We start from the raw sequence: 57,671 nt of genomic DNA, 5'->3' as shown, positions 1-57,671 counted from the left end.
ACGATTTAGCATATGATAAAGTATATGCTGTAGCCAAAGCTGGATCTTCAAAAAAAGAAAGAAGCAATGCTTTTTCTGAAATTAAAGAAGAAATAAAAGCAACTTTTAGTGAAGAAGAATTAGCAGATTATGGAGATTTAGTATCAAAATATTACGCTAAAGCAGAAAAAGCTGCAATACGTAACTTAACATTAGACGAAGGTTTACGTTTAGATGGACGTAAAACTGACGAAATTAGACCAATCTGGTGTGAAGTAGACTACTTACCATCAACACATGGGTCTTCTGTATTTACTCGTGGAGAAACTCAAGCATTAGCAACAGTAACTTTAGGAACCTCAAGAGAAGCTAACCAAATAGACATGGCTTCTTATGAAGGTGAAGAGCGTTTTTACTTACACTACAACTTCCCTCCTTTTTCAACAGGAGAAGCAAGACCTTTAAGAGGGACTTCTAGACGTGAAGTTGGTCATGGTAATTTAGCACAACGAGCATTAAAAAATATGGTACCAGCAGACTGTCCTTATACAGTACGTGTTGTATCAGAAATTTTAGAATCTAACGGGTCATCATCTATGGCAACCGTTTGTGCAGGAACTATGGCACTTATGGACGCTGGTGTTAAACTTAAAAAACCAGTTTCTGGTATTGCAATGGGTTTAATTACAGATGTAGAATCTGGTAAATACGCAGTATTATCTGATATATTAGGTGATGAAGATCACTTAGGAGATATGGACTTTAAAGTTACAGGTACAGCAGACGGAATTACTGCTTGTCAAATGGATATTAAAGTTAAAGGATTATCATACGAAATTTTAGTGAATGCATTAAAACAAGCTCGTGATGGTCGTTTACATATTTTAGGAAAAATAACAGATACTATTGACACACCTGCAAGTGACGTTAAAGGACATGCTCCAAAAATGGTTACAAGACGTATACCTAACGAGTTTATTGGTGCTTTAATTGGACCTGGAGGAAAAGTGATTCAAGAAATGCAAAAAGAAACTGAAACTACAATCGTTATTAACGAGGATCCAGTTACAGAAGAAGGTATTGTTGAAATATTAGGAGTTGGTAATAAAGGTATTGATGCTGTTTTAGCAAAAATAGACTCATTATTATTTAAGCCTGAAGTAGGAAGCGTATACGAAGTTAAGGTTATCAAAATGTTAGATTTTGGAGCTGTGGTTGAGTATGTTGAAGCTCCTGGAAATGAGGTTTTATTACACGTATCTGAATTAGCTTGGGAACGTACAGAAAATGTATCTGATGTAGTCAACATGGGAGACGTTTTTGATGTAAAATACTTTGGCGTAGACAAACGTACACGTAAAGAAAAAGTATCTAGAAAAGCTATTTTACCAAAACCAGAAGGTTTTGTAGAAAGACCACCAAGAGATGATAAACGTTCTGGTGGACGTGATAATAGAGGAAGAGATAATCGTGGACGTGATAACAGACGTGATGATCGTAAACCTAGAGACACAAAAAAAGAAGACTAATTCTTTTTAAACTCAAAATAAATTTAAAAGCTCAACATACTGTTGAGCTTTTTTTATGCTAAAAATTTATATCAATAATCGCTAATACAATAAAATTAAACAGCTAATTATAAAGTTTTCTTAAATAGACCGCAACAAACATCCAAACGTTACTAATGTGACGTAACACTTGTAAACATCAACTAAATATTAAATATTTATATGAATACAAATTACGCTAATACAAATTCAAAAAAAACATTTAAAGAAAAACTAACACAGTATTTTCAAAAATTTAATGGTTCTGAAAACGTATCAACGTCTCAAAACAAAATGGTTCTTTTAAGTACTTTTCTATTAATCATGTTGGGTTTATACTTCTTTTCTGTATTTCATAATGACTTTGAAGTATTTAATGCAATGCAAGCACAATCAGCCATTGGATTAACTTTTATTACAATTGCTTCCTTTTTATTTTTTTATAAAGTATTATTTTTTGCATACACTGCCTATAATTTCTATAAATACAAGCCTATTGCTTCAGTATCTGATAATGAATTACCAACATGTACAGTCATTGTTCCTGCTTATAATGAAGGTAAACAAGTCTGGGAAACATTAATAAGCTTATCAAAAAGTAACTACCCAAAAGAAAAAATACAGTTATTAGCAATTGATGATGGAAGTCTTGATGATACTTGGGATTGGATTAAAGATGCAAAAAAACAACTTGGTGATACATTAGAAATTTATAAACAACCCAAAAACAAAGGTAAAAGACACGCACTATACAGAGGTTTTAATTTAGGAACAGGAGATATTTTTGTTACAGTTGATAGTGACTCTATAGTTACTGAAGACACTTTAAAAAACTTAGTTAGTCCATTTATAGTTGACGAAAAATGTGGTGCTGTCGCAGGAAACATTAGAGTATTAAATAATAAAAAAGAAATGCTTCCTAAAATGCTGGACGTTAGTTTTGTAATGAGTTTTGAATTTGTTAGATCTGCCGAAAGTAATTTAAACTCGGTATTATGTACTCCTGGAGCATTAGCTGCTTACAGACGAAGTGCTGTCTTTAAATGTTTACCGGAATGGATTGAGCAAAAATTTATGGGACAACCTTCAGATATTGGAGAGGATAGAGCGATGACAAACATGATTTTAAAACAAGGCGAACATGTACTTTTCCAAAGTAATGCTGTTGCCTATACAAATGTTCCTGAAGAATATTTAGGACTATATAAAATGTTTATTCGTTGGGGAAGAAGTAATGTTAGAGAAAGTTTGGAGATGGCAAAATACGTATTTACAGATTTTAGAGAAGGTAATAAAACAGGAACTAGACTTTTATTTGTAAGTCAATTTGCAGAACTTATAATGAGCTTCCCTTTTATGCTGTTTATGTTATTTTTTGTTTTAGTGCATCCTTTACTATTTTTTGGATCTACTTTAGTTAGTATATTATTTTTATCAACGTTTTCATTAATATTTTATACGAATCGTCATAAATCTACTCAAGGGTTTTGGGCATATTCATATAGTATTCTTTACACATTTGGATTATTTTGGATAACACCTTATGCTATTGCAACAGCAAATAAAAGAGGTTGGTTAACTCGTTAATTGATAAAAAAAATCAAAAATAGTATCAAACACCTCTGTTTAAACAGAGGTGTTTTTATTAAAAACAACACGTAATTACAAAATTGTCACCGACAGACTGTCACAATTACCTAGTAACTAGTTTTTATCAAATTATAGATTTAGTTACATATGAAGACTAAATCTATAATTTGATAATTATGATCGTAAATTCTTAAAAATATCAAATTTATTTAAATCAATCTTTCACTTTGGCACTATCGCATAGTAATTGATGCTATTATAGTACTGACAGTTAATTTATTAATTAAAACACATTATGAAAGTATTAGTAATAGGAGCCGGAAACATGGGTTTAACTTATTCTGAAGGAATGATAAATTCTTCATTATTAAACAAACACAAATTAAGAATATTTGATACCGATCCTAAAAAAATTGAAACATTAAGACAAGAACCAAAATTTAATGTTTACACATCATTACAGGACTGTTTACCACAAGCAGACATTATTTTTTTAGCAGTAAAACCATACCACTGTGAAGACCTATTTACAGAAATGATCAATTTAGTAAATACAGAACAAATTTTTGTGTCTTTAATGGCAGGTGTCACAATAAAGTCCATTCAAAAAGGATTAGGCATAAAAAAAGTGATTAGAACCATGCCTAATTTACCTGCTAAAGTTGGTAAAGGTGTGACTTCATATACAGGAGATACTTCAGTATCTAAAGTAGAGTTACTAATGATCAGACATTTATTAGACACAACAGGTACATCTATTGAGGTAAGTAGCGAAAATTTTATTGATGCCTCTACAGGAATTTCTGGTAGTGGTCCTGCTTATGTTTTTTATTTTATGCAATCTATGCTTGAAGCTGCTTTAAAAATGGGCTTTTCAGAATACGACTCTAAAGTACTTGTAAGTAACACTTTTGAAGGTGCAATTGAATTATTTAGTCAAAATGATATCTCTCCAGAAAAATGGATCGACAAAGTCGCCTCTAAAGGCGGAACAACTCAAGCTGCAATAGATAGTATGGAAGATAATAATGTAAAACAACTTATTCAAGATGCTGCATATGCTGCTTTTGATAGAGCTGTAGAATTAGGAAAAGAAAAATAAAATGGAAGATGACATTAAGCGCGTGGTTGTAAAAGTAGGTACCAATGTGCTAACAAATAAAGATAATAGAATATTAGGACCAGTATTAAGGGAATTAGTAAGACAAATTGCTGTACTGTATGAACGTGATATCAAAGTCGTTTTAGTATCCTCAGGTTCAGCAATAGCTGGAAAAGAAATTTTAGGAAACACAAAAATTGAAGACTCTTCAATACGACGTCAAGTCTACTCCTCTGTAGGTCAACCCAGAATGATGAGACATTATTATAGTATTTTTCATGATTACGGAATGCGTTGCGCACAAGTATTAGCCACAAAACGAGATTTTGACTTAGGTAAATACAGAGAAAACATGATTAATTGTTATGAAGGTTTACTGTCCGAAGGTATAACACCTATCGCTAACGAAGATGATGCTGTATCATTAACCATGTCCATGTTTACAGATAATGATGAGTTAGCTAGTCTTGTTGCAGAATTGATTGATGCTGATAGGCTAATTATTTTATCAGACACAGACGGATTATATACAGGACATCCAGATGACGAAGACTCTGTTAAGTTACACGAAGTTAAAACCAATGAAAATGTCGAAAAATATGTTTGTGCTTCAAATAAAAAAGAAGGTGAAGGTCGTGGTGGAATGGCTTCAAAATTAAGAATTGCAAAGGTGACAGCACGTAAAAACATACCAACATATATTGCTAATGGTAAACGCAAAAATGTTATGGTAGACATTATAAATAATAAACAAATTGGCACAAAATTTATTTGTGCCTAATTAAAATACACAACAATGAAACTTTTAAATACAGATACTAAAAACAATGTTTTAAAATCTATGTTACAGATTTTAGACAATGAACGAGAAAATATTATTGCTGCAAACAAAAAAGATTTGGACGCTTTTAATAAAGAAGATCAAGCTTTATTTGATCGTTTAATTGTAAACAACAAAAAAGTAAATGAAATGATTGAAGCTGTCAAGGCAGTTTTAAACCAAGAAGATCCTGTTGGAAAAGAGCTATCTAACTTAACGCTTAAAAACCAACTTAATGTTGTTAATACAACTGCACCTTTTGGTACCATTTTAATTATTTACGAATCTAGACCTGATGTTACTATTGAAGCTTCTGTCTTAGCCTTTAAAGCCAATAATAAGATTTTATTAAAAGGAGGTAAAGAAGCATTAAATAGCAATCTAATATTAGAAAAATGTTGGCACAAGGCTTTAGAGTACAATGGATTATCTAAAGACTGGATTAAATTATTACACTTAAAAAGAGACGAAACACAAGCCTTTTTAAAAAATCCTACTGAACAATTAGATCTAATTGTGCCAAGAGGTGGTGAGCGCTTGATTAATTTTGTAAAAACACATGCTACGTGTGCTGTTTTAGTTAGTGGTAGAGGTAATAACTTTTTATATGTGTCAGAACAGGCTGATTGGAGTAAAGCTGTAGGTGTTATTATAAACGCAAAGACTGATAAAATCTCTGGATGTAATGCTTTAGATAAAGTTTTAATTAATAAAAACATACCAGAATATGAGTTAAAATTAGAAATGCTTCAACAAAAATTAGAGCAACATAAAGTTACTGTAATGTCTGACAATAAGGTTAACAAAATTTTAAATTCAACAAAAAAAATAACAGAAGCTAATGTTTGGAATGAGGAATTTTTAGCTAGAAAATTACTTATAGGAGAAGTTTCAGATTTAGACGAAGCTATCAAAATGATTAACACACATTCCGGAAAACATTCGGCAGCAATCATAACCGAAAACAACAATGAAGCTTTACAGTTCATGAATCAAGTTGATAGTGCTGCAGTATACCATAATGCCTCAACAAGATTTACTGATGGAGGACAAATGGGTGTTGGTGCAGAGTTAGCCATAAGTACAGACAAACTGCATCATAGAGGACCATTGGGACTAAAACAACTGGTAACCAATAAGTATTATGTTTTTGGTGATGGCCAAGTTAGAGTTTAATAAAAAAAGTAAACTTAAATTATCTTTAACATTGAATAAATAAAAAAACCTCAACTTAAATTGAGGTTTTTTTTATGATTTGACGCAACCTTTTTGACTTTTACAGACTATAGGTAAAGACAAAAAGCTAAAATCATGAAAAAATCTATTAATCTATTAATTGCTTTCACATTATTAATCTCTTTTTTTGCTTGCCAAAACGAACCAATTGGCGGAATTGATATCAGTGCAGAAGAAACAATAGCTGTTAATTCTGAACTCTATAACAATTTAGCAAGAATAACAGATAATCCTGAAAGCGACTTACCAACAACATGCGTAAATTTCAATTATCCAATAACAATGTATACTTTTAATCCTGAGTTACAATTATTGGCTACTACTTTAATTGAAAATGACGCTTTATTTTTAACCTACTTAAATAACCTTGAAGAAGATTATTCTATTAGTTTAAGCTACCCAATTACAACCCAACTTGAAGATGGGACTACTTTTACTATCAACAACAATGAAGAACTAAAAGAAAATATTGAAGCATGTATTGAAGATATTAAACTTATTGAGTCTGAAGCTGTATTGCAATTAATAAACAATTGTGTTTGGAAAGTTGGATACACTAGAAACACAGATAATCCTTACTTAGGCGCTATATTTAATGAAGATAATGGGTCTACTGCATTTACATATAATGAACAATTACTTTTTGGATCATGGACTACATTATTTATTGAAAATGAATTACACATTAACATTAGTTTAAATAATAGTGCAGAAGTTGGCGAATATTTTAACTTTGACTGGAAAGTTGAGTACCTAGACTCTAATTCAATACAATTGACAAATGGTGACAAATCTTTTGTAATACATCAGTACTGTGATGATGATTATGCATTATGTACCAATTTTCTTTTTGAAGAATGTGAACTAGAAGACAATTTAGACGTTGCCGAATTTACCTTTGACGATTATAACTTCTGTATTAATAACATTCTTCAAACAGATGATTCAATTACAGATCTTATATTTTTTGAAACTGAAGATGATGCGATAAATAACACAAACGCTATACCATCTGATCAAATGTATTTAAACACATCACAGTTTCAATATATTTATGTACGTGTGCAAAACTTAGCAGATGACAATTATTATGTAGTTAATATTTACTTGGTAGCAACACCATGTTAATACTAAATTAAAAAATGATTTAAACAATAATATTGGAACTAGAGCAACTTATAAAATCCTGCAAAAGGAACAACCTAAAAGCACAAGGTGATTTATATCAAAGATATAAGGACACATTGTACCTTCAGTGTTTAAAATATTCTAAAAACAAAGAAGAAGCTCAAGACAATTTACACGATTCGTTTATTGAAATATTTAAAAGTATAAAAAAGTACAAAAATAAAGGGTCCTTTGAAGGATGGATGAAACGTATTACCATCAACCTAGCTATTAATAAATACAAAAAAGAAGGACCCTTAAATATTATAATTAATAATGATATATTAGAGGACACTACTGTTACTGACGAGGAATTAAATCTTGAATTGACTAATATTTTAAACTGTATACAAGAGCTACCTAACCAATACAGACTAGTGTTTAATTTATATCAATTAGATGGTTATTCTCACAAAGAAGTTGCAAAACTTTTAGGTATATCAGTTAATACATCAAAATCAAACTTACACAGAGCAAAAGTGTTATTAAAGGAAAAAATCATTAAATTAAATCAAACCAAACCTAGATTATACTATGGAAGTTAATAAAGACATTGGTAACGGAATTAAGGACCGACTTGAGGATCTTAATATGACTCCTGACACTATGGTTTGGGATAAAATAGAAATAGACTTGAAAAAGAAAAAGAAAAAACGCTTTGCTTATTTCTGGTTCCCTATAGCAGGTGTTTCAATATTAGCCTTGATTTTTATTTTATTTAACACTAACGGTTCAATCAATAGTAAAACAAACGTTACAAAAGGTAATAAACAAGCACTAAGCCCAAAACCTGAATTAAAAACAAAAGACTTAAATGTCATAAGTAATAATTCTAATCTAAACGTTAATTCAACAAAAAACAGCAATAATAATACTACTAAAAACATTCAAGTTACAACTACTAACAATAGCATTACAGTAAGCAATAGTTATTACATTAATAACAAAACCGTAAGTAACAAAAATAATACACCTTACAACAACCCTAAATTTGGGACTAATAAAAACAATACTAATATAGCATTTAAAACTATACCAAAACAACTAAGTTTAAATAGTAGTCAAGAGCTTAAAAACAGTAATGGTAATGGTAATGATAATGGTAATGGTAATGGTAATGGTAATGGTAATGGTAATGGTAATGGTAATTTAAAGAATACAAAAAAAACAGATAGTTTAGTCAACATAAAGACTAAAGACAGTGTATCAAATGAGAATAAGTTAAAAGAAGAAAAAAACTCAAAAAAAGACAGTATTAACACACCTGAACTTAGACGTTGGAGTGTGTTACCTTTTGCATCAATAGATCAATTTAGTAGTTTTAATCATGCTACAACTAATAATACATCAAGTAATTATGGTATTAAATTTAATTATTTGGCTACAGAAGATTTATCGTTAAGAATAGGAGTTTCTAAATTAAATTTAAACTTTACAACCAATGAAGACACCTTTAATTTTACCGAAAAAATAAGCTATATAGAAATCCCTTTAGAAATAAAACAAAAATTAATAAGAGGAAAAATTAACACATCTATTGTTGCAGGTGTCAGTTATTTACTACTAGAAGATGCTTCAATATACACTGATGGAATACCCAACAATTTAGGCATAGATAGTATAGAAAATACTAACATGTCTGTAAACTTAGGTTTAAGTTTTGATACTTTGATTATTAACAAACTTCATTTTGTCATAGAGCCTATGTTTAAATACCATTTTAAACCCCTGGAAAATAGGTTAAAGTCCAAAACTTATACACTTTCTATTCTTGGTGGTTTAGAGTACAAATTTTAAATAAATTAGTCTACAAAGCCTATCATTAATGATAGGCTTTTTTTTGAGACCATCAAAAACTATATAATATTCTGGGAGTTAAACTTAAATTTCCAATATCTTGCCTTAAAGCGCCTTCTATTTTATAAGGCGTGTAATTTAATCCAATACTAAAGGTTAACTCTTCGTTGTTTCTAAACTTTTTGACATAATCTAAATTTGGAGACAGTAACAATGCTGTCACAACTTCGTATTTTTCCTCATCTTCATTACCTGAATAAAAAGGATTTCTAGCATCCGTTTTAATTATGGAAGCTCCAATACCCAAACTAATATGAAATTGATTGTCCTCCTTTTGACTAAGGTTTTTATTAAACCTCAACATTGGATTTATCATAAAAGAAGCTTTTGCTTGAATGGTATCTAAAGTTCTTACATATTTAAAAGGTTGTTTTTGATCCGGAACTATAAATTGCAATCCAAACTGAAGCGATTTTTTTTCAGTCACCGGAAAATCTAAACTAAGTTCCACCAAAGGAGACACACCAAAATATTTTGATAAATCGCCTTGTGGCAACAAAACACCTCCTCCTATTTTAAAAGTTACACGTTTAAAATAATCCTGATATTGATTACTGTAGGGTTTATAAATGGTATCGTTTTGAGCGTTACTAAAAGGCATAATAATTATAATAAAAAGTATAAATAATATATGTTTCATGATAAAAAGATTTATTTAGTTGAGACCAAAACTATTGTTATAATCACGTTTTAAATGGTCCAATTCACAAATTGAAAAACTAAATTTTGCGATAATCACAAATTTTATTATTTTTAATCATGTTTCAAACTGCCTTTTTAGAGTTTTTAAAAACCGAATTACCTAATAACACCTCAACTATCGATGCTGTCGCTACTGCTTTAGATATTAGTTATGATGCTGCACATAGACGTTTAAGCTTGAAAAGTAAATTGTCTTTAGACGAAAGTATTACCTTGGCTAAATACTACAACATATCTTTAGACAGGTTATTTGAAACAACATCTACTGAGTTTGTTAGTATTGAAAAAACAAAACACATTGAAAACGAGTCGCAATTACAACAGTATTTTGAGGATTCTTACCAATCTTTATTACCCTTATTAACGCTAAAGGATAGTAGCATACTATATTCAGCAAAAGACATTCCTTTATTTTATAACTTAAATGGTGATGCACTAAGTCGGTTTAAATATTATGTTTGGCTTAAATTGTTAAACCCAAAATTAGCGACTAAAAGCTTTGATAATTTTGCACCAAGCACTTCACTAATCATAGCTGGCAAACAATTAGCTAGCTTGTATAATAATTTAAATACTCAAGAAATTTGGGATGTTACAACTATAAATAGTACACTAAAACAAATTCATTACTACTATCAAGCTGGACAAGTTAACTCTAATACTGCTTTAGAATTATGTGATTTATTAAAACAATTAATTCAATCTATTTTTAATAAGTTGTTGTCCAACACTAATCCTTTTATGTTATTTTACAATGAATTACACTTAATGAATAATCATGTTTTAGTTAGCGCTACTAATAGCCAACTACTTTACGTCCCTTTCACCTTATTATCTTATTACAAAACCGAAGACAAACACACTTGTCAAGAGGCTGAACGCTTTTTAAAAAAGCAATTACAAAACAGTAAATTATTAAATACTGCTGGAGAAAAGGAACGTAACAGTTTTTTTAATAAGCTATTTGCAAAAATTGAAGCTTTAAAACAACTTATTACTGCTACACAACTTTTAGATTTTGAGTAAGTCGCAACAGTAAGCGCGTTAAGGATGGTAGTGGCATCCTTTTTTGCTTTTTTTACAAAAAAGATATAACGGACAGCCTGACGTTTTTAAGCCTTTTTTGGGGCTTAAAAAGGGAACGCCAAATAAAAAAAGAGAAGAGATTGAAAAATAATCGTCAGTTTTTGTAACAAATTATATCTTTGCTACGTATAACTAATGATAGCAATATATTCATTAAGATTAAATATCACACTTTTTTAGATGAGACAACTTAAAATTACCAAGCAGGTTACTAATCGTGAGACTGCATCGTTAGATAAATATCTACAAGAAATTGGAAAAGTTGACCTAATTACTGCTGATGAAGAGGTAGAATTAGCGCAACGTATTAAAGCTGGAGACCAGATAGCACTAGAAAAGTTGACTAAGGCTAACTTACGTTTTGTTGTATCTGTGGCTAAACAATACCAAAACCAAGGGTTAACACTTCCGGATTTGATTAATGAAGGAAACTTAGGATTAATTAAAGCTGCACAACGTTTTGACGAAACACGTGGTTTTAAATTTATATCTTATGCTGTTTGGTGGATTAGACAGTCTATTTTACAAGCTTTAGCTGAACAATCTAGAATTGTACGTTTACCGTTAAACAAAATTGGTTCTATTAATAAAATTAATAAAACTTTTGCTCACTTAGAGCAAGCTCATGAACGTCCACCAAGTCCAGAAGAAATTGCTAAGGAATTAGATATGACTATTAACGATGTTAAAGAGTCAATGAAAAATTCTGGTCGTCACGTAAGTATGGATGCGCCTTTAGTTGAAGGTGAAGACTCTAACTTATATGATGTTTTAAACTCTGGTGAGTCACCAAATCCTGATCGTGAATTATTACACGACTCTTTACGTACTGAAATTGAGCGTGCTTTAGAAACCTTAACACCACGTGAAGCTGATGTTATTAGACTATACTTTGGTTTAGGTAACCAACATCCAATGACTTTAGAAGAAATTGGTGAAACTTTTGACCTAACCAGAGAGCGTGTTAGACAAATTAAAGAAAAAGCTATACGTAGATTAAAACATACGTCTAGAAGTAAAATATTAAAAACTTACTTAGGTTAACACCTAAGTTACGATAACAAACAGTTATTCATAACTGTTCGTTTTTTGATTGATGAAGAACCCGAAGCTGATTACTTCGGGTTCACTCATTTTAGACTTTTACTATTATATTTTATAAACTTTTTTATATTTACTGTCAAATATTACCATTATGTTAAAAACTATCTGTTATAAAAGTGAAGCTAACTCAAGGCTTGAGCTTATGGATTTTGAAGCACTTTTTAACCAAACGCAATTAAAAAATGATAGTCATAACATTACTGGTGTTTTGGTTAAAAAAGGGGATTTGTTTTTTCAGATATTGGAAGGCAATCCAATTATTTTGGACACAGTGTATGAGGATATAAAAAAGGACCACAGACACTCAAAACTCACCGAATTATTAAACAAGCCTATTAAACAACTTAATTTTAAGTCTTTTGATATTGGCTATTCTGTTATTAAGGATACTGAAACCTTATATAGTCTACAAAGTTTTATTAAAACTTTACAGGATAATAATGTTGAGAACAGTGATTTCTTTTTTAAAATTATTGAATCCCTTTTAGAGGACAACTAATAAAAAGTAGTAGTTTTGCAAAACAACACAAAACTAAAATAAATGTCTTCAAAATTAATTGCTCCTTCCATGTTAGCTGCCGATTTTGGCAACCTACAACGTGATACCGAAATGGTAAACAATAGTGATGCAGATTGGTTTCATATAGATGTAATGGATGGTCACTTTGTACCAAACATATCTTATGGAATGCCTGTTATTGCTGCTATTAAAAAACATGCCACTAAACCTTTAGACGTGCATTTAATGATAGAAAAACCTGAACGTTACATTGAGGAGTTTGCTAAAGTAGGTGCAGATATTATTACTGTACACCATGAGTCTACTGTACATTTACATCGTACTCTTAGACAAATAAAAGATGCTGGTTGTAAAGCTGGTGTCGTACTTAATATTACTACTCCTGTAAGTGTTTTAGAAGACATCTTACCAGAATGTTATATGGTATTATTAATGTCTATTAATCCTGGTTTTGGTGGACAAAAATTTGAAAATGTAACCTACCAACGTGTTAAAAAACTTAGAGCTATGATTGATGCCCAAGGTCTTGACACAAAAATTGAAATTGATGGTGGTGTTACTGATAAAAATATAAAGCAATTGGTTGATGCTGGTGCTGATGTTTTTGTTGCTGGTAGTCATGTTTTTAAAAGTGATAATCAACCAGAAACAATTAAAAACCTTAAAGCTTTAGCTAACTCATAATATCAAAAAAAAGGCTCCAATATTTTGGAGCCTTTTTAAATTACTTAATAAATTGATTATTTACCCTAAAACTGATTTTTTAAGTAATTTACAAATGTCATTATTATAGACATATCTTTTATTATCTATGATATAAAATTAAGATAATGCTTTGTAATTAAATATGACATATATCAGTTTAAGAGCTATTAATACCCTTTAAAATTAAAGTTAAGCATTTGCTTGACCTTATTATATATTTGAGGAAATTGAGTTTTAAATTGCCTAGGTGTTTCGATAAAGTTCTCTACCACTACTGCAATAAATTCAAAGTTATTTTCAAATGCGTAATCTCTGAAATAATCTGAGTTTACCATTTTATTTTTATAAGATTGGTTAGTCTTTAAAAAAGATTCTAATTCTTCAATTCCTCTTGTAAACAAGTAGGCTGTTACATCGTTACTATATTTAGGCTTTAAGTAACTAATATGTAAAGCATGTATAAACTCATGTATACCTAAATTTAAATTATCATCCTCAATTTTGTAACCTATTACAAAATCCTCCCATGAAAGGATTACTGCTCTAAAAGCAGGATTAAAATGCCCTTTGTGGTAATTATCATCTAGATTAGAATAAAATACAGAAGGATAAATTAAAATTTTATCTACAAATTTTATAGAATAATCCCGATAACCAAATGTTAACATTATAGCTGTTGCAGAGACTAATACACGATGATCTTCTTGGATAATGACTCCGTCTTTACCAATAAACTCTGTATATTTTATAAACTTGTGCAATCTGTGCCTAAAATAACGTTGTTCATTTTCATTTAAACTATTATAGAATTTAAACTCAGATTCTAATATGCCTCTTTGAACTGAAGTAACATCATTAACTTTTAAGTACAAATGTCTTATTAATGGTTTTCCTCCAAAATAATCTATATAAATACTTTCAATAAATTTAAACAACCAGATTGTACCAGCGACAATAACAAAACAAACAATTAATATAGTTAATACACCTAAAACATATTTATAGACCAATGGATTTTCTTGAAGCTCGGTATTTACTGATTGAAGCATTAACATTATATTTTTTTATAGAACAAAATACCATTTTAATTACTAACACAAATGTTTTTAAAAACAAAAAAACCTCATTGAAATTAAATTATTCAATGAGGTTTAAATTATAAAACTCCAGAAGAAGCTTACAATATATTTATCTTCTTAATTAAGCCAACTTAGCTTTTACTATTGTTGAAATGGTTTTTCCATCTGCCTTACCAGCTAGCTGTCCACTAACCATTCCCATTACTTTACCCATATCTTTCATGCCTTCTGCACCAATGCTAGCAATAATTTGCTCTACAACTGCTGTGATTTCTTCAACACCCATTGCTTCAGGTAAAAACTGACTTATAACCTCAGCTTCTGCTAATTCTGGCGCAGCTAAATCTTCGCGTCCTTGATCTAAAAATATTGCAGCACTATCCTTACGTTGCTTTACTTGCTTTTGTAAAATTTTAAGCTCTTGCTCTTCTGTCAATTCTTGTTTAGCTCCACTTTCTGTTTGCGCTAATAATATAGCAGATTTTACTGCTCTTAAAGCTGTTAACGCTACTGCATCTTTACTTTTCATTGCCTCTTTTAAGGCTGTCATTATATCTTTAGATAAACTCATTGTAATATTGTTTTGAAATACGAAGATACTAAATTGTTATTATTTTACTGACTATACTTAACATAGTCAAGAGATAAATTTACACAAATAAAAAGCCAAAAAGCTTAAGTAAGCTTTTTGGCTTTTTAATAAATTAATACTTAAGAATTAATCTACATTATCATGTAAAAATGAATTATTACTTCTTAATTGAATATCATCATTATCATCTACACCTAAAGATGTTCTAGAAATATTATTATCTGAAGAATGTTGTCTATTTTCTAACTCTAAACCTTGACGTTTATAAGCTGGAATTTTCTCGATATCTTCAATTTTAGAACTATTAAATTTGTGATTGAAGTTTTTCATTTTCTTTCTACGCTCATCAGCTCTGCTTTTTAACAATTCTGAAATCGGTGTATTCATTGGGTCTACTTCTGTTTCGACCTCTGGTAAAATTTCTTCTATTTTAACCTCTTCGTTTACAACCACTTTTTTCTCAAACACTACATCTTCTTCTACCTTAGGTTTAGACTGATTAGTTTTGTTTACAACAATTTCTTCTTCTTCAAAATCGTCTAAAGTATATCTAACTTCTTCCGTTTGATTGCTTTGAACAGTTGGAGTCACTTCTACAAAATCATTAACATCAATGTTACTAACCTCTTCTGATAAATCTAAAATCACTGGTTTTTCCTCTTCAACAACTGGTGTAGCTTCTGGCTCTGATATAGGCATATCAAAACTTAAAGTTATTTGCTGTTTTTGCTCTTGTGGAATGTCGTCTATTTTTTGTTTTACAGCATTAGTGCTTGTAATATTAAATTGTGCATTCTCATCTACTAAAGGATCAACCTGCGTAAAATTAACATCAATATTTTTTAAGGCTTCAGTTGTTGGAATAACATCATTATTTGGTGCTGTTCGGTTTTGACTGTTCACCTGAGCTATTTCTATATTTGATAATTGATCTTCAGTTTCTTCATCAACATCTAAAGTATGTTTTACAATTGCTTTAGGTGGCTCTGGCTTAATTACTGGTTGACTTGCAACTATTTTTGAAGCTGGTACGTTAGGCTTTTTAGTTAAATCTTGTTCCATGTTTTGGTCGTCTTCCAAAGCATGAATTACTTTTTTAGTTTCGGTATTAGAAATTTCATTTTGTTGTTCTACATCAAAACCTGTAGCAATAATCGTTACAGAAATTGATTCTTCAAGATTTTCGTCCTCACCAACACCCATGATAATGTTTGCACCATGACCAGCTTCATTTTGAATGTGGTCATTAATTTCTCCTATTTCATCGATAGTAATTTCTTGAGCACCAGAAACGATTAGCAACAATACGTTTTTGGCTCCTGTAATTTTATTATCGTTTAATAAAGGCGAATCTAATGCTTTTGATATTGCTTCATGAGCACGATTTTGACCTGATGCAGATGCAGAACCCATAATAGCTGTACCACTATTACTTAATACTGTTTTAGCATCACGTAAATCTATGTTTTGTGTATAGTGATGTGTTATTACTTCTGCAATACCACGTGCTGCAGTGGATAACACCTCGTCAGCTTTAGAGAAACCAGCTTTAAAACCAAGGTTACCATAAACTTCACGAAGTTTATTGTTATTTATAACTACTAACGAATCTACTTCTTTACGAAGTTTTTCGATACCTTCTTGAGCTTGCTCATTACGCATTTTTCCCTCAAATTGAAAAGGCATAGTAACAATACCAACAGTCAAAATGTCTAAATCTTTAGCCATTTTAGCAATTATTGGTGCTGCTCCTGTACCTGTTCCTCCACCCATTCCGGCTGTAATGAAGATCATTTTTGTATTGGTATCTAACATACGTTGGATGTCATCAAAACTCTCTACAGCAGATTGTTCTCCTACGTTTGGATTGGCTCCTGCACCAAGTCCTTCTGTTAAATTTAAACCTAATTGAATTTTGTTTGGTACACCACTATTTTGTAATGCTTGTGCATCTGTATTACAAATAACAAAATCAACCCCTTTAATGCCTTGTAAGAACATGTGGTTGATTGCGTTACTTCCACCTCCTCCAACACCAATAACCTTAATGACGTTAGATTGGTTTTTAGGTAGGTCAAATGCTATGTTTTCGAATTCGTTGTTGCTGCTCATAAATTCTATTTTACTGGATCAATTATTATTATTCTAGCGATACATACATCGCTTATTGTATTATTATTTAAATTACTCTGCGTTATCTAAAAAGTCTTTGACTTTATCAGTAAACGTCTCTAAAAACGATTTTCTTCGTTTTTTTGGTGGTTCTATTTTTTCTTCTTCTGGCATTTCTTGATTTGCCTCTTTTACTTCTTGTATTTGTTCTTCAATTTTTTCTTCAATTTTGATACGGTCTTGGCGTTTTAGTCCATCCATAACTAATCCTACTGCTGTTGCAAATAATGGACTTGTGATAGCATCATCACTATCTCCAGCAAGATGCTCGTTTGGATACCCAATTCTGGTGTCCATACCAGTAATATATTCTACTAATTGCTTTAAATGCTTTAATTGGCTTCCTCCACCTGTTAAAACTATACCTGCAATTAATTTCTTTTTTTGTTCTTCGTGTCCATAATTTTTTATTTCTACAAAGACTTGCTCAATAATTTCTACAACTCTTGCATGTATTATTCTAGACAAGTTTTTAAGCGTAATTTCTTTTGGATCACGTCCCCTTAATCCTGGTATTGAGACAATCTCATTGTCTTTATTTTCTCCTGGCCAAGCACTACCAAATTTTATTTTTAATAGTTCGGCTTGTTTTTCTATAATAGAACACCCTTCTTTTATGTCTTCAGTTATAACATTACCTCCAAATGGTATTACAGCTGTGTGTCTTATTATTCCGTCTCTAAAAATTGCTAAATCTGTTGTACCTCCACCTATGTCTATTAATGCAACACCAGCTTCTTTTTCTTCTTGACTTAATACTGCATTTGCACTTGCAAGAGGCTCTAGAGTGATTCCTTCTAATGTCAAGCCTGAACTTTGTACACAACGTCCAATGTTTCGGATAGACGAGACTTGACCTACAACAACATGAAAATTGGCTTCTAAACGTCCACCATACATACCGATTGGTTCTTTAATTTCGGCTTGACCGTCAATTTTATATTCTTGGGGTAATACATGAATAATTTCTTCACCAGGAAGCATGACTAATTTATGTACTTGATTGATTAGTCTGTCTATATCATTATCGTCAATTACAGTATCACTATTTGGTCTAGTAATATAGTCGCTATGTTGTAAACTTCTAATATGTTGTCCTGCAATACCAACAGTCACACCTTCTATTTTTAGTGCTGCTGCAGCTTCTGCTTCTTGGATTGCTAGTTGTATAGACTGAATGGTTTGTGTGATATTATTTACAACACCACGATGTACACCCAAACTTTTAGATTTACCAATACCTAAAATTTCGACTTTACCATATTCATTTTTACGACCTATCATAGCCACAATTTTTGTGGTTCCGATATCTAATCCTACTGACAAGTTTTGTTCCATAACTTATGCTTTTGTACAAACAACTTGATTACCAAATTGTAAGTTTACTTTACTGTAATTTTTTAAGGTTTTATCTTTTGTAGCCTTAATATAAAACGCTTTTAGATTGTTAACTTTTTTATCTAACTGATCTAAACTGCCTAATTGGACTACAAAATTACACTGTCTTAACTTAAGATCTATAGTATTATTCTTGTTTTGTTGAATTTGTACAACATGTTTTTTTAAAAATTCGTCTTCTTGAATTTTTGATGCTACTATATAAATCTTGTTTAACTCTTTTTTATTAATAAATCCAGTGACAATTGGGACACGCTCTGTGTAGTTTTTTGATAATGGCATATAACCACCATTGTTATCTACATAGTAAGTCGCATCTGTCACTACTCTAGCAATTGGCGTTTTTTGTTTAACCTTTGCTATTAAATTACCAGTTACAGTTACATAAACATCTGCATACTGGACCATTGGGTTTTGGTTAAGTGTTGTTTCTAGGATGTTCAAATCTAAAATTTCTTTAGATGTGTTACTGACCTCTTGTTGATTTTGTATTAACAACTTACTAACATCTTCATGCGTGATAAACAGGTTTTTATTACCTATAAATTCAACTTGAGGTTTAGACACCACTCTTTTTGCATTTCTAACTGAAGAAAACGCATACAAAAACACTACTAAAATTAGTAGGACACTCATTTTTATATAGTTCCAGTTAATCTTCATTTATTAATGCTTGTTTTATTTTTGAAACTTCTGCTCCAATATCTCCTGCTCCAATTGTTAAAACAATTTTAGCGTCACTTTGTTTTATATTTTTAATTAATGTGTCCTTAGACACTAATTGTTTGTTGTTATTATCTATTAGACTCAATAACCATTCCGATGTTACGCCTTTAATAGGCAACTCTCTTGCTGGATAAATATCCAATAAAATAACTTGATCAAATTGCGCTAAGCTTTTAGCAAAATCTTGAGCAAAATCTTGAGTTCTAGAAAACAAATGTGGCTGAAAAACAGCTACAACTTTATCGTTTGGATACATTTCTCTAACAGCTTGATGGACTGCGTTAATCTCTTCTGGATGATGTGCATAGTCATCTATAAATACCAAATCATCTGTTTTAATTTGATAAGTAAACCTACGTTTTACACCTTTATAACTTGCTAATGCTTGGATTAGTTTATCATGAGGTATTCCGTACTCCATTGACATTGCTAAAGCCACTAAAGCATTTGATAGGTTATGTCTACCTGGTAAGTTAAACTGAAATTGTTTAAACAAACCTTTTGGTGTCTTTACGTCAAAAACATAGGTTCCGTTTTTGATGGTTATATTTTGAGCTGAATAATCTGCATCATCCTCAATACCATAGGTGATACCATCTAAAGGCAATCCATTTTTAACGAATAGCTTTCCGTTAGGCTTTAATTTTTTTGAAAAATCTTCAAAAGTTTTTATTAATTCTGAAGCATCACCATAAATATCTAAATGATCTGCATCCATGGATGTTATACAAGCTAAATCTGGACTTAGCGTTAAAAACGAACGATCAAATTCATCTGCTTCAACAACACTAACCTCGTTTCCATTAAGGATAAGATTAGAATTATAATTCTCGCTAATACCACCTAAAAAGGCAGTTAAAGACACATCACAAGCATTTAATAAATGTCCTAAAATACTTGTCGTTGTTGTTTTACCATGAGTACCAGCTACAGCTAAACAGTAAGTGTTTTGTGTTATAACACCTAAAATTTCTGATCGTTTTAAAACTTTAAATCCATTGTCCTTAAAATACACTAATTGACTGTGTGTTTTAGGCACAGCTGGTGTGTAAACGACCAACGTAGTTTCTGAATCTAAATAATTAACCTGGACATTAGCAATTTCATCTTCAAAAACCACCTCTATACCTATATCTTGTAAGCTATTAGTAATTTCTGTTTGAGTTTTATCATAACCAGAAACCTGCTTATTACTTGCTTTAAAATAGCGAGCAATTGCAGACATACCAATACCTCCAATACCAATAAAATAGATGTTATGTATTTTAGATAAATTCATTATTTATTTAGCAATTTTTCAACCTCATCAACAATATGATTGGTTGCATTTACTAAGGCTAATTTTTTTATGTTATTACTTAATTCTTCTTGCTTTTCTTTGGAAGCAACTAGTTGTCCAAATTTATTTTTAAAATCAACTTTTAAATCTTCTTGAGCTATTAAAACTGCTGCATTTTGTTTAACAATAGCTGTAGCATTTTTAGTTTGATGGTCTTCTGCAACATAAGGAGAAGGCACAAAAACAACTGGTTTACCTACAATACAAAGCTCGCTAACCGAACTTGCTCCTGCTCTAGAAATAATAAAATCTGCTGCTGCATAAGCATAATCCATTTTATTAATAAATTGATGCACTTGTACATGCTTAGTATTACCATACAACTTATATGTTTGGTAATACAGTTTACCACATTGCCAAATAATTTGCAGATTTAAAGTTTGCAGATAATCTAGTTCACGCTCTAACAATTCATTGATTGCTTTTGCTCCTAAACTTCCGCCTAACACTAAAAGTGTTTGTTTACCTTCTACTAAATTAAAATGTTTGATAGCCTCTGCTCTTTTTGAGGTTATATCCAACAAATCTTGACGTACAGGATTACCTGTTTTAATTATTTTTTGTTTAGGAAAAAAACGTTCTAAACCACTATATGCAACACAAACTTTTTCTACTTTTTTAGCTAACAATTTATTAGTGATTCCAGGATAAGAGTTTTGCTCTTGTATTAAACAAGGAATACCTTTTAAAGCTGCCACTTGTAATAATGGTCCACTAGCAAATCCACCAGTACCAATAGCGACATCAGGCTTGAACTGTTTTATTATTTTTCTGGCATCCCATAAACTACTGATTAACTTAAACGGAAACATCATGTTTTTTAATGTCAACTTACGTTCAATACCAGTAATCCACAGACCTTTTATGTCAAAACCTGCTTGTGGTACTTTTTCCATTTCCATTCTATCTTTTGCTCCTACAAACAAAAACTCAGATTCTGGAAAACGCGACTTAAGCTCGTTAGCAATAGCAATAGCAGGATAGATGTGACCACCAGTACCTCCACCAGATAAAATAATTTTATATGTTTTATTATTATTTTTCACTTTATTAATCTTCTAATGCTTCAGATAAAACCTCTAACGGATTTTCTGCATCAGATTTTTTTTCTTTTAATTTAATTTCTTCTCTTTTAGCACTTACGCTAAGTATAACTCCAATTGCCAAACAAGTCATCCAAATACTGGTTCCTCCACTACTAATTAATGGTAGGGTTTGACCTGTAACAGGAAACAACTCTACAGCAACTGCCATATTAATCATGGCTTGAAAAATGATTGGCAACCCTACACCAAGTACTAATAGTTTACCAAAAACGGTATCTGCTTTTTGTGCAACTATTATTATTCTAAACAACAACCACATGTACAAAATGATTAAAGCTAATCCACCAATCAACCCATATTCTTCAACAATAATTGCAAAAATAAAATCTGACGACGATTGAGGTAAAAAGTTTTTTTGAATACTTTTTCCTGACCCAACTCCAACAACACCACCTGATGCTATGGCTATTTTAGCTCTTTCGATTTGATAATCTCCTTTAGAATCTTCATCATTAAAAAAGTTATCAATTCTACTCATCCAAGTATCTACACGATTTGGCATAACTTCTGGAAAGGCTTTAGCTACTAAAACAAATAATGTCAAGCCAACTAAACCAGCAAATCCCATAGCTAACAAATAACGTATTGGATAACCACCCAAAAACAACAACGCACAAGCCATAACAAAAATAATTGCTGTTGTTGAAAAGTTAGACGGAAGGATTAGTGCTAATATGATAAATACCGGAATCCATAACGGTAAAATAGACTCTTTAAACGTGGTACTTTTATCTTTTATTTTTGATAAATATCTTGCGATGTATACCATTAAAACTACTGCTGCTAAAGTAGACGTTTGAAAAGACATATTTACAAACGGAATTCTTATCCAACGACTAGCATTTGCACCTCCAATAGTTGTGCCTTGTAAAATAGTTAGAATTAGCAAAACAAATACAACAGGCATCATAACCATTGATAAACCACGAAAATATCTGTAAGGTATTTTATGGACTCCATACATTATAGAAAAACCTAAAAACAAATGCATAAAATGCTTTACAAAATAGGCAAAGGTACTTCCGTCTCCACCAATGTAAGCCAAATTACTGGCTGCACTATATACTGGTAAAAACGAAAATATTGCTAATAAAGCTGAAATTGCCCATATTAGTTTATCTCCTTTAATGTTATTTATTATTGTGTTTTGCATGTAATATTAATACGCTCTATAAATATTATAAACTTCTAACTGCCTCCTTAAATTGACGACCTCTGTCTTCGTAATTTTCAAATAAATCAAAACTTGCACAAGCAGGAGATAATAATACGTTATCACCAGCTTCGGCAATTTTGTATGCTATTTTTACAGCTTCGCTCATAAACTGTGTTTCAACAATAACGTCAACCATATTACCAAAATTCTCTATTAGTTTTTGGTTATCTACACCTAAACAAATGATGGCTTTTACTTTTTCGTTAATAAAAGGATACAACTCTTTATAGTCATTACCTTTATCAACACCACCAACAATCCAGACTGTTGGAGCAGACACGCTATCTAAAGCAAAATATGTAGCATTTACATTTGTTGCTTTAGAGTCGTTTATATACTGTACTTTATTAATTTTTAACACGTTTTCTAAACGATGCTCCACACCCTGAAAGTTTTCTAAACTTTCACGTATGGTTTGTTTTCTTATTTTAAGTAAATGTGAAACTGTCGATGCAGCCATAGCATTTTTTATATTATGTTTACCTTCTAGAGCTATATTTTTTGTCGGCATAATTATTTGATTATTATCTATTGTTATTATTATTTTGTCCTTATCCAAGTACGCACCATTTTCTATTTTTTTTGTAATTGAAAACGGTAATACTGTGGCTTGAATGGCATTATTGTTTATGTAATTTGCAATCACTTCATCATCTGCATCATAAATCAAAACATCCTCTTTGGTTTGGTTTTGAGTTATTCTAAATTTTGAAGCTATGTAATTTTCAAACTCATAATCGTATCGATCTAAATGATCTGGTACAATATTGGTAATTATTGCAATTTTAGGTTTAAACTTAAAACAACCATCTAATTGAAAACTACTAACCTCTAGAACATAATTATTATAATTATGCTCTAAAACTTGTTTAGCAAAACTATCACCAATGTTACCAGCCAAACCTACATCCAACTCTTGTTTTAATAAGTGATGTGTTAACATTGCAGTTGTTGTTTTACCATTACTACCTGTAATAGCAACAATGGTTGCGTTGGTAAATTGATTTGCAAATTCAATTTCAGAAATGACAGGCACACCTTTATTTAAAAGCAACTTTACTATAGCTACTTTATCCGGAATTCCTGGACTTTTCATAACAACATCTGCAGCTAATAGTTTAGCTTCAGTATGTTGCTCTTCTTCCCATTCAATTTTATTATATATAAGAACTTCTTTATATTTTTCTTTTATTTTTCCTTTATCCGAAACAAAAACCTGAAACCCTTTTGCTTGTCCTAAAAGCGCAGTTCCTACTCCACTTTCTCCTGCTCCAAGAATCACCAATTGTTTCATCTTATCTTAATTTTAGAGTTACAATTGTTAGTATTGCTAGAAAAATTCCAACAATCCAAAATCGGGTTACAATTTTACTTTCGTGATGTCCTTTTTTCTGATAATGATGATGTAAAGGCGACATCAAAAAAATACGTCTACCTTCACCATATTTCTTTTTAGTGAATTTAAAATAGCTAACCTGAAGTATCACAGATAATGATTCAGCAAAGAAAATTCCACATAAAACTGGGATCAATAATTCTTTTCTAACAGCAATAGCAATTACTGCAATCACACCTCCAATAGTTAAACTACCTGTATCACCCATAAATACTTGGGCTGGATAAGTATTGTACCATAAAAACCCAATTAATGCACCTACAAAAGCTGCAATAAAAACCACCATTTCACCCAAATTTGGTATAAACATGACGTTTAAATAGTCCGAGAACACAATGTTACCAGAGACAAAAGCAAAAATGGCTAGCACAAAAACTATAATAGCAGAACTACCTGCTGCTAAACCATCAATACCATCTGTTAGGTTGGCTCCATTAGAGACTGCTGTTACAATAAAAATTACGATTGGAATAAATATTAACCATGCGTATTTTGCGTAATCATCACCTAACCATGTTACTAAGTCTGAGTAATCAAACTCATTATCCTTAACAAAAGGAATTGTTGTTTTTAGTGACTGTTCTGCTGTATTAAATTCTCTTGGTGAGTTTTGTGTAATTAATTCAGTTTCATAAATAGGGTTTACTTTTTCTGTTTTAATCGTAATTCCTGGATGAAAATACATTACAGCTCCAACAAATAAACCAAGCCCAACTTGACCTAAAACTTTAAACTTTCCGCTTAAGCCTTCTTTATTCTTTTTAAATACTTTAATATAATCATCAGTAAAACCAACTGCTCCCATCCACAACATGGTAACAATTAATAACACAACATAAATATTATCTAATTTAGCAAATAACAATACTGGTAACAAAGTGGCTATAATTATAATAATTCCACCCATGGTTGGTGTACCAGCTTTTTCTAACTGACCATCCAAACCTAAATCTCTAACAGACTCTCCAACTTGCTTTTTTTGTAAAGCCAGGATTATTTTTTTACCAAATATTGTAGAAAACAACAACGATACTATAATTGCCAAAGCTGCTCTAAATGTGATAAACTGAAACACACTAGCACCAGGGAATTGGTAGTTATTTTCTAAAAATTCGAATAAATAATATAGCATTCTAATAATCTTTGTTTTTTATAGATTTTATACTTTCGTAGAAACCCTTTTTTATTTTTGTAATTGTTTTAAAAACTCTTTTACAATTTTAAAATCATCAAAATCCGAACGCTCACCTTTTACCTCTTGGTACGTCTCATGACCTTTACCTGCAATTAAAATAATATCATTAGGGTTAGCTAATTGACATGCAGTTTTAATAGCCTGTTTACGATCTACTATGGATAATGTTTTTTTAAAATTTTGAGGCTCGACACCTTTTTCTATATCTTCAATAATAGTCTCTGGCACTTCGCTTCTAGGATTATCACTTGTAAACACAACTTTTGTACTTAAAGCTGAAGCAATATGCCCCATTTTTGGACGTTTAGTTTTATCTCTATCTCCACCACAACCAACAACTGTAATAACCTCTTCGTTTTTGGTTCTGATATCATTAATAGTTTCTAAAACATTTTGCAAAGCATCAGGCGTATGCGCATAATCGACTATAGCAGTAATTTTTTGATCAGATATCATAAATTGGAAACGACCACTAACACTTTCCAACTCGCTAATTAAACGTAATGTTTCTTGCTTTTCAAGACCTAACAATTCTGCTGTAGCAAAAATCGCTAGTATGTTATACGCATTAAACGTACCGATTAGACGTACCCAAACCTCATTATCATTAAGCTTTAACAATAAGCCATTAAACTGATTTTCTAAAATTTGCGCCTTATAATCCGCGTAACTCTTTAACGCATAAGTATATGTATTTGCTTTTGTGTTCTGAAGCATAACGCTTCCGTTTTTATCATCACCATTAGTTAATGCAAATGCAGTTTTAGGTAATTGATCAAAAAAACGTTTTTTGACATCACGATATTCAGCAAAAGTATCGTGATAATCTAAATGATCATGAGATAAATTGGTGAAAATTCCACCTTCAAATTTTAATCCAAGTGTTCTGTTTTGATGTATTCCATGAGAACTAACTTCCATGAAACAAAACTCAACACCTTCCTCACTCATTGTCTTTAAATACTTATTTATAGTTAAAGAGTCTGGAGTAGTATGTGTTGCTGGATACGCAGTATTATCTACCATTATTTTAACAGTTGATAATAATCCTACTTTGTAACCTGCTTTTTTAAATAATTGATATAATAATGAGGCTATTGTAGTTTTACCATTAGTACCAGTAACACCTACAAGTTTTAAATTTTCTGAAGGATTGCCATAATAATTAGCAGCCATAACAGCTAAAGCCTTACTAGAATCGTCAACTTTAATGTAAGTCACATCACCTTTAATAGTATCAGGAAACTCCTGACATACAACAGCTATTGCACCTTGCTTAATAGCACCTTCAATATATTGATGACCATCGGTTGCACTACCTTTGATAGCCACAAACACATCATTAACCTCAACTTGACGAGAGTTAAAATGAATATTACGCACCAATACATCAGTACTACCTTTTACAGCATCTAATGTTACCTTATATAGTATGTCTTTTAATATACTCACGAAGCTTCTAAAACTATAGTTTGATTATTTTTTAATTTAGTGTTTTTATTAACCGACTGACTTTTAACCAGACCAACACCATTACATTTTACGGTTACATTTACATTCATATTTTCTAACAAAGCCAACGCATCCATAACTGGTAAACCTGTAACATCAGGCATTATAGTTTTGTAAGTATTTGCAGTTTTATAATACCCTTCATATTCTTTTTCAACCTTTGGATCTGCTACGTCTAATGTCGCAACTCGATCAATCAAAGGTGTATCAGTAAATATTTTTTGTGCTACTTTTTTAAACACTGGACCAGAAACGTCTGCTCCATAAAATCCTTTTTTTATACTTGGCTTATGTATGACAACAATACAAGAATACTTAGGTTTGTCAGAAGGGAAATATCCTGCAAACGATGAAATATACCTTGGTTTTCTAGCCCAATCATCCATCCAATACTCTACACGTGCTGTTCCTGTTTTACCACTCATTGAAAAATAATCTGAGTATAAGGATTTACCAGTACCTTTAGTCACTACATTTTCCAACATTTGCTTTGCTGCATTTAAAGTTGCATCAGAACATATTTTTGGATTAATTATTGTTTTTTCAAAAACCTCTATAGGCTTATCTAAGTCTTTGACCTCTCTTATAAACCTAGGCTTAACCATAACACCATTGTTTGCAACAGCGTTATAAAATGTCAAGGTTTGCAAAGGTGTAATTCTTAAATTATAACCATAAGCTATAGATGGCAACGCATTACGACTCCATTTATCATCTCCAGGTCTTGGTATCATAGGTTCTCCTTCTCCTTTAATTGAAATACCTAGTTTTTTATCTAAATTCCAACCACTTAAAATATCTAAAAATCGGTTAGGATTTTTAGCATAAGCAGTATTAATAATTGTTGCTAAACCTATATTAGATGACACTTCCAATGTTTTAGCAACAGATATTTTACCATTACCATGAGAGTCTTTTATACCTCTTCCATAAAACACCTTATACCCATTACCTGTATCAATAACATCAGAGGTATCCACCTTTTTATCTTCTAAAGCAGCCATTAAAGCCATAAGCTTAAAGGTAGAACCTGGTTCATGAGATTCATAAACCGCATAGTTTCGTTTTTCGTAATAATGACCAGAACTTGTTTTTCCTAAATTAGAAATTGCTTTCACCTCACCTGTTTCAACTTCCATTACTACAACTGTACCATGCTCAGCTTCATATAACTCTAACTGCTCCAACAATGCATGATGAGCAATGTCTTGTATATTAACATCAATTGTGGTGTACACATCAAAACCATCCTTAGGTTCTACTTGATCGTAATCTAAAATAGGCTTCCATTGTCCTTTCCCTATTTTTTGTTTTAAACGCTTTCCGTTTTTTCCTCTTAAATAATCTACACCAAAAGCACCATCAATACCAGCTCTTGTTATATTTCCATCATCATCTGTACGCTCATACCCAATAGTACGCTGTGCAACTTCACCTAAAGGATGTTCTCTTTTTACTTTTTGCTCTACAATTAAACCGCCTTTAAAAGCACCTAATTCCAACAATGGAAAACCTCTAAATTTTAAGTAATCAGAATACCCAATATTACGCGCCAACAAATAGTATCTATTTTTGTTTGCTCTAGCTTTGCCTAATTCTTTTTTATAATAAGTTGCAGGTTTTCCAGAATATTTTGACAATGCCTGACTTAACGGAATTAAGTTAGCCTTAAAGTTTTTATCCGATGGCGTGACAGCATCAAACAAAATATCATATTTAGGAATTGAAGTTGCTAACAAACTACCATCAGAAGAGTACACATTACCTCTATTAGCAGGTATCACAACATCCTTAATAGCACGTTTATCTGCCAGAGCTCTGTACTTATCTCCATCCACCACTTGAATGGTTAACAATTTTCCAACCACAAGCAGCCCAAAGATGAACATACATCCTGCGACAAAATACAATCTGTTTAATATGTTCTTTTCGTTTACTGCCACGATTTGAACTTAGCTTTCTGGTTTAACAATTATTTTTTTTGGCGGAATTACGGAAGGCGCCAACCCTTTTTCTTTCATTTTTTTCACAACCGAAGACTCCATTTTAAGTTGCATTAACTTGGTTCTTCCATCATACAACTCGGATCGCAATTCTTTGACTTGATTATTAAGCTTTGCTATCTCATGCACTTTTTTATCCAAACTATGTGAGCTTGCTATCATAACTAAGGCTAAAGCCGAAATAAATATGATAAGCTTCCAGTTTTTAAACGAATCTTCACTAACTAAAAAAGTACCTCTTAACAGGCTATAGATGCTTTTTTTCATTAATCAAACGTTGTTGCAATTCGTAACTTTGCGCTACGCGCTCTGTTATTTATTTTTATTTCTTCTTTTGTTGGTATTATTAATCCTCCAACTTTTTTTAATGGCACTTCAAAACGACCAAACACATCTCGTTCTGGCTCACCTTCAAACAAACCATTACGTATAAAACGTTTTACCAATCTGTCTTCCAAAGAGTGATAAGAAATCAAACTTAATCGTCCCTCTGGTTTTAAAATCTCAGGTGTTTGCTGTAAAAACTCTTTTAAAGCCTCAATTTCCTGATTAACCTCAATACGAATAGCCTGATATATTTGAGCTAATATTTTATTTTCATGCTTTGGCGACAAAAACTTTTGCAACACCTTTTTAAGCTGATCACTTGTTTTTATAACTTCATCTTTACGATGCTCTACAATCAACCTAGCCATAGCAGGAGCAGCACGAAGCTCTCCATATTGTGACAAAACCTGTTTTAATTGCTCTTCATCATACTCATTAACCACATGATATGCCGACAATGCATCATTCTGATTCATTCGCATATCTAAATCTGCTTCAAAACGTGTTGAAAAACCACGCTCAGCAACATCAAATTGATGAGATGACACACCAAAGTCTGCTAAAACACCATCCACTTGTTTTACACCATGAAAACGTAAAAAACGTTTTATGTACCTAAAATTTTCATGTATTAAAGTAAACCTAGGATCGTCTATAGCATTTTCTAACGCATCTTTATCTTGATCAAAAGCATACAACTTCCCATTCTCGCCTAATCGTTTTAAAATTTCTTTACTATGTCCTCCACCTCCAAAGGTCACATCCACATAAACACCATCAGGCTTAATATTTAAACCATCAACCGTTTCGTGCAATAATACTGGATTATGATATGCTGTCATCGTCTTCGTCGTTACCCATTACCTCTTCAGCTAAATCTGCAAAATCATCTGCTGCATCATCAATAGCTTTTTCATACTTCGTTTTATCCCAAATCTCAACAATATTAACAGCAGAAGACATCACGATATCCTTTTTAATTGATGCAAAACCAACCAAATCTTTAGGTATTAACAAACGTCCGCTTGCATCGACCTCGACAATTTTAACTCCAGCAGTAAACCTTCTGATAAAATCATTATTCTTTTTTTTAAAGCGATTTAGCTTATTAATTTTTTGCATCAACACATTCCATTCTTGCATTGGATACAACTCCAAACACTCTTGAAAAACTGCTCTTTTAATAACAAAACCATTTTGCAACTCAGGAGCCAACTGTTTTTTCAGCGCAACAGGAAGCATAAGCCTGCCTTTTGCGTCTACTTTACATTCGTATGTTCCTATTAATGAGTTCACAACCAATTTTTTGTGTCAAAATTTGTAAAAGTCAAATATATTGAAAAAAACACCACTTTTTACCACAATTTACCACATTGTTAATAAGTATTGCAATTTTAACAGAAAAACGAGCTTATAAAACCCCAAAAAAACAAGCAAAAACAGCTTAAAATGAAGATGATAATTGGTGGGATTTTTGAGGAGTGCAAATAAATAAAACTATGTTGAAGATAATTGTTAAAATGTCTATTTTTTAAATGAAATACTTATATTTGCTTTTGATGCAAACTAGTAATCATTAATGAGTCGTACACTAAAAAAAGAAGGAAAATTTAACTACATAGAAGTTGGTGAAGGACAGCCAATTATAGTGCTTCATGGTTTAATGGGAGGCTTAAGTAATTTTGACGCAGTAACAACTTTTTTTAGCAACAAGGGTTATAAAGTTATTATTCCGGAACTTCCAGTATACACTATGCCCTTAATAAAAACTAATGTAAAAGCCTTTGCAAAATATCTTTTTGATTTTATTGAATTCAAAAAACTAGACAATGTTGTTTTACTAGGAAACTCATTAGGTGGACACATTGGACTTTACCACACGAAACTTCATCCAGAAAAAGTTAAAGCATTAGTTATAACAGGAAGCTCTGGGTTATACGAAAGTGCAATGGGTGGAGGCTACACAAAACGAAGTGATTACGAGGTGATTAAGAAAAAAGCACAAGAAGTGTTTTATGATCCTGAAGTTGCTACTAAAGAAATTGTTGATGAAGTTTATGAAACCGTAAACGACCGCAATAAATTAATTAAAACCTTAGCTATCGCAAAAAGTGCTATTAGACACAATATGGCTAAAGACCTACCCAACATGAATGTACCAACTTGTATTATTTGGGGTAAAAACGATGGCGTTACACCTCCTGAAGTTGCAACCGAGTTTAATACGCTTTTACCAAATTCTGATTTATTTTGGATTGACAAGTGTGGTCATGCTGCAATGATGGAGCATCCTGATACATTCAATCAAATTTTATTTGACTGGTTAAAGTCACGACAAATCTAATAGTGTAAAACTATTAAGTAATAACTTTATAAAAGACATTTCTGTTTACCACAGAAATTAAACACAGTATTGTAATGCACATTAAATCTGCCGAATTTGTTACTAGTAATTCTGACGCATCAAAATGCCCAAAAGAAAGACTACCAGAATACGCCTTTATAGGCAGAAGTAACGTCGGAAAGTCCTCACTGATTAACATGCTTACTAGCCGAAAAAGCTTAGCCAAGACATCAGGTAGACCAGGAAAAACTCAATTAATTAATCACTTTATAATTAATCAAAATTGGTTTTTGGTAGACTTACCAGGTTATGGTTATGCACGTGTATCTAAAAGCACTAAAAAGGTATTCCAAAAATTTATCACTCAGTATTTTGAGCAACGCGAACAATTAGTTACAGCTTTTGTTTTAGTTGACATCAGACATAAACCACAGCCTATTGACCAAGAATTTATGCAATATTTAGGCGAAAGTGGTATTCCGTTTTCAATTATATTTACAAAAGCAGACAAACTTAGACCAAAAGCAATTGAAAACCATGTTGAAGAATACAAAAAAATATTATTAGAAACCTGGGAAGAAATGCCCAATTATTTTATCACTTCTTCAAGTAAAGATATTGGTAAAGATGAAGTTTTAAACTACATTGATAGCCTAAACAACTCTATTGTTATTGAGTAAATTTTCATCGATCTTAATTATTATAAAACTACACTTAAGCATACTAACCTAATTGTAAATATTATGTTTCTTTCTGCTTAAACACAAAATAAGCAAAAGACAATAATAGAATTACATACTGTGCTTTATTGACTTGCTAGCTTTGGTGATATATTCATTAATCAAAAGAAACACCTACTACTTATAAAAGAATCAAAGCGTTAACGACAATCTAAACAAAATAGCAAAAGAGCTAATTACTATAAAACGGAAATACTACAACAAGTAAATACTATTGCTTAACATCTAATGCATCACGCAGTGCGTTACCTATCAACATAAAAGCCATTACCAATAACATAATACACAAACCTGGTAGTATTGCTAAATAAGGTTTACCTAAGATAATATAATTATAATGATCCTTAATCATTGCTCCCCAACTTGCCATAGGTGGTTGTGCACCAATCCCCAAAAAACTTAAACCAGACTCTATTAAAATTGCTGCTGCAAAATTAGCAGCACAAATAACAATTACTGGAGCCATTATGTTTGGTAAAATATGCTTTGTTATAATTCTAAAATCATTAAATCCTAAAGCTCTAGCTGCTGTTACATACTGCATTTGCTTTGCACTTATAATTTGACCTCTAACAACTCTAGCAACTTCAACCCACATTGTTAAACCAACAGCTATAAAAACTTGCCAAAACCCTTTACCTAAAGCCAAAGTAATAGCAATAATCAAAAGTAATGTTGGAATTGACCAAGTAACGTTTATAATCCACATTATAAAAGCATCTACTTTTCCACCATAATAACCCGCTACACTACCCATAAAAACACCAATAACTAATGAGATGAACACAGCTACAAAACCTATAAAAAAAGAAATTCTTGCTCCCACCAACAATCTACTTAACAAATCACGACCATATTTATCTGTCCCTAAATAAAAGGTCACAGGCTTTATATATTGATGCGCTGAGTTTTGCATTATAAAATCTGCTGCTATAGTTTTGGTTACCCCTTTTAAACCATCTGAAGCATACTCGGTATACGTTAATTGATTTTGATCAAAACTATAATTTGTAATAGGAATTTCTGTACTCGTATTTTTTGTTCCAAAAAAAACTTTATCTAAAAAAGATTGATTGTTTTCAATTTTAGAAGGAATAGTTAACATATCTACTGTAAACCCAGGTGATTTAGAATGAATAGAAACATGCATTTGGTTTGCATTTTGAGAAGCGTCTGGAGCAATCAAATAAGCAAAAATTGATATTAATCCGATTACAACAATAAATGACAAACTAAAAACGCCCCAAAAGTTTTTTTTAAACTTTTGAAGCGCTATTTGAGTTAATGATTTAGCTTTAGTAGTCATCATTACTATTTCTAATTCTTTTTATATAAGAATTAATATAATTTAGTTTTTTATTGTTGCTACTTTTTTGATTTCGTAAGTCATTTTTAAGTCGTTTAACACATTAATTGCTTCTTCAACGTAAACATCTTTACTTAAATTTTCATGCCATCTATTACGTTTATCACGAAGTATTGTGTCTTGTTCAAATAACTTTTGCTCATAAGGCAATGACTCAAAAGTAAGATTAGTTTTATAATCTGAAATTGCATCAAACTGTTTTGACTCTTTTTCATTTAACTCCAATTCTGCTTTATATTTTTCGTAATTAAGAGAATAATGGTTGTTATCCATTTTTGATTTTGCCCATCTTGCACTATTTTCAATTAACCTAAGTTGCTCGTTATTTTCCATACGTTGCTTACTTTTAGCAATTGTTGCATCATAGTCAAAATAACTGTTCCAAATTTCAAAATCTACTGGTGTAATTTTGTCCCAAGCTAACGGATTTTCTTGATCGCGCTCACCAATATCAATAAAACTATATCTATCCGGAACTACAACATCACTTTTAACACCCTCTAATTGAGTAGAACCTCCATTAATACGGTAAAATTTTTGACGCGTTAGTTTTAGAGCACCTAAATCTCCGTGAGAACTATTACGTACCATTCTATTTAAATCTAAAACATTTTGTACAGTACCTTTTCCGTAAGTTTGTTTGCTTCCTATAATAATTGCTCTTTTATAATCTTGCATAGCTGCTGCTAAAATTTCTGAAGCAGAAGCAGACAACTCATTTACCATTATTACTAAAGGACCATCCCAAACAATTGATTTATCCTCGTCACTTAAAACTTCTTTAGGAGCATCCGTAGATCTAACTTGTACAATTGGTCCATCTTTAATAAATAAACCAGCCATATCAACAACAGTTCTTAAAGATCCTCCACCATTGCTTCGTAAATCTAAGACTAAACCTTCAACGCCTTCTTCTTTTAAACGTTCTATTTCTTGTTTAATATCTGTTGCAGCGTTTCTGTTTTTATAGTCATCAAAATCTATATAAAATTTAGGTAGATTAATAACTCCGTAATTTCTATTGTCTTTTTTAACAATTGAAGATTTTGCATAAGTTTCTTCAAGCTCAACAATATCTCTAGTAATAGCAATGTCCTCCATTGTACCATCTACTTTTTTCATTGTCAAAATAACTTTAGTCCCTTTAGGTCCTTTTATAAGCTTTATGGCATCATCTATACGCATACCAACAACACTTATTGCTTCTTTTTCTTTTTCTTGACGCACTTTAACAATGGCATCGCCAACTTCTATCTTACCATCTCTCCAAGCTGGTCCACCTGAAATTAATTCGACTATTTTGATGTAATCCATTTTTTTCTGCAAACGCGCTCCTATACCTTCTAATTTTCCAGACATTTGTTGGTCAAATCTATCTTTATCTGTTGGAGCCATGTAAGATGTATGAGGATCAAACTCTTCAACTATAGTGTTAACATACATTGAGAACCAATCTTCACGATCCATATCCTCTACATAATCTGTAAAATAGTTATCTAAAGTTTTTAAAGTTTCTGCTCTTGCATCTGCTTCAAGTTGTGTCAAACTCTTTTTCACTTTAGGAGTTTCTTCAACTACTGATTCTTCGTCTTCATCTGTGTTTAATTCTTCATTTTGACCTTCTATTAATAAGTCATAACTAGATAATGTATTAAATTTCAACTGTTGTCTCCAGCGCTCTTTTAACCCTTTTTTAGTTTTTACAAATTCTAAAGCTTCATAATCTGCATTATAATCTTCGTCTAAATTAAAATTAAACGGTTTAGACAAAATAGACTTATAATATGTTTTAGCTTCTTTTTGACGACTAATTAAACGCTCATGCACAACACTAAAAAATGTTATGTCGTAAGCTTTTAACTGATCATCAATTAAATTTTTATACTTTTTAAACTCCTCTATGTCAGATTGTAAAAAGTATCTTTTAAGTGGATCTACTAATTCTATATAATCTGAAAAAATTTCAGTTGAAAAATCATCATCAAGTTCTTTAGGCTCAAAGTGTAGCTGATCTAAAGCTAGCGTAATGATTTGGATTAGTAATTTATCTTTATCTGGATTATCATCTACCTTAGCCGTAAAACTACATGACCCAAAAGCCAATAGCAAAACAAGCAACATTATGTTATATTTCCTTTTCATTCTGATTATATTAAATTTATAAGAAATTTCTACTAAAGTAATGAAAAAACCATGCCAATAAAACCTTATCCGCCTAATTTTTTGTTAAACTGAATATTTTGGGCTGTAACGCTAGATTTTATGTATTTTAGCTAAGTAAAAAAACTATTTAGTTATGAGCAAAAAACCGTTGATTTTAGTCACTAATGACGATGGAATTACTGCTCCAGGAATTTTGACTTTAATTGAAGTTATGGAATCGCTTGGAGATGTTGTTGTTGTTGCACCTGATAGCCCTCAAAGTGGAATGGGTCATGCCATTACAATTAATAATGTATTACATCTTGATAAAGTCTCAAAAAAAGGTGATAAAACTTTACAATATAGCTGTTCTGGCACACCTGCAGATTGTGTAAAAATCGCTATTAATGAGGTTTTGGACAGACGTCCCGACCTTTGTGTATCTGGCGTAAACCATGGTTCTAACAGCTCGATTAACGTGATATATTCAGGAACGATGAGTGCTGCTGTTGAAGCTGGTGTTGAAGGTATTCCTGCTATAGGATTTTCATTATTGGACTACAGTTGGGATGCCGATTTTGAAACCGCAAAAAAATACATTAAACAAATTGCTAAAAATGCACTTAATAACGGTATTGCAGAAGGGGTTGTTTTAAATGTTAATATACCATCGTCTGAAAATACTAAAATTAAAGGCATAAAGGTTTGCCGACAAGCTAGAGCTAATTGGAAAGAAAAATTTGATAAACGACAAACACCACAAGGTAAAGATTATTATTGGCTAACTGGTGAATTTGTTAATTACGATAAAGGCAATGATACTGATGAACACGCCTTATCAGAAGGTTATGTTTCTGTTGTACCTGTTCAGTTTGATTTAACAGCTCATCATTACATTCAAAAATTAAATAGCTGGCAATTTGAAGACTAAAAAAGATATTATTATTGGTTTTATACTTGGTATAATTTCTACTTGTATTGGTTTCATTTTATACATTTTATTTTTTTCTAAATATGGTATTGAAGACACTATTAGACAAGCCTTGCAATTTAAATTTCTTGACAAATTGGTAAGTTTAGGTGCATTGCTTAACTTAGTGCCATTCTTTTTATTTTTAAACAAAAAACAAGACAATAAAGCCAAAGGTGTATTAATAGCAACATTAATTATTGGTTTAATCCTTATAATAAATAGATTATAATTTGAAATATTATATCATTTCTGGAGAAGCATCAGGAGATTTACATGGCTCTAACCTAATGAAAGCTTTGCAAAAACAGGACGTTAATGCAGACTTTAGATTTTGGGGAGGAGACCTAATGCAAGACGTTGGCGGAACATTGGTAAAACACTATAAAGCATTAGCTTTTATGGGGTTTTCTGAAGTTATAATGAATTTGCGTACCATTACTAAAAACCTATCGTTTTGTAAAACAGATATTGAAAAATATAATCCTGATGTCATTATTTTTATTGACTATCCAGGTTTTAATTTACGGATTGCAAAATGGGCAAAACAAAAACAATTTAAAACACACTATTACATATCGCCTCAAATTTGGGCTTGGAAAGAAGGACGTATTAAAGCTATCAAAAATGATGTAGACCAAATGTATGTTATCCTTCCTTTTGAAAAAGATTTTTACGAAAAAAAGCATAATTATCCAGTTCATTTTGTTGGACATCCTTTAATAGATGCTATTTCTGACATAACACAAGTTGATGATTATAAATTTAGAAAAGATAATGATTTAAGCGACAAACCTATTATTGCATTACTTCCTGGAAGCAGAAAACAAGAAATTACAAAAATGTTATCTGTAATGCTTAGCGTTGTGGATGATTATCCAGATTACCAATTTGTAATTGCTGGTGCTCCAAGTCAAGATTATAGCTTTTACAAAACATTTATAAAACAAAGTAACGTCAGCTTTATAAGTAATAAAACTTACGATTTACTAAGTTTATCAACTGCTGCACTTGTTACTTCTGGAACTGCAACTTTAGAAACCGGACTTTTTAAAGTCCCACAAGTAGTTTGTTATAAAGGGAGTTGGGTGTCTTACCAAATTGGAAAACGTGTTGTAAACCTAGAATATATTAGCCTTGTTAATCTTATATTAGATAAAGAAGCTGTAACAGAATTAATTCAGAATGATTTTAATACTAAAAAACTAAAATCTGAATTAGACAGGATTCTTGATGAATACGAGCGCACTAAATTTTTTATGGATTATTATGAACTTGAAAAAAAATTGGGTGGTAAAGGCGCAAGTCAAAATACTGCTAAATTAATTTATGATGCATTAAACGATTGATATTTAAATGAAAAAAATCGCTATTCTCCTACTTATTAGCTCTGTTTTGTCTTGCGGAAGCTCTAAAAGCAAACGCGTAGTGACCACCAAATCTGAAAGTCAAACTGTTAGTAAAAACAGAAAAAGACCCTCTAATAGAAACAGTCAAACCAAAACGGCTACCAAAAACAATTCTACTATTGAGACTATTCCTGTAAGCAACAGAACCATAGCCAATATTATAAGTAAAGCCGAAAGTTTTGAAGGTGTAAAATACAAATATGGTGGTACTACAAAAAAAGGAATGGATTGTTCTGGGCTATTATATACTTCTTTTGGATCTGAAAACATAGCTATACCTAGAACTTCTAGTGCATTATCAACTTATGGAGATTGGGTTGATGTCAAGCAAGTACAGGAAGGTGATTTACTTTTTTTTGCTACTAGACGTAATAGCAGAACCATAAATCATGTTGGAATGGTTACCTCATCTAGAGCAGGTCGTGTAGAGTTTATACATGCAAGTACAAGCAAAGGAGTAATGACCAGCTTACTATCAGAGCGTTACTGGTACTTTGCTTTTGTACAAGCGCGTCGTATTTTGTAAGAATAATTATTATATTGAAGGATGAAAATATTTCGTTTTTCAATTATTAAGCTTGCTCTTTGTTTAATTATTGGTATTATTATTTCCAAATATTTAGACTTAGGTATATTCATTAGCCTTATTGCTTCGGTTGTATTAACCAGCATTACTGTTCTACTTTATTTTCTTTGTAAAAAGAATACTAGCCTTGTAACTGTTTTCGGAATTTCAACTTTATTAAGCTTTATTGCTATTGGTATTTTTGTTACTAATGTAAATGAAGACTTACGTAAACATTCTCATTTTTCTTCTGTTTTAAGTGAAACTACTTCTGAACAAAACATTACTTTTAGAATTAGAGAACTTTTAAAACCTAATGCTTTTAGCCAACGTTATTATGTAGATATTTTACAAATTGAAAATACCGTTGTCACAGGTAAAGCCTTATTAAACATTAAAAAAGACAGTCTAAATACAATTTTACCTATTGACGCTGTATATTTTTCAAAAGCTAAACTTAATGCTTTACAAATACCTTTAAATCCTGATCAATTTAGTTATAAAAACTATTTATCAAAACAGCAGGTATATTTTCAGTTGTATGAAACTCATAAAACCTTATTACAATTAGATCATCAGACTAGAACTATATTTGGATTTGCAGCTAAATTTAGAAATCTTATAAATTCTAAATTAAAGCCATATAATTATACTGAAGATCAACTCTCCATTATTAATGCTTTATTATTAGGTCAAAGACAACATATAACTAAATTGGTTTATGACAATTATACAAATGCAGGAGCCATACATATATTAGCTGTATCAGGATTGCATGTTGGAATCATACTACTAATTCTGAATTTTATTTTCAAACCCTTAGAACGTCTAAAAAAAGGACTACTTATAAAAACAAGTATTATATTAATTTTACTTTGGATTTACGCATTAATTGCTGGAGGGTCTGCCTCTATAATTAGAGCAACAACTATGTTTAGTATCGTTGCTATAGGCATGAATTTAAAGCGTCCAACAAACATTTATAATACCTTAGCAATTTCAGTATTTATTCTATTATTAGTCAAGCCAAACTTTTTATTTGATGTTGGATTTCAGTTAAGTTATGCTGCTGTTATAGCTATTGTTAGTTTTCAACCAATTTTAGAACGCCTTTGGTCACCAAAATATTTGTTAAGCAAAAAATTATGGCAAACACTTACAGTCACAGTAGCTGCACAATTTGGAATAATACCTATAAGCTTATATTACTTTCATCAATTTCCTAGTTTGTTCTGGTTATCAAACTTGGTAGTTATTCCGTTTTTAGGTATTATTTTAGGTTTTGGAATTTTAATTATTGTATTGTCACTTTTTGGTATGCCTAAAACTATTGTTTCTGATAGTTTTGGATTGGTTATTGATTGGATGAATCATTTTTTTGGGTGGATATCTAACCAAGAAAACTTTTTAATAACTGATATACCATTTACTATTACTCAAGTTATAGTAAGCTACCTTATAATACTCTGTGCTTATAAAATGTTTCAGTTAAAAAATCATAGATGGGTAGCGTTAACATTATTATCTGTTATAATGTTGCAAGTGACTTATTCTTATAATTTTTATAGTACAAAAGGTGATACACTTATCGTGTTTCATAAAGGAAGAAATACACTATTGGGACAAAAACACAATAATACATTAGCTGTGTTTTCTAATTTAAAGTCAGCCGAAAACAATAGTATAATTAAGAGCTATGCTGTTAAAAACAATATTAAAACCATACCATCACAACCTTTACAAGCTATATATAAATTGAAAAACAAGCACCTATTAATAGTTGATAGTTTGGGTGTATATAATTTAAAAGAGTTAAAAGTTGATTTTGTATTATTGACACAATCACCTAAAGTAAACTTAGACCGTTTGATTGACAGTTTAAAACCAAAAGTTATTATTGCTGATGGAAATAATTACAAATCGTATGTCAAACAATGGAGTAATACTTGTAAGAAACAAAAACTCCCATTTTACCATACTGGCAAAACGGGAGCTTATATTATAAAGTAAAAAAGTATTAAGCGTTGTCCTTAAACTCGGCTTTAAACTCTTTATAATACTTATCAAAATCTGTTTGAGTTTTCATCTCTAAATGTTTATTAGATTCAAACATTTTTAAATACATTTCAAGTTGTTGTGGTGTTTTATATCCAGTAATTGGCGCAATCAATTGTGCGTCTTCATCAAAAAACAATAATGTAGGATAAGCTCTAACACCCAAACCTCTTGATAATTGATGTGCAGAATTACGTCTTGTAGCCTTAGCAGGATCATAATTTGGATTAGTGTAAGTCTTACCTTTAAATTCTATAGTCTCATTACCTTCTGCATTAAACTTTACAGCATAAAAGTTTTTATTTACATAAGCTATAACATCTTTATTAGAAAAAGTACGTGCGTCCAACAACTTACAAGGACCACACCATGAAGTGTAAGCATCCATCATTATTTTTTTTGGTTCTTTTTTTTGAAGCTCTACAGCTTCTTCTAAAGTTAACCAGTTAATTTTATCTTGAGCAATCGTATTGACTGTAAATAATAAAGCAAGTGCTAAAAGTAAGTTTTTCATTGTAAGACTGTTTTGTTTTGTAGTCGCAAATAGTATTCCAAATTTACAAAAAAAAGAAACGCCTCAATTAAGAGGCGTTTTTAATTTATAAGTTATGATGTTAAATTATCTAACACCATGCATTAATTTTTTTAATAAAGGATTTAAAACTGCAGACACTAAACCAACAGCTATTGGGACTAAAGTAAAAATTAAGAAAAATGTACTTAAAGAATACTCTTCAGTTATTTTATCTATCATTCCTCCCATTGTTCCTGCTGCCTTTTGACCTATAGCTATTGCTAAATACCAAATACCAAACATAAATCCAATCATACGTCCTGGAACTAATTTACTTAAATAAGACAAACCTATTGGAGAAATACATAATTCACCCATTGTATGTAATAAATAAGCTAAAATTAAAAATATCATGCTTACAGATGCTGTTTTAGCGCCTTGATCAATACCTAAAGTACCAAAAACAAGAACACCAAAACCTAATCCTAATAGAACCAATCCAATTCCAAATTTCATTGCAGCACTAGGGTTGTATTTACTTTCCCACCATTTGGAGAAAAATGGAGCTAATGTAATTATAAAAAATGAATTTAGAATTCCAAACCAAGTCGCAGGAACTTCTGTACCTTCTTTACTAAATTCATTATTAATTTTATAAATAACTATTGCCCATAAAAGCACAAATGATAATGCTAACACGATATTAGAAAGTGCAATTTTTTTATAAGTTTTCTGGAATAATAAATATAAAACCCAAGTTATAATTGCCAAAGGTCCAACAGTTAATATTAAATCTACGATTTTAAAAACCATAGCAGAACTACCAGAAAGTGCTCTAGATGTATAATCTCTCGCAAAAATTGTCATAGACCCTAAAGACTGTTCAAATGCAGCAAAGAAAAACACTGTAAAAACACCAAAAATAGAAACAGCAATAATACGATCCCTAACAATTCTGGTATATCTAGATATTCTTGTTATAATTAAAAACAAGAACATTGCTAATGAGGCTAAAATAATAACATTGGAACCACTTAATGAACCTACATTAAAAGGCACAAAATTGATCCCTGAAATTTTTGCTAATGGATCATTAATCAAATACAATAACCCTCCTACAGAAGATAAAACAATTAATATTTTATCTAACGTAGTAAAAGGGTTTAGCTTCTCCACCTCTTCATGTTCTATTTCTAAAACGACACTTTCTTCGTTAATATTTTGAGGCAATTCTACTTGATGAACTTTTGAAGGTTTCTCTCCAATACTACCAAAAAAGTCCTTTGCTAACCAAAATTGAATTAAGCCTAGTAACATAAATATACCTGCCAAACCAAATCCATAACTCCATCCTTCATTTTCTGCAAGGTAACCACATAACATCATTCCAAAAAAAGCTCCTGCATTAACTCCCATATAATATATGGTGTATGCTCCATCTTTTTTAGACTCTTTACCTTTATACATTTCAGAAATCATTGATGTCATATTAGGTTTAAAAAAACCTGTACCAATAATTAGCAATGCTAAACCTATGTACAATGATGCTGGAGTTTCAAAAACCATTGACAAATGTCCTAACATCATAATAAAACAACCAATAATAACTGCCCATTTGTAACCTGTAAATTTATCTGCTATCCATCCTCCTAAAATAGGTGTTAAATATAATAATGCTCCATAGGTCCCAATTAAAGATAAAGCGTGTTCTCTTGGCCATTCCCAGCCTGGATTATCACTTATTATTGGAGCTGTTAAAAATAAGACTAATAAAATACGCATTCCGTAGAACGAAAAACGCTCCCACATTTCAGTAAAAAATATTATAAATAATCCAGCTGGATGACCTATAACCTTGTCTTTAAATAGATTTTCAATATCTGTATTCATATTTTATTATAGTTAGTTAAAAAAAGAAAACCTCACAAATATTAATTTGTGAGGTTTATGCATGTATATTTATTTAGTTTTCAGCTAATTCAAAACCTTCAGCTTCTTCGTGTTTTAATATGCGTTCGCTCTCCTCAGCACCATGTGTTAATCTTTTAAGTGGTTTTAGCATTGCTATAAATAGCAAACCGATAATTACAGTAAAAATCACGATACCTGTAAATATTGCCAACTCTCCATATTCACTAGCAGATTCTCCTACTATTCCAGCTACTTTATTTCCTAAACCAGTAGCTGCAAAATAAACTCCCATCATTAAGGAGGCATATTTTACTGGTGCTAATTTAGTTATAAATGATAATGCAACTGGAGAGATACACAATTCTCCAATAGTGTGAAATAAATACGCTAATACTAACCAAATCATACTAGATGTTCCAGAATTCTCAAATTCCATAGCTGCAAAAACCATAAATAAAAATCCAAATCCCATTATTATAATTCCTAAAGCCATCTTAAATAATGATGATGCTTCCTTCCCATTTAGTTTTCGTTTAGCCCATATTCCCGCTATAAATGTTGCAAATAAGATAATAAATCCAGCGTTTAAACTTTGAAACATTACCGTTGGAATTTCCCAACCAAATAACATTCTATCTGTTTTTGTATCTGTATACAAATTCATTAATCCGCCTGCTTGTTCAAAAGCACCCCAAAATATTATTACCATTATGAAGGATAATAATAATACTAAAAAACGATCTTTAAATAATTGACTATCTAATTCTTTGTATATCATCATTAACAATGCAGTAATTGAAGTTAAAAAAATAAATAGCAATCCAAATCCCCATTCCAAAGTATACCATCCATATACAGATGTAACTAACAATAATAACACTATTACTAATTGTTTAGGAGAGCTAAACAACTTAGAGTATAGCTGCCCATAAGAAACTTCATTTTTATCTCCAACATTTGGCACAAAATTACCAACCTCTTTTAAATATTTTTGTCCATATAGATAGTTAATTAAACCAAAAACCATAACTACTCCTGCTAAACCAAAACCAGCATGCCATCCCCATTTTGCAACAACTCCACCAACAATCATAGTCGCTAATAATGATCCTAAATTAATACCAATATAAAAGATACTAAACCCTTTATCTCTTCTAATATCTCCTTCTTTATATAAACCACCAACCATTGTTGATATATTTGGTTTTAATAAACCAACTCCTAAAATAACTAAACCTAATCCAGTATAAAAAGCCCAAATATCAGTTAAAACTAAAACAGCATGACCTAAACACAAAACAATAGCACCTGCCAAAACAGCTTTTTTCTGACCTATTAGCTTATCTGCTATCATACCTCCTGGTATAGACATAACATAAACTAACATTGTATACCATCCATAAAGAGCTAAAGCCTCTTGACTAGTCCAGCCTAAACCTGCTCCTCTATCATCTCCAATAGTGGCTGTTGTCATATATAGTACTAAAAGTGCTCTCATTCCATAATAAGAAAATCGTTCCCACATTTCAGTTAAAAACAAAATATAAAGACCAATTGGCTGACCAAACAGTTCTTTTTGATGTGGTTTTAAAGTTTTACTTGACATATTAAAAATATTAGTTAGTTTAGTTTAAAGTTTATCGCCTAATGTGCGATTGATAAAGTTTGTCATTTTAGTATACAAATGCAATCTTGTATTACCTCCATAAATACCATGGTTTTTATCAGGATAAATCATCCATTCAAATTGCTTATTAGCTTGTACTAAAGCTTCAACCATGCGCATAGTATTTTGTACGTGTACATTATCATCTCCTGTACCATGTATTAATAAAAAGTCTCCTTTTAATTTATCTACATGATTTATTGGTGAATTATCATCATAACCACTAGCGTTTTCTTGTGGAGTTGTCATGTAACGTTCAGTATAAATAGAATCGTAAAACCTCCAACTAGTAACAGGAGCAACAGCTATAGCCATTTTAAATACATCATTACCTTTAAATAACGCATTACTACTCATAAAGCCTCCATACGACCATCCCCAAATTCCCATTCGGCTGGAATCGATGTAAGATTTTGCTCCTAATAATTTCGCAGCTGCAATTTGGTCTTCTACCTCAAATTTACCTAATTCGTTTTGAGTTACTTTTTTAAAATCAGCACCTTTAAATCCTGTTCCTCTTCCATCAACACAAGCTACAATATAACCTTTTTGCGCTAACATTTGGTACCAATAGTCATTAGCACTATTCCACTTATTAGCGACTTGTTGAGATCCTGGACCAGAATATTGGTACATAAATAATGGATATTTTTTTGTAGTATCAAAATTAGCAGGTTTAATCATCCACATATTTAAATCGTTTCCGTTAACATTAATTGTAGAAAACTCTTTTTTAGATAGTGTATAATCTGAAACTAACGTTTTTAAATTAGCATTGTCTTTAATTGATTTTAATACTTGTCCAGTTTTAGCATCATTTAAAGTATATAAATAAGGAGTTGTTGCACTAGAATAGGTATTTATAAAATAAGTGAAATCTGCACTAAAACCTGCATAATTAGTACCTGTTTGCTCTGTCAATCTAGTTTTTTGTGTTCCATTTAGTTTAATAGAATACACATCTCTGTTTATGCTTCCGTTTTCAACAGATTGATAAAAGATCTTACCAGACTTAGCATCGTAACCATAATAACTAGTTACTTCCCAATTTCCTTTAGTAATTTGATTAATTAATTTTCCTTTACTGTCATAATGATAAATATGGTTATATCCATCTTTCTCACTAGTCCATATAAAACTATCGTCTTCTAAAAATGTTAAATTATCAGTAACATCAACATAAGCTTTATCGGTTTCGGCTATAGCCAAGTTAGCTTTATTTTTTTTAACATTTATCATCCATAAATCCAATTGATTTTGATGACGATTCATATATTGTGCACTTAACACATCACCATCATTTGTCCATTTGATTCGTGGTATGTAAAAGTCCTCATAAAATTTATCTACTTTTACCTCTGTTAATTTATTAGCATCTAAATCGTATAAATGCAATGATACTTTTGCATTTTTCTCACCTGCTTTAGGATATTTAAAAACGGTTTGTGTTTGGTATAAATCTTTACCGTAAACATCCATAGAAAATTCTGGTACATCTGTTTCGTCAAATCTTATAAATGCTATTTTGTTACTATCAGCATTCCAATCAAAAGCACGTACAAAAGCAAATTCTTCTTCATAAACCCAATCCGTAATACCGTTAATGATTTTGTTTTTTACACCATCAAATGTAAACTGGGTAACTTTTCCGGTTTGTAAATCTTTTACATAAAGGTTATTATTTAAACCATACGCTATTTTTGTTCCGTCAGGTGAAAACGTTGGTTCTTGTATCTTGTCTTCACTAACTAAAGTGGTTTTCATGGTTTTGGTATTGTAAATAAAATATTTACCTAAAGAAGAGTGTCTAAAAATAGACTCTTCTTCGGTTGCCAAAAGCACTTGACTTTCGTCATCACTAAAAGTATAGTCTGTAAAATACCTTATTGCCTCAATATCTGAAGAGCTAACTAAAGTCTTAACTTTTTGTAATGTTTTATAATCATAAATATCAATAGTAGTGGCTCCTTTTGATCTATCAAAATTTAAAACTGAATATTGCTGACCATTATTCATTGAGTGTAAAGCATCTAAACCTTCAGTTCTAAAGGTACCAGACCATATATCTTCAAGTGTAATTTGCTTATTTTGAGCAGTTAAAAAGGAGGTTGCTAAAAAGCATAATAGAGAAAGAATTCTTAAAATCTTCATGTAATATTATTTTATTAATAACAGGATGTCAAGTTTACTAAAAAATAGCCAAAAAACAGTAAATATTAACACATAAATACGCAATATTATAACGTTTAGCAAAAATTGAAACTGTATATAGTATCTTTGTCGTTTAAATTAAAATGTATGAGTGTACTAGTTTCTGGATTTTCTAAATTATCTAAAACCGAAAAAATTGATTGGTTAATAAAAAACCACTTATCAGATCAAAAAAATGCCAAAGACATACTAACACAATACTGGAATAGCGACCAAAAACTGCAACAATTACATGACGAGTTTATAGAAAACACAGTCTCTAATTACTATCTACCGCTTGGTGTAGCACCAAATTTTGTTATAAACGACAAAATTTATACTATTCCGATGACCATTGAAGAAAGCTCAGTAGTAGCTGCTGCTAGTAAAGCTGCTAAATTTTGGCAGACACGTGGTGGATTTAAAACAAAGGTCATTGCAACAAATAAAATTGGACAAGTTCATTTTACTTATCCTGGAGCTTTTTCAGACTTAGAAGACTTCTTTAAAAACGTAAAATCCAAATTAATTCTAGATGCCAAACCCATTACAAAAAACATGGAAAAACGTGGTGGTGGGATTTTAGATATTCAATTAAAAAATAAAACCAAAGCTTTAGACAATTACTACCAACTGCATGCCACATTTGAAACTCTGGATGCAATGGGAGCCAATTTTATTAACTCCTGTTTAGAGCAATTTGCTAAAACTTTTAAAGCTGAAGCTGAAGCCATGCTGCCAATGCCTGTAACGGTAATTATGAGTATTTTATCTAATTATGTTCCGGAATGTTTGGTAAGAGCTGAAGTAAGTTGTAACGTGGAAGATTTGGCCGAAAAAGACATAGATCCAAACACCTTTGCTGAAACCTTTGTTCAAGCTGTTAAAATAGCCGAAATCGAGCCTTACAGAGCAGTTACACACAATAAAGGTATCATGAACGGAATTGACGCTGTTGTATTAGCTACAGGAAACGATTTTAGAGCTGTAGAAGCTGGCATACATGCCTATGCTGCAAAAGATGGTCAATACAGTAGTTTAACACATGCTAAAATAGAAAATGGCATTTTCACCTTTTGGATGGAAATACCTTTAGCCTTAGGGACTGTTGGTGGATTAACTAGTTTACATCCATTAGTTAAATTAGCATTACAAATATTGGATCAACCTAACTCAAAACAGTTAATGCAAATTGTAGCTGTTGCTGGTTTAGCACAAAACTTTGCAGCTTTGCGTAGTTTAACAACAACAGGCATACAAGAAGGACACATGAAAATGCATTTAATGAACATCTTAAACCAATTTAATGCTACAGAAAATGAAAAAACTCAAATTATTGAGCATTTTAAAACCAATATTGTAACTCATAGTGCTGTTGTTGAAGCTATAGAAAACATTAGACAATAATGCAAACATTTTATAGTCACGGAAAATTATTATTAACCGCAGAATATGTGGTCTTAGATGGAGCAAAAGCTTTAGCTGTACCAACAATATTTGGACAATATTTAACAGTTGAAACGATTACTGAACCTGAAATAATTTGGACTAGCATTGATAACAATAACAAGGTTTGGTTTGACACTTCTTTTTTAATAGAAAAACTTAACAGTCCACTTCAATCAAAAGATGACATTTTAATCAGGTTACATCAAATACTTAATGCTGCTAAACAGTTAAATCCTGACTTTTTAAATAGTAATACTGGTTATAAAATCACGACTAGCTTAGAATTTCCAAAAAACTGGGGATTAGGCACATCATCTACTTTAATAAACAATATTGCACAATGGGCTAAAGTGGACGCTTACAATCTATTAGAACGATCTTTTGGCGGAAGTGGCTATGACATAGCTTGCGCCAAATACGATTCGGCAATTACATATCAAATTAAAAACTCTAAACCAACTGCTCAATTAATAAATTTCAGACCTTCATTCTCTGATCAACTCTATTTTATTCACTTAAATACAAAGCAAAACAGTAGAGAGGGAATTGCACATTATAAAGCTAATAGAACTAATTTGACAAAAACCATTGAAGAAGTTAATCAAATCACTACTTCAATTTTAAACTGTATGTCATTAAAAGAATTCACAACTTTAATTGATAGACACGAAGCTGTAATAGCTAAAGTAACAAATCAAAACACTGTTAAAAATAGTCTTTTTAAAGACTTTAACGGAAGCATAAAAAGTCTTGGTGCTTGGGGTGGAGATTTTATTTTAGCAGCTAGTAAAACTAATCCAACAGATTATTTTAAAGCTAAAGGCTATACTACTATTTTAAAATATAATGAAATGGTATTATAGATACAATTAATTTTTGAACATAAAAAAAAGCCTTTTCAATAGTTGAAAAGGCTTTTTTAGTTATAAACTTATATTGTTTATTGTACTGTTTTTGCTCTAAAGTCTTCAATTTCTGAAGATTCTTTTAGCGCATTGTACAATCTACTTTGTACCGAACTTAACTTTTGAGTACTTACTTGCTTAGCAAATGGTAAGTAGTTATCAATTTTAGTAGCAGGCGTCTTTTTAGTTACCTGAACCATAAATATTCCAGTGTTTCCTTTAACTATTTTAGACGTAGCACCTTCTTTTAAACCAAACGCTGTTCCAACTACTAATGGCTCTTTTCCTGCTCCAGCAATTGTTGGGTTTTTCATATTAATAGCAGAGGCAGATTTAACCGTTTGGTTTTCTGCAGCAGCAAACGCATCTAATGACGTTGCATTAACTCTGTCCATTATTAATTTAGCTTTTTTCTCTTTTCTAACTGCTGGTAAAGCTGTAACAGAAGCATCTTCAACACTCATTACACCTTTGTCTTGTTTTGCTGTTAATTGAGCAATAACAATTCCACCAGGTACATTATCAAAACGCTTATAGTCACCTATGTTTGTAGCATCTTCAAAAGACCAACGAACAATTTGACGTTGATTACCTAAACCAGGAATACTTTCGTCTAACTCATTAGCTGTCATTGGACGTACATCATAGTTTGCAGCTTTAGCAGCTTCAGCAAAATTACCGTTAGCAATTGCTAATTCAAAGTTTGAAGCATCTGTAAATATTTTGTCTTCAGTTTTTGATGATGGCTCTACTTTTCTAGCAACAGTTGCTATTTTAACAGCTGTATCTACATTTTTCTTATCATCTACTCTAATAATATGGTAACCAAAGTTAGTTAACACAACATCAATACTTCCTTTTTCATTAAAGAATAAGAAGTTAGCAAAATCAGGATCAAAAGCTGCTGGATTATAAGTTGACAATCTAGTCCATCCTATGCTTCCGTCTTTACCTTTAGTTCCGTCTGTGTTAATTTCGTTAGCAACTTCAGCAAATTTAGAAGTACTATTTTTTACTAATGGGAAGATACTATCTACAATTGCTTTAGCTTCTTCTTTAGTTCTTGTTACATCAGCTCCTGCTCTTGTTGTTCCAACAAAAGGAACTATAATATGGCTAGACTCGATTGAATCTGCTAATTTTTTATAATCTAAAACTTTAGTCATTTTGTAATAGTTACCTTCTTTGTAAGGACCATACACTTGACCTGCTTCTAATTTAAAAATAGTATCTGCAATTGCAGTTGGTAAGCTAGTTTTATATTGATATTTATCAACATATTTAAAATCATCTGAATTACTATTTACAAAAGCTTCAATATCTGTAGCCTTTAAAAATCCAACTTTTTTATCTGTTGCTTTTGTCGCTTCGTTATAAACTTCAGAATCGTTAAGTAAAGTTTTTAATTCTGTTTGAATTGTTTGCTCATCTTCTAAAGATGCAACTTCTTTAAAAAACACATATTGAAAACTTCTACTAGCTTCTGCTTGGTATAATTTTGGATTTTCACTAATGTAAGACTTAATCTCTGAAGTACTTACTTTAATTGTACTATCTGCAATAGATGTGTAAGGCACTTGTACATATTTGATATCAACTTTATCACCTTCTAATTTATGTTCTAATTGACCTTCTGCTAAAGTTGCAGTTGTACCAGCTTTAACCATGTTAAAATAGTTAGCTTGTAAAGCGTTTGTTGCTAAAGCTTGCTCTGTGTTAATCCAGTTTTGGTAAGCCTCATTTGAAGAGTTTTTTAAGTTATCTATAAATAACTTTACTTTAGACTCATCAAAAATACCTGCTTCATTTACAAAAGTAGGATCTGTAGCATAGTTAGTTTTAATAAGATCTCTCATTTGCTCAGACTCGACAGTCATTCCTAACTTATCGATTTGATCATTCATAACAATCTCTCTTACTTTAGTTTCAAAAACGCTATTCATAACTTGACTAGTAGTTGCGTTTGGTCCCATTTGTCTTTGTTGAAACTCAACAAGATTAGAAAACTCTTCTCTTGAAATGTCTTGACCGTTAATTGTTGCTACAACATCTGGTGACTTAGAAAACAATGCATCTTTATTATCAAATAAGCTTGATAAAATAAAAGCGAATAAAGCTAATGCAATAACTAATATTAATACAACTGTTTTTTGTCTAATTTTATTTAAAATTGCCATTTTTTGTTATGAATTTTATGAAATAATGTCTGCGAAAATACCATTTCCAATTCAATAATAAAAGTACTTTTTACAATAAATACTTTAAATAGATAGACTTGAGTAAAAATGAAAGAAATTTGAAGAGTAAGCTTAGTCTTCAGGTTTGATATTAAGTTCAACCAGCTCGATTTTAGTGTTTGAGGCTTCTAAAATTTTAAATTCAAATTTATCAGTCTCTACAATTTCACTTTGCAAAGGGATTTGCTCTGTGTGGTCCACAATTAGACCTCCTAAAGTTTCATAGTTTTCACCTTCAGGTAAATTAAGCTTATAAGTTTCGTTGATATAATCTACTTCTAATCTTGCTGAAAACACAAATTTAGTATCACTTTTTTGTTCTTCGATTAAATCAATGGTATCGTGTTCATCTTCAATTTCGCCAAATAACTCTTCTACTATATCCTCAACCGTCATTATACCAGACGTCCCACCATATTCATCAACAACAACAGCTATACTTTTACGCTTTTTTATTAACACGTTAAGTATATCTTTAATTAGCATCGTTTCTGGTACAAGCTCTACAGGCATAATCATAGAGCCTATATTTTTTGGTTTTTTAAACAAATCAAAAGAATGTGCATAACCTAAAATATCGTCTATAGTTTCTTTATATATTACAATTTTAGAACATCCTGTTTCGGTAAATAATGCACTTAATTCTTGCACTGAATCTTGAAGTTCTAAAGCAATAATTTCGGTACGAGGTACCATAACTTCTCTTGCTTTAACTTCTGAAAACTCTAATGCATTTTGAAAAATTTGTATTTCAGAATCGATATCTTCATCTTCTTCAACACTTTCCATTTGTTCGCTTATGTAATGTCCCAATTCAACTTTAGTAAAAGCTAGCTGTACTTGATCACCTTCTGTTTTAAAGAATTTTTTTAACACAACATCACTAATCCAGATTACAAAATCTGAAACCCAACTGAATAACAAATAAAAAAGATAAGCAGGAAAGGCCAAAACCTTTAATAAGGTATTTGAATATATTTGAAAGAATACTTTGGGTAAAAACTCAGCAGTAAATAAAATAAGTAATGTTGATAGTATTGTTTGAGTTAACAAACTAAAATCGGTAAAAACATAGGTTAAAAAAGGATTTGTGGTTGGTAAAAAACTTTGGAACCAATCCATTAATAAATCACCCATGAAAAAACCATAAATTACTAATGCTATATTATTTCCAATTAGCATTGTAGCAATAAATTTAGAAGGCTTAGCTGTAATTTTTGATAAAATTTTAGCTAAAAATCCTTCCTGTTTTTTTTCTATTTCAATATGAATTTTATTGGAAGACACGTAAGCTATTTCCATTCCTGAAAAAAAAGCGGAAAGAAACAAACAAACGACAATGATAATCACTGATGATACCATTTATTTACGATTTTTATTATCGAACTTTTTATTAAATTTTTGTTTAAAAAAGAACATAAATACAGCTGTAAGACCTAATAGCAAGGACATGTAAGCTCTAGTCTCTCCCCAACTTACAAACGCATCGTATAAAAATAAGACAGCAAAAACTAAATAAGCGTATTGAAAAATTTTGAAAACTTTCATTTATAAATTAATAAGTTTAAGTAAATATACTAAAAATGGTAGGCTTTAGAGTTTAAAACCTTAGTTATTCTTGCACAGCAAATTGACCTGTTACACCTAAAATTTCGGCTTTTGTAAAATTTTTATCAGAATCAAACCCATTACCACTAGTGACGTAACCTTTAGATCTGTAAGTAGCCGGTTTATTAGTAAATAACCATTCTTTACTTTGATCATAATATAATTGATCTGCATACAATGTATCCATTGTAGGAGTTGCTGCTATAACATTACCTTGCAAATCAATTAAATTAGTGTTATTGTATATAATTGCATAATCTGATATAACTGTTGTTTTTGCATTTTTATCATCATATAAATACAATACAATTCCGTCAGGAAACTCTGAATAAGAAAACATCCTGTTACTATAATCAAACATTTTAGGACTAACCAAATTTGCAGAAAGCCTACCTGAGTCAGTGTATTTAACATTAATACTGTCTGATACACCTACAGGCTCATTAGCAGACATACTCATTTTTTTAACGTCCTTTAAATTGCTTTTACATGCAAAAAACAAAGTCATAGCAAATGCTATGACTGAGTTTTTAATAATATGTAAGTTATGCTTTTGCATTATAAACTTGGCACTGTTACACTTCTTCCTATCCAACATCCAATCTTAATTGTTTGTCCTGCATTACCTGCAGAAAAAATCTCTGATTTAGTTGGAGCTTTAGCTTGGTAACTATTAGCTAATGCTGTGTTACCTGCTTTTCTAGCTTCAGTAGCTGCTAACCAGAATACAGCACGTTTGTTAAAATTTGTATCACCACAGCTATTTGCACTTGCAGCATAAGATCTTGAGATATACTCATGAGGCTTTTTGTCTGATGGGTTTAAAGATAATGCTTGTTGAAAGTATTGTCTAGCTTTACCATAGCTTCCGCTTTTGTAAAAATCTAATCCAATTTTCTTAGTCAATTTAGCCTTTTTGATAGGATCTGTTTCTAATTGCATTGTTTGATCTAAATATCTTTGTTCTCCTGTATTAATATATAGATAATAAGCTGTATCTGCGTTAGGCTCGATAGTATTCTTTTGATTTAAGATTTTAACAAACATAGGATCAGTTTTACATCCTTTTTCGTAAAGCTTGTTCATTGCACGTTGTAACCAAACTGTATTGTTTTTATTAGCTTCATAATCCTTTTGGTATAAAGGAATTAAATTTTGACAGTTTGCTCTATCACCTAATTTAGAATCTACACTACCAACTATTTGATCAAAAACTTTTAATGAGCTCTCGTAATATTTTTTGTATTGTTTATCCTTTTTAGTTAAAGCTGTTCCTGCTTCTTCTTTAGCAATAAGTTTATTCAATCCTTCAGAACTAATTTTTACTTCAGTTTCAATTTTATCTACTACATCATCATACTTGTCAAATAACTCTTGATCTGTTTTCTTTCCAGCATCAAATAAATCAACCATTAGTGAAAAATAAGTATATAATGCTTTAGGATTTTTGAATGTTTTTAAATCTGTTGTATACGCTTTATCAAAAGTGTTATAAACTTCTTCGTTAGATAAACCTAATTCAGTTTTATACTTATACATCAATTGCGCTTTATCAGATATCATATCTCCAACCTTAGTTTGGCTTTCAAAATGCACAAGTCTTTCATCATACATTGATAATAAATCTTTAACGTAAGCTAATTTATCTGCGCCTGCAGCCTTGTCTATATAATGATTTAATATTTTTTCACCATATACATAAATGGCTTTATTGTACTTAGGACAGTCTTTTCTTAAGTCCATAAATGGCTGGTAAGCTGCCTCGTAATTTTTAGCCTTAGATGCTTCTGACATTAAAGACAATTTAGTCATGCACTCCTCTGTATTTTGTGCAAATCCAAAATTAAGCCCAAACATCAAAGCTATTAATAAAGTAATTTTAGTTCTCATAGTCTTAAATTTTATGCTGTTAATTATATTTCTTTTTAATAAACCATCTATCGTTAAGTGATAAACTAACCTGGAAGCTTACAAAATTTTCTTTTACTAAATTAGCATTCAAAGTTCCTTTTTGACCAAACTCTAAACCTATGTTTGCATTAGAAAAAACGTTTCCGACTGGTACACCTACTCCAAAAGACATGCCAAACTCTTTAATACTTTCGTTATTAATGTTTAGACCTGTATTCTCAAAGCGCAAACCAGCTCTGTAAGTCATTCTTTTCCAGTATTTTGAAAACGAATTATATTCCGGAATAAAAAACCCTCCAATTGATAATTTTGAAGCATCCTCAAAGGTTGCACCAACATTATCGTATAATGGATTATAAAATTCACTTGTGTTTTGTGTAGTATACTCTATACCAGCAAACCACTTCCTTGGTTGCCCAAGACCAGCTCCAATACTAAACTTTGATGGTAAAGTTAAATTTGTTTCTTGTAAATTAGAAGCTTCAAGATTACCATCAAGCTGATTAAAGATAATATCAGAATCTGATGTCTCACCAACATAAATCGTTGAAAAGGTGCGTAAGTTTTTAGAAGTAAGTTCTGTTTTTGGTGTGTATGTAAGAGACGTTTGTAATTCTAATTTATCACTAATCATTTTTTGGTAATGTAATCCTAAATTAAAATTAACACCACTTAATTCTGACTTATTATATTCTTTAGTTTGGTATTGTAGAGGTAAATTATCTTCATTGTAACGAATATTTACAGTATTATTCTCAATATTACCAAAATTGTAGTCTGCTTGCAAACCTATACTTAATGATGAATCGATCTGATAACCAAAACTTAAAAACACTTTATTAAGACCTCCTTCACCTTCGTATCTATTTTCCAAATCATCAGAATCATTGTTTGTCTCAAGTTTATATCCAACTGATGAATATGGTTGAATTCCAAAACCAAAACCGAATTTACCAAGAGGAATTGAAAGCCCTAAATAATCAAAATTTGCACTTTTTGATTTATCGCTAGTTGTATTTGCTTTAAGACTTGTTGCTGTTCCACTACCAGCTACAGCAAACTTAACAGGTCTAGACTCGTTATTAAAAGAAGCTAAGTTGTTTCCAGCATAAGTAGCTGGATTTTGGAAATTAATATGAATACTATCCTTGTATACACCTAATCCTCCCATACTTCGATTCTCTACAGAACCTTTAAAATTTAAACTACCTATACCATAAAAAGAATATGGTGAAGATGTTCCATTCTGAGCGTAACTTTGAATTGCAAATAATGCAATAAAAACTAATACAAGTTTTTTAATCATTCGACTGTGTTATGTTGTAATATATAATTCAAACCCTCTAACAGGAAATTTGAGTTGGCAAATATGCTACTTTTTAATTGCTTTGACAAAAAATTAGCATCTCCTCCTGTTAAAATAATTGTTAAATCTAAATATAATGCGCTATATTGTTCAATAATTCCATCAATTTCATTCAAAACACCATAAATAATCCCACTATTTATGGATCCTATTGTAGAATTACCAATAATTTGAATTGGCATTTCTGTTTCTAACAAAGGTAAATTTGCAGTTTGATTATGTAATGCTTCGTAACGCATTCTGACACCAGGAGATATGGCTCCTCCTAAATATTCATTGTCCTTATTTATAAAATCATAGGTAATACATGTTCCTGCATCAATAATTAAAACATTTTTTTGCGAAAATTGTTGTACTGACGCACAAACCAATGCAATCCGATCTATACCTAAAGTTTTAGGTGTAGCGTATAAATTTGTAAAAGGAACTTTTGTATTGTTATCTAATATAGTCAACTCAAATTGCAGGCCTAAATATTGTAACACCTTATCTTGCAAATAACCAACAGAGGACACAATAGCAAGGTTAAGTTTTGGATAGTCCAATTTTAGCTGTTTTAATGTCTCCAAAATGGTAAAACTATCAGCAATTCTAATTTCTAACAATCTATTTTTATCAAAAACAGCAAGTTTTATTCTAGTATTCCCTACGTCTACAATTAAATTCATATTGTATTTAAAAACGGTAAAATTACAAAACCATTGTAATAAAAGTCTTAATAATTTTATAATATTGAAAAACAGAGCAATACCTTTTGATTTTTTAAAAAACGAAAAATAATTTCATTTTTTTTCGTTTTTCTTTTGGTACTTCTAAAATAGAAACTATATTTGCACTCGCAATTTAT

49 protein-coding genes (1 of these 49 only partly in view) are annotated in these 57,671 nt (G+C 31.1%); 21 read left to right on the top strand and 28 right to left on the bottom strand.

Going from position 1 to position 57,671, the window contains the following annotated elements:
- The 8 genes from JAO71_RS04795 to JAO71_RS04760 all read left to right on the top strand — a co-directional run.
- Window positions 1–1,508, top strand: the 3' portion of a protein-coding gene (locus JAO71_RS04795) for a polyribonucleotide nucleotidyltransferase (protein WP_202999275.1). Its footprint begins 745 nt before the window's first position; only the last 1,508 of its 2,253 coding nucleotides appear in the window; its start codon lies off the left edge, out of view; it ends in the stop codon at window positions 1,506–1,508.
- A 201-nt stretch (window positions 1,509–1,709) separates the two neighbouring features.
- Window positions 1,710–3,113, top strand: coding sequence for a glycosyltransferase (locus tag JAO71_RS04790; RefSeq protein WP_202999272.1), 1,404 nt, complete (start codon window positions 1,710–1,712; stop codon window positions 3,111–3,113).
- Window positions 3,114–3,411: 298 nt separating this feature from the next.
- The gene (proC, locus tag JAO71_RS04785) at window positions 3,412–4,218 is read left to right on the top strand and encodes a pyrroline-5-carboxylate reductase (protein WP_116824073.1); all 807 of its coding nucleotides are present in this window, start codon (window positions 3,412–3,414) and stop codon (window positions 4,216–4,218) included.
- Between the two features lies 1 nt (window position 4,219).
- Complete coding sequence (gene proB, locus JAO71_RS04780; RefSeq protein ID WP_028606567.1) at window positions 4,220–4,999, top strand: glutamate 5-kinase; 780 nt, start codon at window positions 4,220–4,222, stop codon at window positions 4,997–4,999.
- 15 nt (window positions 5,000–5,014) lie between these two features.
- Window positions 5,015–6,214 (top strand): glutamate-5-semialdehyde dehydrogenase, encoded by a 1,200-nt coding sequence (locus JAO71_RS04775; protein WP_202999270.1) that lies wholly within the window; start codon window positions 5,015–5,017, stop codon window positions 6,212–6,214.
- Window positions 6,215–6,349: 135 nt separating this feature from the next.
- The gene (locus JAO71_RS04770) at window positions 6,350–7,402 is read left to right on the top strand and encodes a hypothetical protein (protein ID WP_202999262.1); all 1,053 of its coding nucleotides are present in this window, start codon (window positions 6,350–6,352) and stop codon (window positions 7,400–7,402) included.
- Window positions 7,403–7,434: 32 nt separating this feature from the next.
- Entirely contained in the window at window positions 7,435–7,986 is a 552-nt protein-coding gene (locus JAO71_RS04765; protein WP_054851970.1) for an RNA polymerase sigma factor, read from the top strand.
- Window positions 7,976–9,238, top strand: coding sequence for a hypothetical protein (locus JAO71_RS04760; RefSeq protein ID WP_202999260.1), 1,263 nt, complete (start codon window positions 7,976–7,978; stop codon window positions 9,236–9,238). The genes JAO71_RS04765 and JAO71_RS04760 overlap by 11 nt, the downstream gene beginning before the upstream one ends.
- 52 nt (window positions 9,239–9,290) lie before the next feature.
- Here the strand turns inward: JAO71_RS04760 and JAO71_RS04755 are convergent, their stop codons facing one another.
- On the bottom strand, window positions 9,291–9,938 hold the full coding sequence (locus JAO71_RS04755; protein WP_202999258.1) for a hypothetical protein: 648 nt from the start codon (window positions 9,936–9,938) through the stop codon (window positions 9,291–9,293).
- A 119-nt stretch (window positions 9,939–10,057) separates the two neighbouring features.
- Between JAO71_RS04755 and JAO71_RS04750 the strand changes: the two genes are divergently transcribed.
- The 4 genes from JAO71_RS04750 to rpe all read left to right on the top strand — a co-directional run bounded on the left by JAO71_RS04750 (window position 10,058) and on the right by rpe (window position 13,394).
- Window positions 10,058–11,026, top strand: a complete 969-nt coding sequence (locus JAO71_RS04750; protein WP_202999256.1) for a hypothetical protein — start codon at window positions 10,058–10,060, stop codon at window positions 11,024–11,026.
- A 240-nt stretch (window positions 11,027–11,266) separates the two neighbouring features.
- Window positions 11,267–12,130: a sigma-70 family RNA polymerase sigma factor gene (locus JAO71_RS04745; protein WP_028289079.1), complete on the top strand. Its 864-nt coding sequence runs from the start codon at window positions 11,267–11,269 to the stop codon at window positions 12,128–12,130.
- 151 nt (window positions 12,131–12,281) lie between these two features.
- Complete coding sequence (locus JAO71_RS04740; protein ID WP_028606573.1) at window positions 12,282–12,689, top strand: BLUF domain-containing protein; 408 nt, start codon at window positions 12,282–12,284, stop codon at window positions 12,687–12,689.
- Window positions 12,690–12,731: 42 nt separating this feature from the next.
- Window positions 12,732–13,394 carry a ribulose-phosphate 3-epimerase gene (gene rpe / locus JAO71_RS04735; protein WP_054851974.1) on the top strand — a complete coding sequence of 221 codons (663 nt, stop codon included), beginning with the start codon at window positions 12,732–12,734 and terminating at the stop codon, window positions 13,392–13,394.
- Window positions 13,395–13,582: 188 nt separating this feature from the next.
- Here rpe and JAO71_RS04730 read toward each other — a convergent pair whose 3' ends face one another.
- The 15 genes from JAO71_RS04730 to mraZ form a co-directional block, all read right to left on the bottom strand.
- Window positions 13,583–14,464: a zinc-dependent peptidase gene (locus JAO71_RS04730; RefSeq protein WP_202999254.1), complete on the bottom strand. Its 882-nt coding sequence runs from the start codon at window positions 14,462–14,464 to the stop codon at window positions 13,583–13,585.
- 151 nt (window positions 14,465–14,615) lie between these two features.
- Window positions 14,616–15,065, bottom strand: coding sequence for a GatB/YqeY domain-containing protein (locus JAO71_RS04725; protein WP_028289083.1), 450 nt, complete (start codon window positions 15,063–15,065; stop codon window positions 14,616–14,618).
- A 147-nt stretch (window positions 15,066–15,212) separates the two neighbouring features.
- The gene (gene ftsZ / locus JAO71_RS04720) at window positions 15,213–17,198 is read right to left on the bottom strand and encodes a cell division protein FtsZ (RefSeq protein ID WP_116824065.1); all 1,986 of its coding nucleotides are present in this window, start codon (window positions 17,196–17,198) and stop codon (window positions 15,213–15,215) included.
- Window positions 17,199–17,270: 72 nt separating this feature from the next.
- Window positions 17,271–18,596: a cell division protein FtsA gene (ftsA, locus tag JAO71_RS04715; RefSeq protein ID WP_028289085.1), complete on the bottom strand. Its 1,326-nt coding sequence runs from the start codon at window positions 18,594–18,596 to the stop codon at window positions 17,271–17,273.
- Between the two features lie 3 nt (window positions 18,597–18,599).
- Complete coding sequence (locus tag JAO71_RS04710) at window positions 18,600–19,292, bottom strand: cell division protein FtsQ/DivIB (protein WP_236011169.1); 693 nt, start codon at window positions 19,290–19,292, stop codon at window positions 18,600–18,602.
- Between the two features lie 16 nt (window positions 19,293–19,308).
- Window positions 19,309–20,661 carry a UDP-N-acetylmuramate--L-alanine ligase gene (gene murC, locus JAO71_RS04705; RefSeq protein ID WP_202999245.1) on the bottom strand — a complete coding sequence of 451 codons (1,353 nt, stop codon included), beginning with the start codon at window positions 20,659–20,661 and terminating at the stop codon, window positions 19,309–19,311.
- On the bottom strand, window positions 20,661–21,767 hold the full coding sequence (gene murG, locus JAO71_RS04700) for an undecaprenyldiphospho-muramoylpentapeptide beta-N-acetylglucosaminyltransferase (protein WP_202999243.1): 1,107 nt from the start codon (window positions 21,765–21,767) through the stop codon (window positions 20,661–20,663). Before murG ends, murC begins: the two co-directional genes overlap by 1 nt.
- Before the next feature lie 4 nt (window positions 21,768–21,771).
- Window positions 21,772–22,980, bottom strand: coding sequence for an FtsW/RodA/SpoVE family cell cycle protein (locus tag JAO71_RS04695; protein WP_202999241.1), 1,209 nt, complete (start codon window positions 22,978–22,980; stop codon window positions 21,772–21,774).
- Between the two features lie 25 nt (window positions 22,981–23,005).
- The gene (gene murD, locus JAO71_RS04690; protein WP_202999239.1) at window positions 23,006–24,337 is read right to left on the bottom strand and encodes a UDP-N-acetylmuramoyl-L-alanine--D-glutamate ligase; all 1,332 of its coding nucleotides are present in this window, start codon (window positions 24,335–24,337) and stop codon (window positions 23,006–23,008) included.
- 1 nt (window position 24,338) lies between these two features.
- On the bottom strand, window positions 24,339–25,571 hold the full coding sequence (gene mraY, locus JAO71_RS04685) for a phospho-N-acetylmuramoyl-pentapeptide-transferase (protein ID WP_054851981.1): 1,233 nt from the start codon (window positions 25,569–25,571) through the stop codon (window positions 24,339–24,341).
- Window positions 25,572–25,622: 51 nt separating this feature from the next.
- Window positions 25,623–27,086 carry a UDP-N-acetylmuramoyl-L-alanyl-D-glutamate--2,6-diaminopimelate ligase gene (locus tag JAO71_RS04680; protein WP_202999237.1) on the bottom strand — a complete coding sequence of 488 codons (1,464 nt, stop codon included), beginning with the start codon at window positions 27,084–27,086 and terminating at the stop codon, window positions 25,623–25,625.
- Window positions 27,083–29,035 (bottom strand): penicillin-binding protein, encoded by a 1,953-nt coding sequence (locus JAO71_RS04675; RefSeq protein WP_202999513.1) that lies wholly within the window; start codon window positions 29,033–29,035, stop codon window positions 27,083–27,085. The genes JAO71_RS04680 and JAO71_RS04675 overlap by 4 nt, the downstream gene beginning before the upstream one ends.
- 63 nt (window positions 29,036–29,098) lie before the next feature.
- The gene (locus tag JAO71_RS04670; protein ID WP_028289094.1) at window positions 29,099–29,416 is read right to left on the bottom strand and encodes an FtsL-like putative cell division protein; all 318 of its coding nucleotides are present in this window, start codon (window positions 29,414–29,416) and stop codon (window positions 29,099–29,101) included.
- Window positions 29,416–30,318 (bottom strand): 16S rRNA (cytosine(1402)-N(4))-methyltransferase RsmH, encoded by a 903-nt coding sequence (gene rsmH, locus JAO71_RS04665; protein ID WP_116824059.1) that lies wholly within the window; start codon window positions 30,316–30,318, stop codon window positions 29,416–29,418. The genes JAO71_RS04670 and rsmH overlap by 1 nt, the downstream gene beginning before the upstream one ends.
- A complete protein-coding gene (gene mraZ, locus JAO71_RS04660; RefSeq protein WP_116824544.1) occupies window positions 30,302–30,772 on the bottom strand; it encodes a division/cell wall cluster transcriptional repressor MraZ in 471 nt (156 codons plus the stop codon). Before mraZ ends, rsmH begins: the two co-directional genes overlap by 17 nt.
- Before the next feature lie 283 nt (window positions 30,773–31,055).
- Here mraZ and JAO71_RS04655 point away from each other — a divergent pair, with 283 nt between their 5' ends.
- The gene (locus tag JAO71_RS04655; RefSeq protein WP_202999235.1) at window positions 31,056–31,820 is read left to right on the top strand and encodes an alpha/beta fold hydrolase; all 765 of its coding nucleotides are present in this window, start codon (window positions 31,056–31,058) and stop codon (window positions 31,818–31,820) included.
- 74 nt (window positions 31,821–31,894) lie between these two features.
- On the top strand, window positions 31,895–32,500 hold the full coding sequence (gene yihA / locus JAO71_RS04650) for a ribosome biogenesis GTP-binding protein YihA/YsxC (RefSeq protein WP_028289098.1): 606 nt from the start codon (window positions 31,895–31,897) through the stop codon (window positions 32,498–32,500).
- 271 nt (window positions 32,501–32,771) lie between these two features.
- Here yihA and JAO71_RS04645 read toward each other — a convergent pair whose 3' ends face one another.
- Both JAO71_RS04645 and JAO71_RS04640 read right to left on the bottom strand, forming a co-directional pair.
- On the bottom strand, window positions 32,772–33,866 hold the full coding sequence (locus tag JAO71_RS04645; protein WP_116824057.1) for an ABC transporter permease: 1,095 nt from the start codon (window positions 33,864–33,866) through the stop codon (window positions 32,772–32,774).
- Window positions 33,867–33,908: 42 nt separating this feature from the next.
- Complete coding sequence (locus tag JAO71_RS04640) at window positions 33,909–36,068, bottom strand: carboxy terminal-processing peptidase (RefSeq protein ID WP_116824056.1); 2,160 nt, start codon at window positions 36,066–36,068, stop codon at window positions 33,909–33,911.
- 154 nt (window positions 36,069–36,222) lie between these two features.
- On the opposite strand from JAO71_RS04640, the gene surE reads away from it, so the two are divergent.
- From surE to JAO71_RS04615, 5 genes are read left to right on the top strand one after another with little or no spacing between them, the layout of a single operon-like run.
- Window positions 36,223–36,999, top strand: a complete 777-nt coding sequence (gene surE, locus JAO71_RS04635) for a 5'/3'-nucleotidase SurE (RefSeq protein ID WP_116824055.1) — start codon at window positions 36,223–36,225, stop codon at window positions 36,997–36,999.
- On the top strand, window positions 36,989–37,270 hold the full coding sequence (locus tag JAO71_RS04630) for a hypothetical protein (RefSeq protein WP_116824054.1): 282 nt from the start codon (window positions 36,989–36,991) through the stop codon (window positions 37,268–37,270). Before surE ends, JAO71_RS04630 begins: the two co-directional genes overlap by 11 nt.
- Window position 37,271: 1 nt before the next feature.
- Entirely contained in the window at window positions 37,272–38,387 is a 1,116-nt protein-coding gene (lpxB, locus tag JAO71_RS04625) for a lipid-A-disaccharide synthase (RefSeq protein WP_116824053.1), read from the top strand.
- Window positions 38,388–38,394: 7 nt separating this feature from the next.
- A complete protein-coding gene (locus tag JAO71_RS04620) occupies window positions 38,395–38,973 on the top strand; it encodes a C40 family peptidase (RefSeq protein ID WP_028289104.1) in 579 nt (192 codons plus the stop codon).
- 21 nt (window positions 38,974–38,994) lie between these two features.
- A complete protein-coding gene (locus JAO71_RS04615) occupies window positions 38,995–41,022 on the top strand; it encodes a ComEC/Rec2 family competence protein (protein ID WP_202999233.1) in 2,028 nt (675 codons plus the stop codon).
- 7 nt (window positions 41,023–41,029) lie between these two features.
- Here JAO71_RS04615 and JAO71_RS04610 read toward each other — a convergent pair whose 3' ends face one another.
- The 4 genes from JAO71_RS04610 to JAO71_RS04595 all read right to left on the bottom strand — a co-directional run bounded on the left by JAO71_RS04610 (window position 41,030) and on the right by JAO71_RS04595 (window position 47,309).
- Window positions 41,030–41,581: a thioredoxin family protein gene (locus JAO71_RS04610; protein WP_116824051.1), complete on the bottom strand. Its 552-nt coding sequence runs from the start codon at window positions 41,579–41,581 to the stop codon at window positions 41,030–41,032.
- A gap of 105 nt (window positions 41,582–41,686) precedes the next feature.
- Window positions 41,687–43,471 (bottom strand): peptide MFS transporter, encoded by a 1,785-nt coding sequence (locus tag JAO71_RS04605; protein ID WP_054851994.1) that lies wholly within the window; start codon window positions 43,469–43,471, stop codon window positions 41,687–41,689.
- Window positions 43,472–43,544: 73 nt separating this feature from the next.
- Window positions 43,545–45,098, bottom strand: coding sequence for a peptide MFS transporter (locus tag JAO71_RS04600; RefSeq protein WP_202999231.1), 1,554 nt, complete (start codon window positions 45,096–45,098; stop codon window positions 43,545–43,547).
- A gap of 24 nt (window positions 45,099–45,122) precedes the next feature.
- On the bottom strand, window positions 45,123–47,309 hold the full coding sequence (locus JAO71_RS04595; RefSeq protein ID WP_202999223.1) for a S9 family peptidase: 2,187 nt from the start codon (window positions 47,307–47,309) through the stop codon (window positions 45,123–45,125).
- Between the two features lie 147 nt (window positions 47,310–47,456).
- Here JAO71_RS04595 and JAO71_RS04590 point away from each other — a divergent pair, with 147 nt between their 5' ends.
- Together JAO71_RS04590 and JAO71_RS04585 are read left to right on the top strand one after the other, a co-directional pair.
- A complete protein-coding gene (locus JAO71_RS04590) occupies window positions 47,457–48,755 on the top strand; it encodes a hydroxymethylglutaryl-CoA reductase, degradative (protein WP_202999221.1) in 1,299 nt (432 codons plus the stop codon).
- On the top strand, window positions 48,755–49,660 hold the full coding sequence (locus JAO71_RS04585; RefSeq protein ID WP_202999219.1) for a GYDIA family GHMP kinase: 906 nt from the start codon (window positions 48,755–48,757) through the stop codon (window positions 49,658–49,660). The genes JAO71_RS04590 and JAO71_RS04585 overlap by 1 nt, the downstream gene beginning before the upstream one ends.
- A gap of 77 nt (window positions 49,661–49,737) precedes the next feature.
- Here JAO71_RS04585 and JAO71_RS04580 read toward each other — a convergent pair whose 3' ends face one another.
- The 6 genes from JAO71_RS04580 to JAO71_RS04555 form a co-directional block, all read right to left on the bottom strand.
- Window positions 49,738–51,879, bottom strand: coding sequence for a SurA N-terminal domain-containing protein (locus tag JAO71_RS04580; RefSeq protein WP_054851999.1), 2,142 nt, complete (start codon window positions 51,877–51,879; stop codon window positions 49,738–49,740).
- A gap of 132 nt (window positions 51,880–52,011) precedes the next feature.
- Window positions 52,012–53,301, bottom strand: coding sequence for a hemolysin family protein (locus JAO71_RS04575; protein WP_116824047.1), 1,290 nt, complete (start codon window positions 53,299–53,301; stop codon window positions 52,012–52,014).
- Window positions 53,302–53,551: 250 nt separating this feature from the next.
- Complete coding sequence (gene lptC / locus JAO71_RS04570) at window positions 53,552–54,106, bottom strand: LPS export ABC transporter periplasmic protein LptC (protein ID WP_028289114.1); 555 nt, start codon at window positions 54,104–54,106, stop codon at window positions 53,552–53,554.
- Window positions 54,106–55,437, bottom strand: a complete 1,332-nt coding sequence (locus JAO71_RS04565; protein WP_116824044.1) for a hypothetical protein — start codon at window positions 55,435–55,437, stop codon at window positions 54,106–54,108. The genes lptC and JAO71_RS04565 overlap by 1 nt, the downstream gene beginning before the upstream one ends.
- 19 nt (window positions 55,438–55,456) lie before the next feature.
- The gene (locus JAO71_RS04560; protein ID WP_116824043.1) at window positions 55,457–56,764 is read right to left on the bottom strand and encodes a hypothetical protein; all 1,308 of its coding nucleotides are present in this window, start codon (window positions 56,762–56,764) and stop codon (window positions 55,457–55,459) included.
- Window positions 56,761–57,492 (bottom strand): type III pantothenate kinase, encoded by a 732-nt coding sequence (locus JAO71_RS04555; protein ID WP_202999217.1) that lies wholly within the window; start codon window positions 57,490–57,492, stop codon window positions 56,761–56,763. The genes JAO71_RS04560 and JAO71_RS04555 overlap by 4 nt, the downstream gene beginning before the upstream one ends.
- Window positions 57,493–57,671: the final 179 nt, after the last annotated feature.

It is taken from the genome of Olleya sediminilitoris (assembly GCF_016785945.1).
In the GTDB taxonomy this organism is placed as follows: domain Bacteria; phylum Bacteroidota; class Bacteroidia; order Flavobacteriales; family Flavobacteriaceae; genus Olleya; species Olleya sediminilitoris.
The sequence above is the reverse complement of the archived record's forward strand: the minus strand, read 5'-3'. Positions and strand labels throughout refer to the sequence as shown.

What these genes read in the sequence shown, in the direction of transcription:
- JAO71_RS04710 (WP_236011169.1), bottom strand. Translation starts at nt 19,292, where the DNA reads ATGAGTGTCCTACTAATTTTAGTAGTGTTTTTGTATGCGTTTTCTTCA.
- JAO71_RS04675 (WP_202999513.1), bottom strand. Translation starts at nt 29,035, where the DNA reads ATGTTCATCTTTGGGCTGCTTGTGGTTGGAAAATTGTTAACCATTCAA.
- JAO71_RS04560 (WP_116824043.1), bottom strand. Translation starts at nt 56,764, where the DNA reads ATGATTAAAAAACTTGTATTAGTTTTTATTGCATTATTTGCAATTCAA.
- JAO71_RS04725 (WP_028289083.1), bottom strand. Translation starts at nt 15,065, where the DNA reads ATGAGTTTATCTAAAGATATAATGACAGCCTTAAAAGAGGCAATGAAA.
- surE (WP_116824055.1), top strand. Translation starts at nt 36,223, where the DNA reads ATGAGCAAAAAACCGTTGATTTTAGTCACTAATGACGATGGAATTACT.
- JAO71_RS04590 (WP_202999221.1), top strand. Translation starts at nt 47,457, where the DNA reads ATGAGTGTACTAGTTTCTGGATTTTCTAAATTATCTAAAACCGAAAAA.
- JAO71_RS04775 (WP_202999270.1), top strand. Translation starts at nt 5,015, where the DNA reads ATGAAACTTTTAAATACAGATACTAAAAACAATGTTTTAAAATCTATG.
- JAO71_RS04730 (WP_202999254.1), bottom strand. Translation starts at nt 14,464, where the DNA reads ATGCTTCAATCAGTAAATACCGAGCTTCAAGAAAATCCATTGGTCTAT.
- JAO71_RS04580 (WP_054851999.1), bottom strand. Translation starts at nt 51,879, where the DNA reads ATGGCAATTTTAAATAAAATTAGACAAAAAACAGTTGTATTAATATTA.
- JAO71_RS04585 (WP_202999219.1), top strand. Translation starts at nt 48,755, where the DNA reads ATGCAAACATTTTATAGTCACGGAAAATTATTATTAACCGCAGAATAT.
- mraY (WP_054851981.1), bottom strand. Translation starts at nt 25,571, where the DNA reads ATGCTATATTATTTATTCGAATTTTTAGAAAATAACTACCAATTCCCT.
- JAO71_RS04740 (WP_028606573.1), top strand. Translation starts at nt 12,282, where the DNA reads ATGTTAAAAACTATCTGTTATAAAAGTGAAGCTAACTCAAGGCTTGAG.
- proB (WP_028606567.1), top strand. Translation starts at nt 4,220, where the DNA reads ATGGAAGATGACATTAAGCGCGTGGTTGTAAAAGTAGGTACCAATGTG.
- ftsA (WP_028289085.1), bottom strand. Translation starts at nt 18,596, where the DNA reads ATGGAACAAAACTTGTCAGTAGGATTAGATATCGGAACCACAAAAATT.
- yihA (WP_028289098.1), top strand. Translation starts at nt 31,895, where the DNA reads ATGCACATTAAATCTGCCGAATTTGTTACTAGTAATTCTGACGCATCA.
- lptC (WP_028289114.1), bottom strand. Translation starts at nt 54,106, where the DNA reads ATGCAAAAGCATAACTTACATATTATTAAAAACTCAGTCATAGCATTT.
- JAO71_RS04575 (WP_116824047.1), bottom strand. Translation starts at nt 53,301, where the DNA reads ATGGTATCATCAGTGATTATCATTGTCGTTTGTTTGTTTCTTTCCGCT.
- JAO71_RS04750 (WP_202999256.1), top strand. Translation starts at nt 10,058, where the DNA reads ATGTTTCAAACTGCCTTTTTAGAGTTTTTAAAAACCGAATTACCTAAT.
- JAO71_RS04610 (WP_116824051.1), bottom strand. Translation starts at nt 41,581, where the DNA reads ATGAAAAACTTACTTTTAGCACTTGCTTTATTATTTACAGTCAATACG.
- murC (WP_202999245.1), bottom strand. Translation starts at nt 20,661, where the DNA reads ATGAATTTATCTAAAATACATAACATCTATTTTATTGGTATTGGAGGT.
- proC (WP_116824073.1), top strand. Translation starts at nt 3,412, where the DNA reads ATGAAAGTATTAGTAATAGGAGCCGGAAACATGGGTTTAACTTATTCT.
- JAO71_RS04755 (WP_202999258.1), bottom strand. Translation starts at nt 9,938, where the DNA reads ATGAAACATATATTATTTATACTTTTTATTATAATTATTATGCCTTTT.
- JAO71_RS04615 (WP_202999233.1), top strand. Translation starts at nt 38,995, where the DNA reads ATGAAAATATTTCGTTTTTCAATTATTAAGCTTGCTCTTTGTTTAATT.
- JAO71_RS04695 (WP_202999241.1), bottom strand. Translation starts at nt 22,980, where the DNA reads ATGCAAAACACAATAATAAATAACATTAAAGGAGATAAACTAATATGG.
- JAO71_RS04745 (WP_028289079.1), top strand. Translation starts at nt 11,267, where the DNA reads ATGAGACAACTTAAAATTACCAAGCAGGTTACTAATCGTGAGACTGCA.
- JAO71_RS04565 (WP_116824044.1), bottom strand. Translation starts at nt 55,437, where the DNA reads ATGAGAACTAAAATTACTTTATTAATAGCTTTGATGTTTGGGCTTAAT.
- ftsZ (WP_116824065.1), bottom strand. Translation starts at nt 17,198, where the DNA reads ATGAGCAGCAACAACGAATTCGAAAACATAGCATTTGACCTACCTAAA.
- JAO71_RS04595 (WP_202999223.1), bottom strand. Translation starts at nt 47,309, where the DNA reads ATGAAGATTTTAAGAATTCTTTCTCTATTATGCTTTTTAGCAACCTCC.
- JAO71_RS04620 (WP_028289104.1), top strand. Translation starts at nt 38,395, where the DNA reads ATGAAAAAAATCGCTATTCTCCTACTTATTAGCTCTGTTTTGTCTTGC.
- JAO71_RS04770 (WP_202999262.1), top strand. Translation starts at nt 6,350, where the DNA reads ATGAAAAAATCTATTAATCTATTAATTGCTTTCACATTATTAATCTCT.
- murD (WP_202999239.1), bottom strand. Translation starts at nt 24,337, where the DNA reads ATGAAACAATTGGTGATTCTTGGAGCAGGAGAAAGTGGAGTAGGAACT.
- JAO71_RS04790 (WP_202999272.1), top strand. Translation starts at nt 1,710, where the DNA reads ATGAATACAAATTACGCTAATACAAATTCAAAAAAAACATTTAAAGAA.
- rpe (WP_054851974.1), top strand. Translation starts at nt 12,732, where the DNA reads ATGTCTTCAAAATTAATTGCTCCTTCCATGTTAGCTGCCGATTTTGGC.
- JAO71_RS04555 (WP_202999217.1), bottom strand. Translation starts at nt 57,492, where the DNA reads ATGAATTTAATTGTAGACGTAGGGAATACTAGAATAAAACTTGCTGTT.
- JAO71_RS04605 (WP_054851994.1), bottom strand. Translation starts at nt 43,471, where the DNA reads ATGAATACAGATATTGAAAATCTATTTAAAGACAAGGTTATAGGTCAT.
- JAO71_RS04670 (WP_028289094.1), bottom strand. Translation starts at nt 29,416, where the DNA reads ATGAAAAAAAGCATCTATAGCCTGTTAAGAGGTACTTTTTTAGTTAGT.
- JAO71_RS04640 (WP_116824056.1), bottom strand. Translation starts at nt 36,068, where the DNA reads ATGAAAAGGAAATATAACATAATGTTGCTTGTTTTGCTATTGGCTTTT.
- rsmH (WP_116824059.1), bottom strand. Translation starts at nt 30,318, where the DNA reads ATGACAGCATATCATAATCCAGTATTATTGCACGAAACGGTTGATGGT.
- JAO71_RS04760 (WP_202999260.1), top strand. Translation starts at nt 7,976, where the DNA reads ATGGAAGTTAATAAAGACATTGGTAACGGAATTAAGGACCGACTTGAG.
- JAO71_RS04645 (WP_116824057.1), bottom strand. Translation starts at nt 33,866, where the DNA reads ATGACTACTAAAGCTAAATCATTAACTCAAATAGCGCTTCAAAAGTTT.
- JAO71_RS04655 (WP_202999235.1), top strand. Translation starts at nt 31,056, where the DNA reads ATGAGTCGTACACTAAAAAAAGAAGGAAAATTTAACTACATAGAAGTT.
- JAO71_RS04600 (WP_202999231.1), bottom strand. Translation starts at nt 45,098, where the DNA reads ATGTCAAGTAAAACTTTAAAACCACATCAAAAAGAACTGTTTGGTCAG.